The sequence below is a fragment of the Duganella sp. GW821-FHT07G03 genome (genome assembly GCF_059418605.1).
Map to the genome: position 1 here is coordinate 1 of NZ_JBWKQE010000016.1, position 57,671 is coordinate 57,671.

Sequence of the window (57,671 nt, forward strand, 5' to 3'; positions counted from 1 at the left end):
ACCTGCGCGGTGCTCAGGATGCCGATGGCGGCCACCTTGATGGCCGACAGGTCGGCCGTTTCCAGCGCGGCGATGTCGTTGGTCGACAGCGCGGCCACTTGCACGGTGCCCAGCGCGGCGGCTTCGTTGGTGGTCAGGGCGACGACCTGGTTGGTGGTCAGGGCCTTGACCTGGTTGGCGCTCAGCGCGGCGACGGCGTTGGTCGACAGCGCGGCGAAGTCGGCCGTCTCCAGCGCGGCCACGCCGTTGGTGCTCAGGCCGGCGGCCTGGGCGGCGGTCAGCGCGCTGGCCTGGCCGGTGGTCAGGGCGACGACCTGGTTGGTGCTCAGCGCACCCACTTGCGCCGAGCTCAGCGCGGCGAACTGGTTGGTCGACAGCGCGGCCACCTGGTCGGTGGAGAGGCCGGCCAGCTGGGCGGTGCGCAGCGCGGCGACATCGGCGGTGGACAGGCCAGACAGGTCGGCGGTCTCGATGGCGCCGATGGCTTTGCTGCTCAGCGCGGCCACCTGGGCCAGGCTCAGGCTGGAGATCTGGCCCGAGGTCAGCGCGACGGCCTGGTCCGAGCTCAGCGCGGCGATGCCGGCGCTGCTCAGCGCGGCCACGGCGCCGGTCGACAGCGAGTTGACCTGGGCGGTGCTCAGCGCGGCCACCTGGCCGGTGCTCAGCAGGGCGATGGACGCGGTCTTGATGGCGACCAGGTCGCCGGTCTCCAGCGCGCCGATGGCGTTGGTGCTCAGCGCGGCGACCTGGGTCGAGGTCAGCTGCGCGGCCTGGTTGCTGGTCAGCGCCACCACCTGGTTGGTGGTCAGGGCCTTGACCTGGCCGGCGCTGACGCCGCCGATGGCGGCCGTGGCCAGCGCGGCGATGTCGTTGGTCGACAGCAGGGCGAAGCTGGCGGTCTGCAGGGCGCCGACCTGGGTCGAGGTCAGCGCGCCCATCTGCGCCGTGGTCAGGAAGGCGGCCTGGGTGGTGGTGATGCCGCCGGCGAGCTGGGCGGTGGTGAAGGCCTGGATTTGCGAAGTCGTGAACGCGGCCAACTGATCAGAATTAAATGCCGCGATATCGGCAGTGGCCAGCGTGAGGATCTGGGACGTGCTGAGAGTGGCAATCTGTGCAGTGGTAAAGGTGGTCGCGAAACTCATTCAAATTCTCCTGGAGGTACTTCTCTGTCAGCTCAGAACGCAACTCGAACGTCCGGCCTGCGCCGGCGTTCGAGCCCTGTCGTGGAATATGGTGCTATTTTATAAAACTTTTTGATGCCGCCGGGAAAAAAACCGGCTGGTACTGTACATAACGACGGAATTCTGACTTTCATTAAGTAAACTTTTTCCCACCCGAAATGTTGCCGCGCGGAAGCGGGGAAAAAGCCTGCCAGGACTACGCCATTCCGCCCTGTGGGCGGAGTTTCAATGAGGCATTATATCTTACTTAATTTCTCAAAAGAATTTTTTTCGCGCCTGTCGCGGCCCCGCAGCCTGTCGTTTCTGCATGTTTAATCAATAAAACAGTTATCGGATCGGGATATCAAGCGTGCCACTTGTGTAAGAGAAATATATCCGCAAGGATATTTTGCACCGGGCGTGTGACCGGCGCGTGACCGGTGCATAATCGCCACTCCCCCACCCGAATGGAGACACGCCGCCATGAACCCTGCCCGCCCCCTGATCCTGCTGACCCTGGTCGGCGCCCTGGCCGCCGGTCCGGCCGCCGCCCAGGCGCCGCTGGCCGCCGCCGCCGTGGCCGACGCCGCCCGCCCGGACGCCGACAAGGCGCGCGACGCCGACCGCAAGCCGGCCGAGATGCTGGCCTTCGCCCAGGTCCAGCCGGGCCAGACGGTGATCGACTACTTCCCCGGCCGCGGCTACTTCACCCGCCTGTTCAGTGCGGCGGTCGGGCCGCAGGGGACGGTGTACGCGGCGGCGCCGCAGCTGTGGCTGGACCGGCTCAAGGGCAAGCCGCTGCCGCCGCCGGTGTCGGCCGAGCCGGGCCGCGCCAACGTGCATGAAGTGGTCAGCGCCGCCTCGCTCAACGTGCCGGTCAAGGCCGACCTGGTGTGGACCTCGCAGAACTACCACGACATCCGCATCTGGGGCGGCGCCGCCGCCACGGCCGAGCTGAACCAGGCGGTGTTCGCCGCGCTCAAGCCGGGCGGCTACTATATAGTGCTGGACCACGCGGCCCAGCCGGGGCTCGACGAGGCCGGCATGGCCAGGCTGCACCGCATCGACGAGGCGCTGGTCAAGCAGGAGGTGCTGGCGGCCGGCTTCGTGCTCGACGCCGAATCGCAGGCGCTGCGCAATCCAAGGGACGACCGCGGCGCGCAGGTGTTCGAGACCGGCATCCGCGCCCACACCGACCAGTTCATCCTGCGCTTCCGCAAGCCGTAGGCCGGAACGCCCCGGCCGTTCAGGCCGGCGGCGCGCGGCGGCGCCAGGCCAGCACGGCGGCGGTGGCCGCCAGCAGCGCCAGCGCCACCAGGTTGAGCACCACCACGGCGCCGTGGAAGCGCAGCACCAGGCCGACGCTGACGCCGGCCTTGACGGCGAACTGCCAGCCGCCGTCGAGCGGATAGACGCCGACCAGCTGCAGCGCGTAGTACAGGGCGCCGCCCCACAAGCCGGCCTGCCGGCGCTTGAGCGACAGCACCGCCGACAAAAAACCCAGCATGGCGGCGCCGTACAGCAGCGGCAGCGCGTCGGCCGGCTGCGGCTCGCCCAGCAGCCCCAGGCTCACGCCCAGCGCCAGCGCGCTATTGAGCAGCAGCACCCGCGCCACCCATTTCTCGAATTCCCGCATCATCTGATTTCAGTCCGGTTATCTGCGTCAGCCAAAGCGCGCCTGGTAGTCGCTGGGCGCCACGCCCAGCTGGGCGGCGAACGCGCGCCGCAGATTGTACTCGCTGCCGAAGCCGCTCTGGCTGGCGGCCCGCTTGACGCTCATGCCGGGCCGCTCCAGCAGGCCGCAGGCCGCCTCCATGCGCAACCGCAGCAGCAGCTGCGCCGGCGAGATCGCCGCCTGCTGCCGCAACCGGCGGTGCAGCGTGCGCACCGACAGCGCGAACGCCGCCGCCATCTGCTCGACGTCGATCTGGCGCCGCAGGCGCGGACGCAACCAGTCGGTCAGCTGGCCGTGCAAGCCTTGCGGATCGGCCTGCGCCAGCAGCTCGGAGCTGAACTGGCGCTGGCCGCCGGGCCGCTTGAAGAACACCACCAGCCGCTTGGCCGTGTCGAGCGCGGCGCCGCGCCCCTGGTCTTCCTCGACCAGGCTCAGCGCCAGGTCCATGCCGGCCGCGATGCCGGCCGACGTGTAGTAGGGACCGTCCTTGACATAGATCGCGTCGTCCAGCACCCGCACCCGCGGGTACTGCGCCCGCAACGGCGCGGCGTCCATCCAGTGCGTGACGGCGCTGCGGCCATCGAGCAGGCCGCCCTGCGCCAGCACGAAGGCGCCGCTGCACACCGAGCAGCAGCGCCGCACGCCGCCGCCGCCACCACCGGGCGCGGCGCGCTGCACCCAGCGCACGGTGGCCGGGTCCAGCGCCGCGCTGTCGCCCCGTTCGAGGCCGCGGCCACCGGCCACGATCAAGGTCGATCCGGCCAGGCTGCGCGCGGACCGGGGCAGCGGCGCGGTCATCACGCTGACGCCGGCGGTCGACGCCACCAACCCGCCGCCGGGCGCGATCATGCGGATGCGATAGGGTTCGGGCAGGCCGGCGTCGCGCGCCTCGTCGTTCGCGCTGGAGAACACTTGCGCCGGGCCGGTGGCGTCGAGCAGCACGAAGCCGGGATACACGAGCAGCCAGATGTCGATGGGTTTCATGTGGCAGATATTCAACCATGAATGTCATTTGTGTCAACCGCCATCGGGGCATGATGAACGCTTCTACTCACGGGAGCCACCATGACACGCACCATCGGCATCTATGTATTCGACGACGTTGAAGTGCTCGACTTCGCCGGGCCGTACGAAGTATTCACCTGCGCCACGCGGATGGCCGCCAAGCTGGCGCCGGGATCGGCGGCGCCGTTCCGCGTGCGCACCATCGGCCAGCGCAGCGCCATGCTGCGCGCGCGCGCCGGCCTGAGCGTGTTCCCCGAGGCGGACTTCGGCAACGCCGGCCGGCTCGACGTGCTGATCGTGCCGGGCGGCGTGGTCGACGCGGAGCGGGACAAGCAGGAAGTGATACGCTGGATCGCCGCCACCGCGCCCGCCTGCGAGCTGGTGGCGTCGGTGTGCACCGGCGCCTTCCTGCTGGCGCAGGCCGGGCTGCTCGACGGCCAGCCAGTGACCACCCACTGGGAAGACCTCGCCGAGCTGCGCGCCGCCTTCCCGCGGCTGACGGTGACGGGCGAGCGGCGCTGGATCGACAACGGCCGCGTCGTCACCAGCGGCGGCATCTCGGCCGGCATGGACATGTCGCTGCACCTGGTGGCGCGGCTGGCCGGCCACGAACTGGCCGCGCGCACCGCGCTGCAAATGGAATACGACTGGAACGAAGCATGAGGGTCGTGCGCAGCAAGGACTACCGCGCCGGGCGCGCCTGGGGCGCCGAGCTGATCGCCGCCATGCAGGACGCCACGGTGCGCCTGCACTGGACCGACCAGCCCTACGGCTGGCACGTCAACGACGGCCAGGAAGTGTTCGCCGTGATGGACGGCGAGGTGGACATGCACTGCCGCAGCGACGGCGTCGAACAGACGGTGCGCCTGCAAGCGGGCGACATCTTCTTCGTCGACCAAGGCGACGCCCACTCCGCCCATCCGCTCGGCCAGGCGCGCATCCTGGTCATCGAGCGCGCCGGCAGCCTATGATTACTTCATAGTTTTTTCAGCTGCTCTTTCGCGTAGCCGGCGTTGGCGTGGTTGGGCGCCAGCTCCAGGAAGCTGGTGTAGGCCTGCTTGGCCTTGTCGCCGTCGCCCAGGCGCAGGCGGGCGTCGCCCAGGTTCAGGTAGGCGATCGCGCGCGAGGTGTCGATCTGCAGCGTGTTCTCGAACCAGCGCGCCGCCTCCGCGTACTTCTCCTGCTTGTAGTAGACGAAGCCCAGGTTGTTGGCCGCCAGCCCGAAGTCGGGACGGTACTTCAAGGCCTCGGTGAACGCCGCCTCCGCCTGCGCGTACTGCTTCTCCTTGTACAGCTGCAGGCCGCGGTCGTTGGCGCGCTGCGCCAGCTGGCGGCTCGACGCGTCCACCGGCTTGGGCGCGGCGATCTTCTGCTCCTCGCCCTGCAGGTTCTTGACCAGCACCGTGTTGCCGTCGGCCTTGAGGTCGCGGCCCTTGTCCAGCTTGCTGTTCAACGCGATCGCGTCCGGCGACAGCTGCGCCGACTGCGCGCTGAGGAACTCCGCCTCCACCGGCAGCTGGAACACGAACTCGCCGCCCTCCGATCCCGGCAGGCTGCCGAAGGCCGGCGTCTGCTGCGACACGCTGGCCACCGCCGGCGCCACATAGGCCGCCAGCTCGGTGGCGGTGATCAGGCCGTCGCCGTTCAGGTCGGCCTTGCCGTTGAGCGCCTGCAGCAGCGTCCAGGTGAACACCGAATGGCCGTTCGGGCCGCCGTCGGCCACCATCTGGTCGGCGCCGCCGGCGGTCAGCATCTGCCGGCCCAGGCGGCGCGCGTTGTCGCGCAGGAAGGCGCTGTTGCCGCCGCCGCGCGTCAGGCCCAGGCCGCTGTAGCAGGCGTCCATGACGAACAGCACGTGCTTGGCGTTCAGGCTCTCGGCGATGTTCTGCAAGTCCGTCATCGGGATGGCGTCGAAGCTGACCTGCTGCGGGTCGGAATCGACCGGGATGATGTAGCCCAGGTTGCGCCCGGAGCTGAGCTGGCGCGTGGCGCCGTGCCCGGCGAAGAACACGAAGATGCGGTCGTCCTTCTTCAGCTGGGCGTCGGCCAGCTTGTCGTGGAACAGCGCCAGGATGTTGTTGCGCGTGGCCTCGCCGTTCGACAGCGTGTACACCCGCTCGCCGGCGAAGCCGAAGCGGTTGACCAGCGTGTCGCGGATCGCCCTGGCGTCCTGCACCGCGTACTGCAGCTTGGGCCACTTCTGGTAGTCGTTGATGCCGATCACCACCGCGTAGCTGTTGGCGTAGCCGGTGCTGACGGCGATCTTCTCCGGCTCCGGCTTGCCGCCCTTGGCCACCCTGAATTCGTGGCCGTCCCAGGCCGCGAAGCTGTAGCCGTCGGCGATCAGCTTGTCGAGCACCAGCGGCAGCGCCTTGACGCTGCGCTCGTGGATGTCGTGGAACAGGATGATGCCGCGCTGCTCCTTGCTCAGGGTGGTCAGCACGCGGTTGGCGATCGAGCTCGGCACCGGGTCGGCCCAGTCCAGCGAATCGATATTCCACATCACCGAGCGCAGGCCCAGCTTGGACAGGATGGCCAGGCCCTCGGCGTTGTGCGCGCCGTAGGGGAAGCGGAACAGGTCCGAGCGGCGCGCGTCGGTGGCCTTGAGCAGCAGGTCGGCGTTGGCGATCTCACCGTACAGCTGCTCGCCCTTTTCCTTCGACAGCAGCGCGTGGCTGAAGCTGTGGTTGCCCACCGTGTGGCCGGCGTCGATCAGGCGCCGGCTCTCGGCGGCGTTGGCGCTCAGCGTCTGCTTGCCCTGCGCGTCGAGCTGGCCGAGGTTCTGGCCGACCTGGAAGAACACGCCCGGCACGTTGTACTGCTTGAGGATGGCCGCCACTTCCTCGGTGTAGCGCTTGTGCGGGCCGTCGTCGAAGGTCAGCACCACGGTCTTGGGCGGCAGCGCGTTGCCGAAGATTTCCTTGGCCTGCACTTCCTGCTCGGCCGACTTGGGCGGCTCCGGATACGGCACGATGACGCCGTAGTCCTTCATGATCTGCTCGCGCGCGTACAGCTTGCGCAGGTGGCTCACATAGTCGTCCCAGCGTTCGCGCTTGGGCGTGATGGCGCGCGTGTCGAAGCGCGAGAAGATGTCGTTGATCTCCTTGTCGTACTGCTTCTCGATGTCCTCCAGCGCCGCCAGGTCTTCGCTGACGCGCTTGTGCAGCTTGATCGCGGGCAGGGTCTGGTCGGCGGCCGCCAGCTTTTGCAGCGACAGCAGCACTTCGCGGAAGGCCAGGCGGTCGGCGTCGAACAGGTCGCCGGCCGATTCGATATACGACAGCAGCGCATCGTCGGCGGCGTCGCGCTGCGACGGCGGCAGCGCCTGGGTTTGCGCCAGCATGGCCTGCGCCTTGGCCAGCCGCTCCAGGTTCTCGTGGAACAGCGACTGCCCGACCTGGCCGGCGGCCTTGCGGTCCGATCCGGACAGGGTCTTCTCGTCGGCCAGCAGCACGATGATCTTGCGGTAGGCCGCCAGCATGTCGCGCAGTTCCGGCATCAGCTGCGGCGTGGCGCCGGCGAGCACCGGGGCGCCGGCGGGCGCGGCGGCCGGCTGCTTGCCGCGCAGCGCCACGTAGGCGCCCGCGCCGGCGACGGCCACCACCACGGCCGCGATACCCAACTGCTTGATGTATTTCATGTGCGAAGTCTATAAAAAGCGAATCCCGCATTCTATGACACATTTGCCAATTAAACATCGGGGTCAAGTCTGACATTCGGACACGGCCTCGGCGCTCGCCTGCCGCTACGGCCGAGCTCCTGTCCGAATGTCAGACTTGACCCCGGGGTAGCCGTCGGTCAGGGTGTGCAGGAAGGCCACCACGTCGGCGATTTCCTGGTCGTTGAGCGCTGGTTTGCCGCCAGGCTGGCCGCCGAACGGCGCTTCCATGTTGACGTTGGCGTCCAGCCCGGCCGGCTGGTCGTCGTATTTGTGGACGCTGCCGTCGGCCTGGCGCGGATACCATTTCTGCGGCGCCGTGTCGCGCTGCGCATAAAACCGCAGCACCTGCTCCAGGCTGTCGAAGCGGCCGTTGTGGAAGTAGACCCGGCGCAGCGCGACGTTGCGCAAGGACGGCGTGCGGAAACGGCCGCAATACTCGCGGTGCCCGCTCAGGTCGGTGCGGTCCGGGCCGCACAGGCCGAGGTCGAAATAGCCCGGGTCGGCGTTGGCCGCCAGCTTGCCGTTGCGCGGCACGCCCAGGTTGATCAGGCCGTAGTCGGTGAACTGCGGGAAGGCCCCGCCCTGCGCGATCTTGCTGACGTGGCAGGACGCGCAATTGCCCTTGGCCTCGTCGTTGAACAGCGCCAGGCCGCGCGACTCCCGCGGCGTCAACACGGTCTGCTTGCGTAAAAAGGCGTCGTACTTGCTGGTGTAGGGGTAGAAATCGGCCGGGCTTTGCTGGAACACTTCCAGCGCCATCAGCGCCCCGCGCATGGCGGCGTCCGGATGGTCGAAGATGGCGTCGCCGAAGGCTTGCCGGAACCGCGGCGCCAGCGGGCCGGCGCGCAGCCTGGCCACCACCGCCGCGTCGTCCCGGTTGCCCATCTCGCGCGGCGACAGCAGCGGTCCGCGCGCCTGCTCGTGCGCCGAGCCCGCGCGGCCGTCCCAGTCGTAGCCGCCGGTCGGGCCGGCGTCGACGCTGTCGTCGCCGTCGTCGTCGTGGTAGTGCTCGCTGAACGGCGGCACCGTCTGCAGGTACTTCAGCGACGGCGCGGCGCGCGTGCCGGGCGTGGCGCCGTCGCTGCCGCCCAGTTGCACCGCCAGCCGGTTGGCCGGGCCGTAGGCGTGGTCGGGGTTGTGGCAGCTGGCGCAGCTCTGGCGCCCGGACGCCGACAAGCTCGGCTCGCTGAACATGGCGCGCCCCAGCGCCGTCAGCACCGCCGCGCCGGGCTGGTGCGGCAGCGGCGCGTAGGCGGCAGGGGCGGCGGCGATGGGGGCGGTGGCGGCGGGCGGGGTCGGCGATTTCTGGCAGGCGGCCAGCAGCGCGGCGGCGAGGGCAACATAAATCCTTTTCATGCCGCAAGCCTAGCAGCGTGACATGACACCGACATGACAGATAGGAAAGAATACAAAGCGATACATGCAATTTCATCATCCTGACATATTTCAAACCTAGCATGAAGCGCTTTGATACCCACCCTACAAGGCAAGAAGATGAAACTGAACCCGATGCGCCCGCTGCCCCTGATGCTGATGTCGATCGGCCTGGGCGCCGGCCTGATCGCCTGCGGCAGCTCCGCCGACAGCGTGCCCACGCTCAAGGGCCAGGTGGTCGGCAGCTACTATGAAAACGCGGTGGTCTGCCTGGAAAGCACCACCGCCAGGCTGAGCTGCGACAGCGGCTCGTCGAGCGTGCGCACCGGCGCCGACGGCAGCTACGCCATCACCGGCACCAACAGCGGCGCGCTGCTGGTCACGGTGGGCACGGACGCCATCCGCCACGACGCCGTCGGCGACGCCGGCGCCAAGGTCAGCCAGAAACTGCTGCTGCGCGCGCCGAACGGCCACACCGGCGTGGTCAGCGCCCTCACCACCGAACTGGTCACGCTGATGGACGCCAACGGCGGCGACTTCGCCGCCGCCAGCAGCAAGCTGGCCGTCAAGCTGGGCGTGGCCGAAGCCAATCTGCTCGCCGACCTCAACAAGGTGAGCGGCGACGACCAGGCCAAGTTGAAGGCCGAGAACGCCAGCGTGACCGAGGTCATCGCGGCCGCCAGCGCGCTGAGCGCGCCGGCCGACGTCGCCGCCGCGCTCAACGCCGGCCTGGCGCTCAACAACATCAAGAACATCGTCGTCATCTACGCGGAAAACCGCGGCTTCGACAATCTGTACGGCCTGTTCCCCGGCGCCAACGGCGTGCCGGGCGTGAACCCGAGCTCGACCAGCGCCTACGTGCCGCAGAAGGACGTCGACAACAGCACCCTGCCGGCCCTGCCGCCGACCTGGGGCGGCATGACCGCCGCCGGCCAGAGCGTGGTGGTGACGCAGGCGCAGACGGTGGGCATGGCCAACAAGCCGTTCCAGATCGACGACGTCAACAGCCCGCTGTACCTGGCGCCATCGACCATCACGCGCGACCTGGTGCACCGCTTCTACAACAACCAGATGCAGATCAACGGCGGCGCCAACGACAAGTTCGCGGCCTATTCCGACGCCGGCGGCCTGACCATGGGCTACTACGACGGCAGCAAGATGAAGCTGTGGGACATCGCCAAGCAGTACGCGCTGGCCGACAACCTGTACATCGGCGCCTTCGGCGGCTCCTTCCTGACCCACCAGTACCTGATCTGCGCCTGCGCGCCGCAATACCCGAACGCCGACACCTCGGTGGCCAAGGGCGCCATCGCCAAGATCGACGTCGACGCCAAGGGCAACTTCGTGCGCCTGACGCCGTCGGCCAGCGCGCCGACCAGCGTGCTCAACGGCGCGCCGGCCTACGCCAACGACGGCGCCATCACGCCGGCCGACGCCAGCGGCATGTTCTACGCGGTCAACACCATGCAGCCGCCGTACCAGCCGAGCAGCAACAGTTTCGCGGCCGACGACAGCACCCACCTGTACGCCGACACCGGCAAGGCCAACACCCTGCCGCCGCAGACGCAGAAGAACATCGGCGATCTGCTGAGCGCCAAGAACATCGACTGGGCCTGGTACGCCGGCGCCTGGAAGGACACCAGCGCCGCCACCACCGGCGCGGCCCGCGGCGCGATCACCAATCCGCCCAACTTCCAGTTCCACCACCAGCCGTTCAACTACTACGCCAACATGGACCCGGTGAAGAACCCGGCCAACCGCGCGGCGCACCTGAAGGACTACGACAGCCAGTTCGTGGCCGACGTCGCCAACGGCAGCTTGCCGCCGGTGGCCTTCTACAAGCCGCAGGGCAACCTGAACCAGCACGCCGGCTACGCCAGCGTGGCCGACGGCGACGCCCACATCGCCGACGTCATCGCCAAGCTGAAAAAGAGCCCGCAGTGGAAGAACATGCTGGTCATCGTCACCTACGACGAGAACGGCGGCTTCTACGACCACGCCAGCCCGCCGAAGGGCGACAAATGGGGCCCGGGCACGCGCGTGCCGGCCATCATCGTCTCGCCCTACGTGAAGAAGGGCGTGGACCACACCCAGTATGACTCGGCCTCGATCCTGCGCGCCATCACGCGCCGCTTCAACCTGCCGCTGCTCGATGGCCTGAGCACCCGCGACAAGGCGCTGGCCGCCAACGGCGCCAAGCCGATGGGCGACTTCAGCTCGGCGCTGGCGCTGACGCCGCAAGAGTAGGCGCGGTCCCGGTCAGCGAGTAGCGCGCCGCGGGCACCGCGCGCTATTCGTCGGCGCGGCAGGCGGCGGCGAGCTTCCATGCGCGGTCGCCGGGAAAGCGCAGCCAGACCGCTCGCCATGCATTGCGCGTGCCGCAGCCGCTGGCGTTGGCCAGCCGCGATGGCGTGGTCGGCGCGCCGTCGCAGAGGATGACTTCGCCCTCCACTTGGGCGTAGCTGCTCTTGCCGCCGAAGCTGGCGCGCAGTTCGGTGCCGTTTGGCAGGAACAGCTGCTTCCATTGGTAGCCTTTGCTGGCGTCATGCAAGGCGCTTGGCGTGGCGTCGGGTTCAAGCGTGGCCGATGCGGCTGGTGCCCCGGCCGCCATCCATTCGCGGATGAGCCGGCACACCACGGCTTCGGTCTCGGGGCCGAACCAGCCTTCGCCCGTACGGTCTATCAGCCGGTGGAGCACGTCGGTCGGGATGTGGAAGGGGATAGGGAGGGACATGTTTTTCTCCGACTCTAAAAGCTCTAATCGTTAGAGATCGGTCTAATTCAATAGAGTTCACTCTAATTTTTCTAATTCCGGCGCCAAAAACTCTAAAACAAAGCGCGGCGGGCTCTAATTTCTCTATTTTTTCTAAACCGCGCCTATTTTTTAGACCGTTTCTAACGAATTAGTTCAATCTCTATCGAATTAGAACGTTTAGAGCTTTTAGAGCCCCGAAAAAAGACCTCACCCTGTATAGCGACGGCATGACCAGCCGCGCGGGCGGCTGCCCGCAGCCAGGCATTGTTGGCTGCGGAGCTCTTCAAGTCTTAAGCGGTTGTAGACTGTCCGCGCCAATACGCCAGCCGGTACAGCAGCGGCAGCACCAGCAAGGTCAGCGCGGTGGACGACAGGATGCCGCCGATGACCACCGTCGCCAGCGGGCGCTGGACTTCGGCGCCGGTGCCGGTGGCGATCGCCATCGGGATGAAGCCCAGCGACGCCACCAGGGCCGTCATCAGCACGGGGCGCAAACGGCCCAGCGAACCCTCGCGGATCGCCTGCTCCAGCGTGCGCCCTTCCTCGCGCAGGCTGCGGATGAAGGAGATCAGCACCAGCCCATTGAGCACCGCCACGCCCGACAGCGCGATGAAGCCCACCGCCGCCGATATCGATAGCGGTATGCCGCGCAAGGCCAGCGCCGCGATGCCGCCGGTTAGCGCGAACGGTATGCCGCTGAACACCAGCAGCCCGTCCTTCAGATTGCCGAACATCGCAAACAGCAGCACGATCACCAGCAGCAGCGCCACCGGCACCACGATCTGCAAGCGCCGCGACGCCGATTGCAGCTGCTCGAACTGACCGCCCCAGCTGGTCCAGTAGCCGGCCGGGATCCGCACCTGTTGCAGACGCTCTTCCGCCTCCGCGACAAACGAGCCGATATCGCGCCCGCGCACATTGGCGCTGATGACCACCCGCCGCTTGCCGTCCTCGCGGCTGATCTGGTTCGGCCCCGGCGCGATGGCGAAGCTCGCCACCTCGCCCAGCGGAATGAAGTTCGCTGCGCCAGCGCCACCGGTGCGCGGCAGCGGCAGCGGCACCGGCAGGCGCCGCATCACATCCAGGTCGCCGCGCAACGCATCCGGCAGCCGCACCACGATATCGAAGCGGCGATCGCCCTCGAACATGGTGCCGGCCTGCTGGCCGCCGATGGCGGTGGCGATGGTCTGCTGCACATCACCCACATTCAGGCCGTAGCGCGCGGTCTTGCCGCGGTCGATCTCCACCGTCAGCACCGGCAGGCCGCTGGTCTGCTCGATCTTGACCTCGGTCGCGCCGTCCACCTTGCCCAGCGCGGCGGCGATGCGCGCGGCGGTCTCGCCCAGCACCGCCATGTCGTCGCCGAACAGCTTGACCGCGACATCGCTACGCACGCCCGATATCAGCTCGTTGAAGCGCAGCTGGATCGGCTGCGAGAACTCGAAGGCGTTGCCCGGCAGGCGCTCGGCCGCCTGCTGGATCGCCGCCACCAATTCGGCGTGCGACTTCTTCGGCGCCGGCCACTGCGACTCCGGCTTGAGCATGATGTAGCCATCCGAGACGTTGGGCGGCATCGGGTCGGAGGCGATTTCCGCCGTGCCGGTGCGCGCGAAGATGCGTTCGATCTCGGGGAACTGGCGCTTGAGCGCCAGCTCCACCTGCTGCTGCATCGCCACCGACTGCGTCAGGCTGGTGCCGGGGATGCGCAGCGCCTGGATCGCGATGTCGCCCTCGTTCAGGCTGGGCACGAACTCGCTGCCCATGCGCGTGGCCAGCAGCACCGACAGCGCCACCGCGATGCCGGCGAACGTCAGCACCACCGGCGTGTTGGCCAGCGCGCGCTCGAGCAGCGCCGCGTAGCAGCCGGTGATGCGGCGCTGCTCCTGCTCGACCACATGGTCGCCGATGAACAGCGCCACGGCGGCGGGGATGAAGGTGATCGACAACAGCATCGCGCCCACCAGCGCCATCACCACCGTCAGCGCCATCGGATGGAACATGCGCCCTTCGACGCCGGTCAGCGCGAAGATCGGCAGGTAGACCACCATGATGATCAGCTGTCCGAACAGCAGCGGCCTGCGGGCCTCGCGCGCGGCGGCAAACACTTCCTGGTGGCGCTGCGCGCGCGTGAGCACGCGGCCGTGGCGCGCCTGCGCGTGCGCCAGCCGCCGCACGCAGTTCTCGACGATGACCACCGCGCCGTCGACGATGATGCCGAAGTCCAGCGCGCCGAGGCTGAGCAGGTTGGCGCTGACCTTGTACGTCACCATGCCGGTGAAGGTGAACAGCATCGCCAGCGGGATCACCAGCGCCGTGATCAGCGCCGCGCGGATGTTACCGAGGAACAGGAACAGCACCACGATCACCAGCACCGCGCCTTCCAGCAAATTCTTCTTCACGGTGTTGATCGCCTTGTCCACCAGCGTGGTGCGGTCGTACACGGTGACGGCCTGCACGCCGGCCGGCAGGCTGCGGTTGATGTCGACCATCTTGCGGTCGACCGCCTGCGACACCGCGCGGCTATTCTGCCCGATCAGCATGAAGACGGTGCCCAGCACCACCTCGCGACCGTTCTCGGTGGCGGCGCCGGTGCGCAGCTCGCGGCCGACATCGACCTGCGCGACGTCGCGCACCCGCACCGGCACGCCGTCGACGTTGCTGAGGATGATGTTGCGGATGTCGTCGAGCGACTGCACCTGCCCCGGCGCGCGCACCAGCAGCTGCTCGCCGCGCCGCTCGATGTAGCCGGCGCTGGCGTTGCCGTTGTTGCGCTCCAGCGCCGTCACCACGTCCTGCAGGGTCAGGCCGTAGGAGGCCAGCCGCTGCGGATGGGGCGCCACCTGGTACTCCTTGGCGTAGCCGCCGATGGAATTGATCTCCGTCACGCCGGGCACGTTGCGCAGCTGCGGCTTGATGATCCAGTCCTGGATCTCGCGCAGGTCGGTCGGCGTGTAGGGCGTGCCGTCGGCCTTCTTCGCGCCCGGCCTGGCCTCCACCGTCCACAGGTAGATTTCGCCCAGGCCCGTCGACACCGGGCCCATGGCCGGCGTGACGCCGGCCGGCAGCTGCGCGCGCGCCTCCTGTATGCGCTCGCTGACCATCTGCCGCGCAAAGAAGATGTCGGTGCCGTCCTTGAAGATGACGGTGATCTGCGACAGCCCGTAGCGCGACAGCGAGCGTGTCTGCTCCAGTTTCGGCAGGCCGGACATCAGGCTCTCGATCGGGAAGGTGACGCGCTGCTCGGTCTCGAGCGGCGAGTAGCCGGGCGCCGAGGTGTTGATCTGCACCTGCACGTTGGTGATGTCGGGCACGGCGTCGATCGGCAGCTGCTGGTAGTTGTAGACGCCGAGTGCGGCCATGCCGGCCACCGCCAGCAGGACCAGCCAGCGCTGGGCGATGGCGAATTGGATGATGCGTTCAAACATGGTGTCCCCCGTATCAGTGCGCATGCTCGGCGCTGTCTTTGCCCAGCTCCGCCTTGAGCACGAAGCTGCCCGCCGCCGCGTACTGCGCGCCGGCCGCCAGGCCCTTGAGGATCTCGGTCAGCTTGCCGTCGCTGCGGCCGGGCACCACCGGCTGCGCGCGGAAGCCGCCCGCCACCTTGACGAACACCACCGGCTGGTCTTCCACCGTTTGTATCGCGTCGGCCAGCACAGTAACGGCGGCGGCATCCGAGGCTAGTCCCGACGGCACGTCGACGCTGACGAACAGGCCGGGACGCCAGGCGCGGTCGGGATTGGCCAGCGCCACGCGGGCCTTGGCGGTGCGGGTCTGCTCGCCGAGCAGCGAGCCGACGTAGGTGATCTTGCCGCTGGCCTGGGCCTCGAAGGCGGAGGCCTTGACCAGCACCGTCTGGCCCACGCGCACCAGCGCCAGGTCCTTGGGCGGCACGGCGATTTCGGCCCACACGCCGGACAGGTCGGAGATGGTGAACACGGCGGCATCCTCCTTGACCGCCTCGCCCAGCGCCAGATGCTTCTCCATCACCACGCCGTCGAACGGCGCCCGCAGCTCCAGCCGGTTCAGGTCCGCGCCCGCCGCCGATCCGGTCGCCGCGCCGGCGCCGATGGCGCTCAGCTTCTGGCGCGCGTTGCGCAGCGCGATCTCGGCTTCGCTCAGCGCCTGCTGCGCTTGCAGGTAGTCCTGCTCGGCGGAGATCTTGTCCTGCCACAGGCGGCGTTCGCGTTCGAAGGTGGTGGCGGCCAGCGCCAGCCGCCGCTGCGCCGACAGCAGCTCGCTGCGCTGCTCGGACAGGCCGCTGCTGGCGATCACCGCCAGCACCTGCCCCTGCTTGACGTTCTGCCCCAGCTCCGCGCGCACGCTGGTCACCACGCCGGCCAGCTTGGGCACGACGTGCGCGGTGCGGTCCTCGTTGAAGCGGATCTCGCCCGGCAGCGTGATGGCGACGCTGATCCTGGCCGGCGCAGCCACGGCCAGCGCAATGCCGGCGGCCTTGGCCTGGTTATCGTCGAGCGCGATTTTTTCAGGCTGCGCATCCGCGTGCCCGCCGTGCTCCGACTCCGCCGGTGCGGCCGCCGCCGGGGCTGCGCCGCGCCTGGGCATCAGCATCAGGGCCGCCAGCAACAGTCCGATGAACGCCATGACGGCGATGGTGATTTTCTGCGTTTTATTCATGTTCTTCTCCGAGGATGCGGCCGATGACAGCCAGCGCGCGATGCGCGTCCGCCAGGGCGTTCAGATATAGTGTTTGCGCCTGCAGCAAGGTGCGCTGGGCGTCGAGCACGTCGAGGAAACCGAACTTGCCGTAGTCGAAGCCGGTGCTGGCGGCGTCGTAGGCGCTTTGCGCGCCAGGCAGGATGTCGCCGCGCAGGGCCTGCGCCTGCTGGCGGGCGACGTCGAATTCCTCGCGCGCCTGCGCCAGCTCCGCCTCCAGCCGCAGCGCGGTGGCGGCCAGCTCGTCGCGCGCCTTGTCGACGCGGCGCGCCGACTCCAGCACGCTGCCCTGGTTGCGGTCGAACAGCGGCAGCGGCACCGAGATGCCGAACACCGCCTGCGTGCGCCCCAGTTCCTGCGAGCGCTTGCCGCCGACGTTGAGCGTCAGGTCCGGCGCGCGCTTGCTGAGCTCGACCTGCGCCAGCGCCTGGCGCCGCGCCAGCTCCGAGCGGGCCAGCGCCAGCGCCGGCGCCCGTTGCAGGCGGCCGCGCATGGCCTCGGCCGGGGCCAGCTCCGGCAGCGCCTCGATGGCGCCGTCGACCCGCTCGAAGCGCGGCGCCGGATTGCCCCACAGGGTCGCCAGCCGCTGGCGCGCGCCGGCCAGCAGGCTGCGGGCGCGGATCAGCTCCAGCTGCACCGACGACGCGGCCACGCGGGCGCGGGTCTGCTCCACCGGCGACACCTTGCCGGCCACCACGCGGCGCGCGGTGGCGTCGGCCGCGCGCTGCGCCAGCTCGGCCGCCTGCTGCGCCAGCCGCACATGCTCCTGCGCGGCCAGCACGGCGAACCAGCCGTCGATCACGGCGGCGCGGATCTCGGCCCGGCGCAGCGCCAGTTCGGCCGCGGCGCTGTCGCGGCCACGCCCGGCCGCCTGCACGCGGGCGGCGCGCTTGCCGCCCAGCTCCAACGGCTGGCTCAGTTGAAAGGTGGTTTCGCGCGTGTCCCTGCGGGTGTCGAGGCGCTCGATCGACAGCGTGGGATTGGGCAGCAGGCCGGCCTGCTGCACCGCGCCTTCCACGGCGCCCAGTTCATGGCGGGCGGCGGCCAGTTCCGCATTGGCGCCGCCGGCCAAGGTCAGCGCGGCCTTCAGCGTCAACGGCGCGGACGGCTCGATTTCGGCCTGCGCATAGGCAGGCCACGCCGCTACGACGAGCGGCAACAAATACTTGATCATCGAATTCTCCAGACGATAGGAAAAAGAATTCGACGAGACTTTCGCGTCTAAAAAAGGGGGCGAGGGCCTCGTCGCGCTAGGCGACGAGCAGCCAATTGGGCCGCGCGGGCCCGTCGGAGATGTGGGACAGGTAGAGCGCCGGCAAAGGCGGCGCGTGGCCGACCACCGTGGCGGCCAGCGCCGGCGTGGCGCCGCCCGGCACCGAGGCCTGCACCGCGTGGTGGCACACCTCGCAGTCGCTATGGACCTTGACCGGCTTGCCCTGGTCGGCGCCGTCGTCGGACTGCGCCTGGTGCTGATGGCCGTGGTGGCCGAAATGCGTGACCTTGGCCGGCTCGTGCTGGCAATAGACGGCCGCCATCGACCAGGCGTACTGGATGGGCAGGATGGTCAGCAGCAGGATGAGCAGAAACTTTTTCACGCCGCCATTGTAGCTTGAATTTACAATAAGGCTTCCCGGTCACCGAATAGGCGCAGCGCATGAATCCAGACGAGCAGCCAGCGACATCGCAAGGCGATTTCTTCAACACGCTCAAGGACCAGGTCGATGCCCATGGCGCGCTGGTCGAGCGCTTCCATGTCGACCTGCAAGCGCTATCCAGGCAGATCGCCGGCTGCGACAAGCTGGTGCGCATGGCGCATATCAGCCTCAACCAGATCGACGCCCGCATCGCCGAGGCGGTGCGGATCGAAACCCAGGCCGCCGTCCAGCTCGAGGCCACCGGGCGCGAGGCGGCGCGCGCCGCCACCGAGGCGGCCGGCGCCGCCGTGGCCGGGATGATAGGCCAGATGCAGGCCGCCAGCCGCGAGGCCGCGCAGGTCTGCGGCGCGCTGCACCGGGCGCGCGGCCAGACCGGCCTGTGGCTGGCCGCCTATGTGGCCGGCACCCTGGCGCTGTGCCTGCTGACCGGCTGGCTCGCCTACAAAGTGCACCCGGACACGCCGCCGCCGCCCGAGCTGGCCGGCCTGGCCGAGCTGGGCAAGAAGCACGCGGCGCTGCTGGACAAGGCCAGCGACAAGGAGCTCAAGCTGATCAGGGAAATCCAGGCGCGCCGCGCCAAGCCGAAATAAGCCGCGAGGCCGCAGGGCCGCCTCAGTTGCCGGCCAGGCCGTATTTGCGCTGGATGCGCGCCAGCGTGCCGTCGGCGCGCAGCGCCTCGTAGGCGGCGCGCCACTTGCGCGCCTCGTCCTCGCTGAAGTCGAGCGAGCCGCCCAGCCAGACGTCGCCGCTGCGGAACACCGGGCTGAAATCGAAGTCGGCCTCGCGGTTGCCGTCGGCGTTGGCGGCGTGGCGGTGGATGTCCTCGCCGCCGTAGGTGGCGTCGGCCAGGCCCTTGCTGACCATGCGCATGCAATCCTTGACGCTGGCGCATTCGGCGACCGTGCTGAAGTTCAGCGACTGCAGCATCTGCTTGTGCGGCGAGCCGCGCAGCACCACCACCGGCCGCCGCGCCAGTCCCGCCAGGTCGCGCGGGTCGATGCTGCCGTGGCGGACCACAAACACGAAGTTCTGCTGGCGTAGCCGCACCAGCCAGCGGTAGTGCGGCTCGCGCTCGGGCGTGCGGGTCAGCGGCAGCACCGCGGTGCGCGGCAGCACGCCGGCCAGCGCCAGCGCCCGCTGCCACGGGTAGAACTCCACTGTGGCCGGCGCGCCCAGCCGGCGCGCCAGCTCCAGGACCACTTCCACCATCGAGCCGGGGCGTTCGCCGCCGGCCGCGACCGCATACGGCGGCAGGTCGGCCGCCACCAGCCGCAGCGGTTCGGGCGGTTCGGCGCGCGCCGGCGCCGCCGCCAGCGCCAGCGCGCACCACAGCACGGCGCGCAGCTTGGCCCCCATCATGACGCGTCGCCGCAGGGTAGCCGCTGCTCCGCCTCGGCCGCTACGCTGGCGGTGGCGGTATAGGATCGTGTTTCAGATGCAGACATGGCACTGCCCCCGTAGCGAACTCATGTCGGTCCAGTATTACACGAACTCGCTTTCAACTGAACCACCGCGCGGCCGGCTGTTGCATAAACGTGGCTGACATAGTATTTGCATATTATTCATACAATCAACTGCTTGACGCCGCCGGCCGGCCCGATCGCCGTTTCGCTTATCATAGGCCGACATGACGACGGCAAAAGGCGGGATGCGGTGAAACTAACCCTGGTGGTACTGGATGGCGTGCAGGCGCTGGACGTGGCGGGTCCGCTCGACGTGTTTGCCGAGGCGAACCTCTTCCTGGCCCAGGAGCAGCGCTATGCCATCACGCTGGTCGGCGGCCGTCCGGACAGCGTGCTCTGCTCCAGCGGCATCGAGTTCAAGGTCCACAGCGACTACCTGCACCACCACGCCGACAGCGAGCTGCTGCTGGTGGCCGGCGGCCCGCGCTTCCCGGAATACCGGCCGGAGCCGGCCCTGGTCGACTGGCTCCGGCAGCGCGCGCGCGGCGCCCGCCGCTACGGCGCGGTGTGCAACGGCGTGTTCCTGCTGGGCCACGCCGGCCTGCTGGCGGGCCGCGAAATCACCACCCACTGGGACCACGCGCAGCGGCTGGCCGACCAGTTCCCCGGCGCCCAGGTGCGGCCCGACAAGATCTTCGTGCGCGACGGCAACCTGTTCACCTGCGGCGGCGTCGCCGCCGGCATCGACCTGTGCCTGGCGCTGATCGCCGAGGACTGGGGCCACGAGCTGGCGATGAAGGTGGCCAAGCGCCTGATCGTCTACATCCGCCGCGACGGCGGCCAGTCGCAGTACAGCCCCTACCTGGCGGCCGGCCCGGACGAGGACTCATTGGTGGCCAGGGTGCTCAAGCATGTGACCGACCACATCGGCGACGCCCTGACCATCGAGGAGATCGCCGACGCGGTGGGCGTCTCGCGCCGCACCTTTTCGCGCGCCTTCGCCAAGCATGCGCAGGTGACGCCGTCGGTGTTCGTCGACCAGGTGCGCATCGATTTCGCCCGCAAGCTGCTGGAGGAGACCGACGTACCGCTGAAGACGGTGGCCTTCCGCTGCGGCTTCAGCAGCGCCACCCAGATGCGCATGATCTTCGCGCGCCAGCTGGCCACCACGCCCAAGCTGTACCGCGAGCGCTTCCGCGCGCACGACCACGGCCGGGCCGCTTAGGCGATTTGGGGACATCCGGCATTCCTTTTGGGTCAGCCCGCCCGCGGGCGGACGGCGCCGGGGCACAATGGCCCCACGCTAAAACACCCCACGGGAGTCATGATGGAATCCGCACAATTACGCCCCCCCGCCGCCGCGCGGGCCACGCCCTCGGTGCGCTACCTGCCGGTCAGCCTGTTCGGCTCGGTCATGAGCGTGGCCGGCCTGGCGCTGGCCTGGCGCCTGGCCAGCAAGACCTACGGCGCCGACATCGCCGTGTCGAACGCGATCGGCGTCGCCGCGCTGGCACTGTTCGTGGTGCTGGCGCTGTCCTACCTGGGCAAGCTGCTCAGGCATCCCGCGCTGGTGCGCCACGAATTTGCGCACCCGGTGATCGGCAGCTTCTTCGGCACCGTCGGCATCAGCGTGCTGCTGCTGTCGAGCGTGATCGGCGGCTACAGCGCCGCCGCCCAGCTGGTGGTGTGGAGCATCGGCACGGTCGTCACGCTGGCGCTGAGCGTGCTGATGATTTCCCGTCTGCTCAACGGCAACGCCGCGCCCACCAGCGTGGTGCCGGCCTGGCTGATCGCCGGCGTCGGCAGCCTCGACATCGTGGTCACGGGCGGCGCGCTGACGGCCGACTGGACGCACGAGGTGAACCTGCTGGCGGCCGCCATCGGCGGCGTCAGCGCGCTGGTGTTCTTCGTGCTGATCTTCTCGCGGCTGGTGCACCAGGAGCCGCTGGCCGCGACCATGCGGCCGTCCAAGATGATCCTGATGGCGCCGTTCGCGGTCGGCTTCATCGCCTACGTCAACCTGGTGCACCGGGTCGACATGTTCGCCGCGCTGCTGTTCTACTTCGCGCTGTTCCTGTTCGTGATCATCGGCTATCGCCTGGCCGTGAAGCCGGCGCCGTTCTCGCCGGCGTGGTGGGCGATCGGCTTCCCGATGGCGGCGCTGTCGAACGCCGCGCTGACCTACGCCAACGCGGTCGGCGGCGTGGTGCTGCACGCGGTCGCCGCGCTGCTGCTGTTGCTGCTGACGGCCGCGGTGCTGGTGCTGGCCCTGCGCACGCTGTGGGGCCTGGCCGCCGGCCGCCTGCTGACGGCCTAGGAGCGCCTATGTACCTGCCAACTAAGCTGGGCCAGAACCTGGTCGACTACGACGATTTCTACGCCATGCTCACCGAGTCGCACCAGGGCCTGGACGACAAGCAGAGCAAAATGCTGAACGATCAGCTGGTCCTGCTGCTGTCGAGCCACATCGGCGAGCTGGCGGTGTTGCGCCAGGCGTTCGCGCTGGCGCGGGTCACGGTCGAGTCCTTGAGCGATTGACTGGCGCGGCGCCGGCGGCGGCGCCTATTTCAGCCGGGTCAGATAGGCCTTGAACACGGCGGCCCAGCTGCGGCCGCCGTCGCGCGAATAGGAGATTTCATAGCGGTGCGCATCGGCGCTGATGTCCGACCAGACCCCGCGCGCGAGCAGCGTCCGTCCGCCGCGTTTCACCGTGGCGTAAAATTCGCCGCGACCGTCCTTGAACTCGCCGATTTCAGGCCCGTTCACCTCGGCGTCGTCGTGGTCGATGTAGGACTGGCTCCATTGGCCCGATTTCTGGTTGTAGAGAAACAGCGTGGCGCCCTTCCAGTTGCCTTCGGGCCCGTGGACATCGAGCTCCTCGATCCAGCCGCCGCCGCCCCACAAGGGCGTCGCCGTCTTGGTGCCGTCGGAGGTTTCGGTCTTGTCGCCACCGTCGAACGGGTTGAGCACGCGGGTAATGTGGGTATGCCAGGCGCCGCGGGCGAAGTCGAAATCATGGGCGCCGTCGCGCCTGGCCTGCGCCTGCGCCGGCACGGCCAGCACGGCCAGCACACCGGCCAGCGCCCACACCCGCCCCAGTTGCATCAATTTCGTCGGTTTCATGCTGGTCTCCACGTCGTTTAGATGGCCCACTATAGGAGCGGCGCATGGCGGCGGGAAGTGCCACTTGATCAAAAAATGGCTGGGCCAATTCCTCAGGCGAGCTTGAGCAAGGCCAGTCGCAACAAGGCCATCCCGCGGCGGATCTCGGCCAGGTCGACCGCGCCATAGCCAAACACCAGGCCGGTCCGCGCGGGTGGACCGCAATAATATCGGTCCAGGGTATGCAGCTTGACGTGGTCCGCCAGCAGCGCCTGCGTCACCCGTTCGAGGTCAAGCGGAACGCGGGCATGGACGGCGACGTGCATGCCGTAAAACGAGGGTATGGGGTCGAACCACGCCGCGAAGTCGTCACGCAATAGATCGAGCAACAGGCGCCGCCGCTTTTGATAGACCTCGCGCAGCTTGCGCACATGGTGGGTCAGGTGTCCTTCGACGATGAAGCCGGCGACGGCCAGCTGCAGCGGCGTCGAGCAATGCCAGTCGAGGCAGTTCTTCGCCGCCGTCAAGGTCGGCATGGCCCAGTCCGGCGCGACGATGAAACCCAGGCGCAGCGCCGGCAGCATGCACTTCGAAAACGTGCCGACATAGAACACGGTATCGGCCGCATCGGCGCTGCGCAGTGCCGCCATCGGGCTGCCGCCATAACGGAATTCGCCGTCGTAGTCATCTTCGATGATGACGGCGCCGCGCTGGCGGGCCAAGGCCAGCAGCGCGGCGCGGCGGCGCATCGACATGGCCGCGCCCAGCGGAAACTGGTGGGACGGGGTCACGCAGATCACGGTCGCGTCGGCAGCAATCTCGTCCACCAGCAGCCCTTCCTGGTCGACGCCGATCGGAACCAGCCTGGCGCCCGCCGCGGCGAACGCGGCGCGCAGCGGCGGATAGCCGGGATCTTCGATGGCGACCACGGTGTGGTTTGGGACCACCAGCGTCCTGGCCAGCAGGTCGAACGCCTGCTGCGCCCCGGAGGTGACGAGCACGCTGTCGGGCCCGCTGACCACGGCGCGGGTGCGCCCGATATGGCCGACGATGGCCTGGCGCAGGCGATAGTTCCCCTGGTTGCCCTGGGCGCTTTTCAGCACGGCCGGCTTTCTCTCGAGCCCGCGCAATTGCTGGGCGCTGATGCGGCGGAACACCTCGTGCGGAAACAGCCTGGTGTCCACCAGCGCCGGCCGGAAGTCGACCAGCCCGGCGTCGGCCGGCGCGCCCGAGGCGGACGGCGGGTCTTGCCAGAACCCCATCGCGTGCTGGACGCCAGGGCTCAACCAGACCGGATTGAGGCGCGGATCAGGCGCGCCGGCCAGGGTTTTCCGCTCGCTGGGCTGGAGCGCCGCGCCGCGCTCGGCGACAAAGGTACCCGCGCCGCGCCGCGCCACGACCAGGCCTTTGTGCAGCAGCTGCTCATAGACATCGAGCACGGTGTTGCGCGACACGCGGAAGACGGCCCGCGCCCCGCGCGTTGGCGGCAATTGGGCGCCGGCCACCAGGCGGCCATCCAGAATGGCGGCCTCGAGCTGTCGATACAGCGTTTTCGACGTCGCGCCGACGCCAGCCGTCTCAAGGTCGAGCAGGATTTCAAACAAGGGATCCATTGCGTCGTCGCACCGGGAATAGAAAAATCACCAGGCTATTATCGCGGTATTTTTTGTGCGAAGTGGCCCTTTTGCAGGGGCCATCAATCCGGTACATTGATGGCACACCCACCTCGCGCGCACCTGGGCGCAACGCGACCATGAAACTAGCCGTTGAAATTCACACGCTGGGCCACGCCGATGCTGCAACGCTGCGTGGCATGCTCGCGATGTTCGGCGAGGCATTTGGCGAGGTGTTTGTTCAAGCGGACCTGCAAGACCAGGCCGCGATCGCGCTCTACACAAAATTGGGCGTGCGCGAGGATGTGCTGCACTTCGACATTGCGACTTGATCACAACGGAAACGGAGGTGTGCGCGCATCGTCAAGCCAGTTGAACACCTTGAGAACCAAACCTAGCCGAACACGATCAAACGGCCCGACGTGGCGCCGGCGCGAAACGCGCCAGGCGTGACGCCGACGATCTTTTTGAAGAAACGCGCCATATGGCTCTGGTCGTAAAAGCCGCAGGCGAACGCGGCGTCGGCAATGTTCATGCCGCTCCGCAGAAACTGCTGCACGCGCGCTATGCGGCGCTGCAACTGGTAGCTGTGCGGCGAGATGCCCACCTCCTGGCGAAACACCCGGATCAGATACAGGGGATCCATATCGACCAGCATGCCCAGCTCGGTGAGCGTGATGTCCCGGTCGAAGTCGAGATCGAGCCGCTGCTTGACGCGGCGCACCGCCTCGCGTTCCGACGCGTGTTTTTCTGCAACCGGCAAGCCGTAGCGGCCGAACACCTTGGCCAGCAGCTCGATCAGGATGGTCTCGCGCTCCAGCGACAGGCCGGAGCGCTGTATCATCCGGTGCCGATGCAGGATCTCCCTGGCCAGCTCGGGATCCTGGCGCAGCGGCTGGCGAAACAGGTGCAGATAGTCGGACGGCACCTGCCCGTGCAAGACCTTGTCGTTCAACCAGACCGGATCGACATAAATCATCTGGTAGCGCCAGCCCTGCTCGTCGGCGGCGCCGCCGTCATGGATCTCGTCGGGAGTGATGGTGACCACGCTGCCCGGCGTGCCGTACCAATGGCCGCCACGGTAAAACAGCTTTTCGGCGCCGCCGGAGATGACGCCGATGGCATAGCGGTCGTGCGCGTGCCGGCCAAACGTCTGCTGAGTGTAATGGGCCACCAGCAGCTCGCTGTCGCCCTCGGGGATGCGCCAGAACTGCGAGAAATCCTGCGCTTGATTGTTCGTTGCAGCCATTACCGCCTTGTCCAGTTTTGTACAAGATTTGAGCAACAAGCATTCGTAAAATGAATGCGCTCATCTCTTCCTATATGGCCTCCAAACCACTTCAATACACATATGACAACTACACTCATTATAGGCGACTACGCCAAGTCATCCTGGTCCTTGCGCGCCTGGCTGGTGTTGCACGCCGCCGGCCTTGAATTCGAGACGGTACAAGTGGCATTGGACCAAGCCGCGACCAGGGCCGACATCCTGCGCTATAGCCCCTCCGGGAAAGTGCCGGCCTTGAGCAAGGACGGCATCGTCATCAACGATAGCCTGGCGATCGCGGAAGCGATAGCCGAAGCCTGTCCCCAGGCCCGGTTATGGCCCGCCGACGCGCGGGTGCGCGCGCTGGCCCGCGCCGCCGCCGCCGAGATGCATGCCGGATTCACCCATCTGCGCACGCAAATGTCCTTTGGCCTCAACCTTGGCGACCATCCGGGCCCGCTGTCGCCGGACACCGAATGGGAAATCCGGCGGGTGTTCCAGATCTGGCGCGGCTTGCAACAGGCGGCCGGCGGCGGCCCCTTCCTGTGCGGCGAGTTCGGCATCGTCGACGCCATGTATGTGCCGGTGGTGTTCCGCTTCCGCCGCTATGGCGTGGCCATCCCCGGCGATTTGCAGGCATACGTCGCGGCCATCCTGGAGCATGGCCACGTCAGGCGATGGCAGGCGCTGGCGGCCCAGGCGCAGACCTAAGCTGCAGCGGGAGCAAAAGGCCGGATCGCCTTCACATGGCGATCCGCGACGCCTTTGAAGTCCTCCGATATACGAGGATCGTCGACCACGTCCTGCCAAAATTGAAGCGCCATGTCATAACACTTCGATAGATGCCTCAACTCCACTCGGCCCATGTAGGCTGGCAGCCATTCCCGCTCAATAATCTCACCGTGAGCATTGGGACGATACAGCATTGGAAGCATGTCATATGCATCCAGCAATCGGTGCTTGCGTTCAAATGTCCACGAGACCGCGATATTTCCATGATGCTTGTCTGTGTTGCCGATGAGTGAACCGAAAAGGTCGAGTATCTCAACGGTCATAATGTCTTTCCCAGACAACGCTCCGAGGCGGCCAAGCTCACGGGCGACAGCTGTCCAGTTCTGGTCCATCATCCCAAGATCACCATCCAATGCGGAGAAAGTGGCCATCGGTAGCCGTCCTCTCAACCCGACTCGATCAAACCGAACAACCTCTAAAAAAACACGAGAGCCCGATTCGAGAATCGCAGTTTTAGCTGCGGCGACACCATTGCGAGCGAGAACTTGTAGCGCCAAATGCTCACATATGAGCAAGTCTCCCCAGCGTCGCCCAGAGGGAGTACCAACTTGCGGAGAGAATTTAACTATGACGTGCTCAACCAACATCCCGTCATCTTCGCGACGGATCACGGCAGTGAACTTGGGCTGCTCGCCACCTGCGGATGAGCCCGGAGACTCGCCCTGCATGGCGCCTTCCGCCATCCCAGGGTAGCGCACAACACGCTCTCCAGCGGGCATAATTTGTCTCTCTAACGCGGCGAACGACTCGATATACCTGGCATAGGACTCATTACCGAGCATGAGGTCTCCTGCAGCATGTTCACTGCGCCGGGAAATGTATTTCAATATCTGCTCATCCGTCCAGTGCAAGATGTTGTCTGGCAAATCCAGATCCCGGTTTCTTCCCGGCTCCATGCGCCCTAAAAACCCTTGAGGACGGAGATCGCGGGTGAAAAATGGCATGCCCCTAAACACGTCATAGCCAGTCCCCTCCAAGGGGATCATGGCGTAGAACTCGCCTTGAAGGACATCCAGGTAGCCTATGGGGGCGAGCCCGCCCTCTTCAGTAACACGAAATACAGGAACAGGTACATCGATTCCCTGGACGTGACGCCTCAGGGCATACTGCCGGGCCTTACCCGCGCCCAACACCACCCCGTCTCGTACAGTTGCCCATAGACGGGAGAAAGTAGGCTGACTGATGTCAAGTTCTCTCAGAATAGATGCCGTTTTTGCCGGCCCCTGCTGGAGAAAATGTCGCAACTTTTCAATGTTTTGGGTTTTAGCCACTATGTTTTCGGCATTCGATGAATAGAAAAATTAGTTCGTTTTCTATAGGGGCTTGTCCAATTTATGAATACTAAAATGAATAGTATTGTGCATGGAATAATCGTATCATATAAGTGGCATGGCGCACCGAGGCCGGTAAGAAAAAAGCCCTATAGATCAATGATCTATAGGGCTTAGTTTGCAAATGAGGAACGACTAAATCTTAGAACGGGATGTCGTCATCCATGTCCGAGAAGTTCGGCGCTGGGCGTGGCGCCGGGCGCGGTGCTGGTGCCGGTGGCGCCATCTGCGGACGCGGCGCCGGTGCCTGGCGCTGCTGCTGTGGCGGGGCTTCGTAGCCGCCGCCGTCGTCCATGCCGCCGCCTTCACCCATGCCTTGACGGCCACCCAGCATTTGCATCTGCTCGGCGATGATGTCGGTCGCGTATTTCTCGACGCCGTCCTTGTCGGTGTACTTGCGGGTCTGCAGGCGGCCTTCGACGTAGACCGACGAACCTTTTTTCAGATACTGGCCGACGATTTCAGCCAGGCGGCCGAAGAACGAGATGCGGTGCCACTCGGTGAGCTCTTTCTGCTCGCCGGTGTTGCGGTCCTTCGATTTGTACGATGTCGCCACAGCGATGTTGGCGATCGCGTCACCGCTAGGCATGTAGCGAATTTCCGGATCGCGACCCAGATTGCCGACGATGATGACTTTGTTGACTGATGCCATGTATAAAACTCCTGAGTAACGGCGGCCGCGAGGGCGGGCTGTTTATGTAGTGCGCAAACAGCGATTATAGTCGAACAGGCCAGCCACCCACCAAAATTTCCATTGCCGCCGTTCATGCTGTAAGTTGAAACAGTGTAAGAAAATACTGGTATTATATACAGTGTCGAGCCACCGGAACGCGATCCAGCGCAAGGTCGGCGCAAGTAATCAAACCCGGCTATAGTACCGGGTTGACCCGAAAGGCAAAAAATCCATGGAACAGATCCGCATTCGCGGCGCACGCACGCACAACCTCAAAAACATCAACCTCGACCTGCCACGCAACAAGCTCATCGTGATTACCGGCCTGTCCGGCTCCGGTAAGTCCTCGCTGGCGTTCGATACGCTGTACGCCGAGGGCCAGCGCCGCTATGTGGAATCGCTGTCGGCCTATGCCCGCCAGTTCCTGCAACTGATGGAAAAGCCCGACGTCGACCTGATCGAAGGCCTGTCGCCGGCCATCTCGATCGAGCAGAAAGCCACCTCGCACAATCCGCGTTCGACGGTCGGCACCGTCACCGAGATCCACGACTACCTGCGCCTGTTGTATGCGCGCGTCGGCACGCCCTACTGTATCAACCACCCGGACCACGCCTTGGCCGCCCAAACCGTCTCGCAGATGGTCGACGCCGTGCTGGCCATGCCGGAAGCGACCAAGCTGATGATCCTGGCGCCGGTGGTGGCCAACCGCAAGGGCGAGCACTCCGACCTGTTCGAGCAGATGCAGGCCCAGGGCTTCGTGCGCTTCCGCGTGCAGAGCGGCACCCACGACGCCAAGATCTACGAAGTGGACGACCTGCCCAAGCTGAAGAAAACCGAGAAGCACACCATCGACGTGGTGATCGACCGCGTCAAGGTCAGCGCCGACATCAAGCAGCGCCTGGCCGAAAGCTTCGAGACCGCGCTGCGCCTGGCCGACGGCCGCGCCATCGCGCTCGAAATGGACAGCGGCACGGAGCACGTCTACTCCAGCAAGTTCGCCTGCAACGAGTGCGGCTATTCGCTGCAGGAGCTGGAACCGCGCCTGTTCTCGTTCAACAACCCGATGGGCGCCTGCCCTGAATGCGACGGCCTCGGCCACATCGAGTTCTTCGATCCCAAGCGCATCGTCGCCTTCCCGAATCTGTCGTTGGCCTCCGGCGCCGTCAAGGGCTGGGACCGCCGCAACCAGTTCTACTTCCAGATGCTGTCCAACCTGGCGGCCTACTACGAGTTCGACCTCGACCTGCCGTACGAGCAGCTGCCCAAGACCGCGCAGGAAGTGATCCTGCACGGCTCGGGCAAGACCCACATCCCGTTCACCTACGTCAACGAGCGCGGCCGCACCGTCATCAAGGAACACGCGTTTGAAGGCGTGGTCACCAACCTGTCGCGCCGTTACCGCGAAACCGATTCGATGGCGGTCAAAGAGGAACTGGCCAAGTTCATCAACGAGAAGCAGTGCCCGTCCTGCCACGGCGCGCGCCTGCGGGTGGAAGCCCGCTTCGTCAAGGTCGGCACCGGCAAGCAGGAAAAGGCCATCTACGAGATCGCCGAGAAGCCTTTGCGCGACACACTGTCCTTCTTCGAACAGCTGAAACTGAAGGGCGCGAAAAAAGAGATCGCCGACCGCGTGGTCAAGGAAATCATCTCGCGCCTGAAGTTCCTCAACAACGTCGGCCTCGACTACCTGTCGCTGGACCGCAGCGCCGACACGCTGTCCGGCGGCGAAGCGCAGCGCATCCGCCTGGCCTCGCAGATCGGCTCCGGCCTGACCGGCGTGATGTACGTGCTCGATGAACCGTCGATCGGCCTGCACCAGCGCGACAACGACCGCCTGATCGAAACGCTCAAGCACCTGCGCGACATCGGCAACAGCGTGCTGGTGGTGGAGCACGACGAGGACGCGATCCGCACCGCCGACTACATCGTCGACATGGGCAAGGGCGCCGGCGTGCACGGCGGCGACATCATCGCCCAGGGCACGCTGGCCGACATCCTGAAGAACAAGAATTCGCTGACGGCCCAGTACCTGAAAGGCACGCTGAAGATCGCCGTGCCGGCCAAGCGCCACGTGGCCGATCCGGACAAGCAGCTGGTGATCACCGGCGCCACCGGCAACAACCTGAAGAAGGTCAACCTGCACCTGCCGGTCGGCCTGATGACCTGCGTGACCGGCGTGTCCGGTTCCGGCAAGTCCTCGCTGATCAACGACACGCTGTACCCGGCGCTGTCGCGCCACCTGTACGGCTCGCAGACCGAGCCGTCGCCGCACGACTCCATCAGCGGCCTGGAACACTTCGACAAGGTGATCTCGGTCGACCAGGCGCCGATCGGCCGCACGCCGCGTTCGAACCCGGCCACCTACACCGGCCTGTTCACGCCGATCCGCGACCTGTTCGCGACCGTGCCGACCGCCAAGGAACGCGGCTACAGCGCCGGGCGCTTCTCGTTCAACGTCAAGGGCGGCCGCTGCGAAGCCTGCCAGGGCGACGGCGTGATCAAGGTCGAGATGCACTTCCTGCCGGACGTGTACGTGCCGTGCGACGTCTGCCACGGCAAGCGCTACAACCGGGAAACGCTGGAAGTGCAGTACAAGGGCAAGAACATCACCGAGATCCTCGACCTGACGGTGGAGGACGCGCACGAGTTCTTCAAGCCGGTGCCGCTGATCGCGCGCAAGCTGCATACGCTGCTGGACGTGGGCCTGGGCTACATCAAGCTGGGCCAGAGCGCGACCACCTTGTCGGGCGGCGAGGCGCAGCGCGTCAAGCTGTCGCTGGAGCTGTCCAAGCGCGACACCGGCCGCACCTTGTACATCCTGGACGAGCCGACCACCGGCCTGCACTTCCACGATATCGATTTGCTGCTGAAGGTGATCCACCGCCTGCGCGACCAGGGCAACACGCTGGTCATCATCGAGCACAATCTGGATGTGATCAAGACGGCCGACTGGATCGTGGATCTGGGACCGGAAGGCGGCGCGGGCGGCGGCAAGATCATCGCCGCCGGCACGCCGGAAGATGTGGCGGCCAATCCTGCCAGCGTGACCGGCAAGTATCTGGGGCCGCTGCTGAAATAAGCGGCCGTATAGCACGCCGCTTGCAGTTGACTGCAAGCGGCGGTTTAGAGCGTTACTGCGCGGTGACGCGGGTCTGCTTCAACTTCTCCGCGACCACCCAGTCCTTGATGTGCGATTCCAGCACATCCATCGGCAACGCGCCCGCGCCCAGCACCTGGTCGTGGAAGTTGCGGATGTCGAAGCCGGTGCCCAGTTCCTTGCGTGCGTAGTCGCGCAGCTCGAGGATCTTCAGCTGGCCGATCTTGTAGCCCAGCGCCTGGCCCGGCCACACGATGTAGCGGTCGGTCTCGCTCTGCACTTCCACTTCCTCGATGCCCGAATGGTCGTGGAAGAAGTCCACCACCTGCTGGCGGTTCCACTTCTTGTAGTGCAGGCCGGTGTCCACCACCAGGCGGATCGCGCGCAGCATCTCGTCCTGCAGGTGGCCGTAGTAGCTGTACGGGTCCTGGTAGAAGCCCAGCTCCTCGCCCAGCCGCTCCGAGTACAGCGCCCAGCCCTCGGCATAGGCGGTGTAGTTGCCCTGCTGGCGGAAGGTCGGCAAGCCTTCGATCTCCTGCGCGATGGTCAGCTGCATGTGGTGGCCCGGCACGCCTTCGTGCAGCGCCGTGGTTTCAATGTCGATGGTCGAGCGGTGCTCGAAGTCGCCGGTGTTGACCATCACGCGGCCGGCGCGCTTGCCGTCCGGCGAACCCGGCATATAGGCCGCGGCCGACGCGCCCTTCTCGCGGAACTCCTCGACCGGCTTGATCTCCACTTTACCCTTGGGCAGCACACCGAACTGCTGCGACAGCTGGGTGTACATCTGGTCCGTATATTTCTGGTACAGGTCGATGATTTCCTGGCGCGATTTCGGATGCAGCTCCGGCTTGGCGGCCACCGCCTTGTTGAAGCTCTTCAGGTCCTGGTAGCCCAGCTTTTGCGCGGTCGCCAGCATCTGCGCCTCGATGCGCTTGACTTCGGACAGGCCCAGTTGATGGATCGCTTCCGGCGACATCTCGGTGGTGGTCGAGGACTTGGCCTTGTAGGTGTAGCGCGCCGCGCCATCGGGCAGCGACCACATGCCGACGTCCATGCGGCCGTAAGGCGCATACTTGGTCTTGGTGAACACGGCCAGCTTCTTGTAGGCCGGGATCACGTCCTTCTGCACCGCCGCCAGCACTTCCTTGCTCAGGCGCGCCTTGTCGGCGTCCGAGAACTCTTTCGGGAATTTTTTCAGCGGCTCGGCGAACGGCGAATCGGCCGGCTTGATGGCCGCCACGTCCTCGCACTGCTTGACGATTTTCGGGATCAGGAATTTCGGCGGCATCAGCTTGTCGTGCACGCCCTTTTCCATCTGCACGCGGGTCTCGTCGAACAGCTTGGGCAGCGTGTGCAGGCGGACGATATAGTCCTCGTAATCCTTGACGGTCTCGAACGGCAGCGCCGACACCAGCTGCGGCGCATCGATGTGGATGCCGGAGTTCTGCGCCAGCGGCATCTCCCATTCCTTGAAGGGTCCGCCTTCCACGTTCTGGCGCAGCTGGCGCACCATCAGTTCGCGGTTCAGCTGTTCCTGCAGCGGGAAGCCGGAGGTGTCGAGCGCTTCGAAGCGCTTGAGGAAGTCGGCCGTGACTTTCAGATCGGCCTCGATGCCGGCCTGCGAGAAGTCGGACCACTTGTCGTTGTAGCGCTTGTCGCCCAGCAGCGACGCCCACTCAGGGCTGGAGCGCATCGTGTATTCCCACTGTTCGTTGATCAGGGAGTTCAGTGCTTCACGGCGCCCCGCCAGGTCGGGGGCTGCCGTGTCGGCATGGGCCACGCCCAGGATCAGGGAAAACAACAGGGCGCTGGCGACGCCGATACGGGTAGTTGCGGTTGTCATGTCTAGAGGCCTATCAGGAAAAATGTTGAGCATGCACTGTAGGCCCGCGCCCGCCCCGGCGCGTGCGAATTGCGCTGGAATGTTGAAACATGGGCATGAAATGCATTTTTCCGCGATGGGCGTTGTTTACTCAGAACAGGACGAAGTCCTCGTTGCAGCTCGGTAGCGAACGCAGCACGCACCACAGCGGGCTGCGGTAGGCGAAGTATAGTCCAACGGGGATCAGCATCAGCAGGGCGGCCATCATATCCTCCTTTTTTCGCACATGTGTGCGAAATGAGTTTCAAGAAAACCGCAGACGCGCTGCGGCAGGGTTTATTCCAAATCGTTGAAGCTTTTATAGGTCGAGATCAGGCGGCTGAAGGCACGCTGCATGTGGCGCCTGGCCTGCTCGTCGCGCAGGAAACGGGTGTCGTGCATCAGCCCCACGATCAGGCTGTAGATTTCGTAGACCAGCTGGCCGGCGTCGGTGTCGGGCCGCAGGTGGCCCAGCTCCATCGCCTGCAGGATGGTCTTGCGCAGCGAGGCGCGCCAGGCCATCACACCTTGCTGCAGGCGGTCGCGCAGCGGGCCGTGCTGGTCGTCGAACTCGAACGCGCCGGCGCTGTACAGGCAGGCGTTGTTCAAGCCCTCGTCGCAGGCGCGCCGCGACCAGTTGCCGACCAGCGCGATCAGGCGCGGCAAGCCCCTGGGCTGTTGCAGCGCCGGCAGGAACACTTCCTGCGCAAAGCGGCGGTCGTATTCGTCGAGCACCGCGGCCTGCAAGGTCTCCAGCGAGCCGACGCGGGAAAACACGCCGCTCTTGCTGATGCCGGTGCGCTTGGCCAGCTCGCCCAGCGACAGCTTGCCAATGCCCTCGGCCGCCGCCATGTCCAGCGCGGCGTCGATGATGGTGGCGAAGGTGGCTTCGCTTTTTGCGGTCAGGGTGTCCATGGCTCGAACTTTAGCACACCTGTGCGAAACTGCAAGCAAAAAAAATCCCCGTGTGGCGTTGCATGCACACACGGGGCTTTTCGGTCTCCTCCAGGCCGGCTTATCGTGCCAGGCGCTTCTCCAACTCAGCCTTGACGGCCGTCAGTTCGGTCGGCAGATGGTAGGCCAGTTTGGCGAACAGTTCATCGTGCAGTTTCAGTTCTTCGCGCCAGGCGTCCTTGTCGATCGAGGTGATCGTTTCGAACTCTTCCGGCGAGAACGGGATGCCGTCCCACTTCAGGTCGCCGAAGCGCGGGGTGGTGCCGAAGATGTTCTCGATGCCGCCGGCCGTGCCTTCGATGCGTTCCAGCATCCACTTCAGCACGCGCATATTGTCGCCGAAGCCAGGCCAGACGAAATGGCCCTGGTCGTCGGTGCGGAACCAGTTGACGCAGTAGATCTTCGGCAGCGCGGCGGCGTTGAGCTGGCCCAGCTTCTCGCCCATGTTCAGCCAGTGCTGGAAATAGTCGCTCATGTTGTAGCCGATGAACGGCAGCATCGCGAACGGGTCGCGGCGCACCACGCCCATCTGGCCGGCGGCGGCGGCGGTGGTTTCCGAGCCCATGGTCGCGGCCATGTAGACGCCTTCGACCCAGTTGCGCGCTTCGGTCACCAGCGGCACGGTGGTCGAGCGGCGGCCGCCGAAGATGAAGGCCGAGATCGGCACACCGGCAGGATCGTCCCAGGCCGGATCGATCACCGGGTTCTGGGTCGCGGCCACGGTGAAGCGGGCGTTCGGATGGGCGGCCTTGGTGCCGGAGGCCGGCGTCCAGTCCTTGCCCTGCCAGTCGATCAGGTGCGACGGCGCTTCCTTGGTCAGGCCTTCCCACCAGATGTCGCCGTCGTCGGTCAGCGCGACGTTGGTGAAGATGGTGTCCGAACCGAGCGAGGCCATGCAGTTCGAGTTGGTGCGGGTGTTGGTGCCCGGCGCCACGCCGAAGTAGCCGGCTTCCGGATTGATCGCGTACAGGCGGCCGTCGGCGCCCGGCTTGATCCAGGCGATGTCGTCGCCGATGGTGGTGACTTTCCAGCCGTCGAAGGTGGTTGGCGGGATCAGCATGGCGAAGTTGGTCTTGCCGCAGGCCGAAGGGAAGGCCGCCGCGACGTAGTGCTTCTTGCCTTCTGGCGATTCGACGCCCAGGATCAGCATGTGTTCCGCCAGCCAGCCCTTGCCGTCGACCTGGGCCGCCTGGTGGCCCATGTTGGAGGCGATGCGCAGCGCGAAGCACTTCTTGCCCAGCAGCGCGTTGCCGCCGTAGCCGGAACCGTAGGACCAGATTTCGCGCGTCTCGGGGAAGTGCACGATGTATTTGGTGGCGTTGCAAGGCCAGGCGACGTCCTTCTGGCCTGCGGCCAGCGGTGCGCCGACGGTGTGCACGCACGGCACGAACTCGCCGTCGGTGCCCAGCACGTCGTACACGGCCTTGCCCATGCGGGTCATGATGCGCATATTGACCGCCACGTATGGCGAGTCCGACAGTTCCACGCCGATGTGGGCGATCGGCGAACCCAGCGGGCCCATCGAGAACGGCACCACATACATCGTGCGGCCGGCCATGCAGCCGTCGAACAGCGGGTTCAGGGTAGCGCGCATGTCCGACGGCGCCATCCAGTTGTTGGTCGGGCCGGCTTCTTCCTTGGTGTTGGAGCAGATGAAGGTGCGGTCTTCGACGCGGGCGACGTCGGTCGGGTCGGAGCAGGCCAGGTAGGAGTTCGGACGCAGTTCCTGGTTCAGCTTTTTCATGGTGCCGGCGGCAACCATTTCAGCGCACAGGCGGTCGTACTCTTCCTGGGAACCGTCGCACCAGTAGATGCGTTCCGGTTTGGTCAGGGCTGCGATTTCCGCTACCCAGTTGATCAACTTTTGCTGCTTGATGTAAGCTGGGACGTTGAGCAGTGCTGCAACGCCACCCATGACGGGTTGATTCATACTACCTCCAATGCTAATTAAAATTCTGCATGCGGCAGGATCGTCGTCAGCTTTTGGCTTGCGCTCAGATGCCCATTCGAAATGGGTCGGCGGGGTCACGGCGGTCTTGCGCGGCCCGGATGCATGATCGACGGGCCTTATTTTTGAGGCGATTGTACACCCGTCAATAGCCGTTCCAGTCAAAAATGTAGGAGAATTAGTTGAGTAAAGTAGTAAGCTATTCAGGTTCTTTTGCAAGCTGTTATTTCCCTACGAAATTCCTCATAAAATCGGTTATCTCCCATGAAAATTGCGATTCTCGACGATTATCAGAATGCCACGACCACGCTGGCCTGCTTCAATTTATTGCAAGGACACGAGGTTAAAGTCTTCAACAACTCGACCCGCGGACTGGGCCAGCTGGCGATCCGCCTGGCCCCGTTCGACGCGCTGGTGCTGATCCGCGAGCGCACCGCGCTCAACCGCGCTTTGCTGGCCAAGCTGCCCAATCTGAAGCTGATCTCGCAGACCGGCAAGCTGGCCGGCCACGTCGACGTCGACGCCGCCACCGAGCTGGGCATCGCGATCGCCGAGGGCGTCGGTTCGCCGACCGCGCCGGCCGAGCTGACCTGGGCGCTGATCATGGCGGCGGCGCGCAAGATCGTGCCCTACGCCGCCAACCTGAAGGACGGCCTGTGGCAGACCGCGTCGATCAACCCGCAGCTGAACGGGCTGGGCGTGGTGCTCAAGGGCCGCACCTTGGGCATCTGGGGTTACGGCAAGATCGGCCAGATCATCGCCGGCTACGGCCGCGCCTTCGGCATGCAGGTGATCGTCTGGGGCAGCCAGTCCAGCCGCGACAAGGCGGCCGCCGACGGCCATGCGGCGGCGGCCTCGCGCGAGGCGCTGTTCGAGCAGGCCGATGTGCTGAGCCTGCACCTGCGGCTGCACCCGGACACGCGCGGCATCGTCACGTCCGACGACCTGGCGCGCATGAAGCCGACGGCGCTGTTCGTCAACACCAGCCGCGCCGAACTGGTGCAGACGGAGGCGCTGGAGCAGGCGCTGGCCAGGGGCCGTCCCGGCTACGCCGCGCTGGATGTGTTCGAATCCGAGCCGCTGGCGGCCGGCAACCCGCTGCTGCGCCTGCCGACCGTGCTGGCCACGCCGCACCTGGGCTATGTGGAGCAGGACAGCTACGAGCTGTATTTCCGCCACGCGTTCCAGAACATCGTCGATTTCGCCGCCGGCAGCTGCGACAAGATCAACAACCCCGGCTACCAGGCCAACGCCCGCTAGCTAGTCCGTCTGTTCAGGCATTTCCGGCAGGCCGGTCAGGTTGATGCGGGGGGTGGGCATGGCGTGCACCTTGCTCCACAGGCCGGCCCAGCCGGGCGGCCAGGGGATGTCCGGCCCGGCGTACGGCGGCAAGGTCGCGCGCACCGGCACCACCGGCACCGGCGGCATGTCGAGCAGCGGGCCGCCGTCGGGGCGCTGCATGTCCAGGCTGTACATATAGCCCGGTAGCAGCGCGTCGCACACGCTGGCGAACCAGGCCGTGTGGTCCTCGTCGCGCCCCAGCGCCTGCGCCAGCCCCTGCGGGTCGAACCTGGCCAGCGCGTGGATCAGCTCCTCGGTGGTGGCGCCCGGCGTGTCGCCCCAGCCCAGCACCGGATTGACGTTGTAGTCGGCGCCCGAGCCATACCAGCCCTCGCGCCACGAGCGCTGCATCCAGTCGCGCCGGCCGGTGAACAGATGCCAGCGCCAGTGCAGGCCGGACGGCTTGGGCCAGGAGTACAGGTAGAGCCGCTGGTAGCCGGCCTCGTGCAGCGCGCGCACCAGCGCCATCAGGCGCGCGTGCGGCATGCGGTCGGGTGGGGCGCGGCGGAACAGGATGGCTTCGCCGTCGGCGAACTGTACCTCGTCGGTGGACAGGTTCAAGTCCAGCGTCCTCGCCTCGCTGCCGAAACGGGCCGCGATCCAGCCGGTCAGCAGATTGACCGACGTGATGACGCCGTAGCCGCGATGGCGATGGAAGATGACGGTTCCGGGGGCAAGCGCTTTCATGGTGTCGTAACGAACAAAGAAACCAGTGTAGCCATAGTATGCCCAACTTTCCAGCCCGCCGACCGACTCTTTTCACGTTCTGCGGCGGCGGCGGTTTGGGTTATGATGCAGATCATTTTAATCTGCCCGAGCTTTCATCATGACCCTGCGCATCCTCGCCACCGGCGGCACCTTCGACAAACACTACAACGAACTGAACGGCACTCTCGGCTTCGCCGACAGCCATGTGCCGGCGCTGCTGGCGCGCTGCCGCCTGACGGTGGACGTGGCGCTGGAACAGCTGCCGCTGATGGATTCGCTGGACATGGTGGACGCCGACCGCGAGCGCATCCTGGCGTCCTGCCGCGCCGCCAGCGAGAAGGCGATCGTCATCATCCACGGCACCGACACCATGCCGCAGACCGCCGCCGTGCTGGGGCCGGCCAAGCTGGGCCAGACCATCGTGCTGACCGGCGCCATGATCCCCTACGCGATCGCCAATTCCGACGCCATGTTCAACCTGGGCTTTGCCGCCGGCGTGGCGCAAACCCTGCCGCCGGGCGTGTATGTGGCCATGAACGGCAAGATTTTCGCGTGGGATAACGTGCAGAAAAACAAAGCGGCTGGCGTGTTCCAGCCGCTGTAAGGGTTTTCCCCGGCGCTTACTTGCGCGGCAGCGCCAGCAACTCCTTCGCCTCCGGCAACAGGGTAGTCAAGCGCAAGCCATCGGGCGCGGCCAACATGCCGGCCGCCTCCTTTAACCCGCCCGCCATCGTCAGCGACGACGGCCCGGCGGCATCCGGCTGGCCGACCTCGCTGAAGGCCGCCAGCGCCTCCACCATGCCGCCCACCCTGCTGCGCAAGGACTGGCCGCCCTGCGCCGTCAGGTGCGGCAGCCTGGCCGCCGCCAGCGCCGCCAGCTGCGCCGTGCTCAGGCCGGCCGTCTGCGCGGTGGTGAACGCCAGCGCCTGCGCCGTCGTCAGCGCGCCGATCTGCGTGGTCGACAGCACCGCCAGCTGCGCGCTGCTCAGCGCCCGCAGGTCGCGCGTTTCGATCGCCGCCAGGTCGTCCGAGCCCAGCGCCGCCAGCAGCGGCTTGCTCAGCGCCGCCACCTGGCTCGACGTCAGCGCCACGATCTGATCGGTGGTCAGCACGTCGCCGCCGGCGATGTGCGCGGTCGGCAGCGCCGCGATCTGGCGCTGCGACAAGGCCGCGATCTGCCCGGTGCCGAACGCTTGCAACTGTTCCGGCAGCAGCTGGGCGATGGCGCTGGTGCTCAGGCCGCCGACCGCGTTCGTGGTCAACGCGGCCAAGCCTTCGTTGCCCAGGCCGCGCAACTGCGTGGCCGCCAGCGCCGCCACCTGCGCCGCGCTCAGCGCGCCCACCTGCGTGAGCGACCAGGCCGCCAGCTGCGCCGTGTTCAGGCTGGCGATCACCTGCGACGACAGCGCCGCCAGCTGGCCGGTGCGGATCGCCGCCACTTCCTCGGCGGTCAAGGCCTGGTACTGGCGCGCGTTGAGCACGCCGAACTGCGTGACCGTCAAGCCGGCGAACTGCTCCAGGCTCAGGCCGGCCAGCGCGGCGGTGGTCAGCGCCGCCACCTGGCCGCCGGCCAGCGCGCCGATCTGGCCGCTGGTCAGCGCCGCCAGCGTGGCCGGCGCCAGGTTGGCGATCACCGAGGTGTTCAGCCGCGCCAGGTCGCTCAGCTGCAGATTGGCCACCACATCGGCCGACAGCGCGGCGAACTGGGTGCTGCTGAGCATGGAAACCTGACCGCCCGTCAGCGCGTTGATCTGGTCGCTGCCCATGGCGTGCAGCTGGTCGGTGCGCAGGCCCACGATGGCACCGAACTGCAGCGCGGCGATTTCCGCCGTCCGCATCTGCGCCATCACCTCGCTGGACAGGGCGGCGATGTGCTGGCTGCCCAGGCCGGACGCCTGGGCGGTGGTCAGCCCCAGGATCTGTTCGCTGCCCAGCACCGCCAGCTGCGCGGTGCGCAAGCCGAAGATCGCCGCCGCTCTCAGCGCCGCGAAGTCCTGCGACTCCAGCGCCGCCACCGCCGCCAGCGACAGCGCGGCGACCTGCGCGCCGCTCAGCATGGCGGCCTGCGCCGTGCTCAGCGCGATGGCCTGCTCGACCGTCATGCCGGCCAGCGTGGCCGGTTTCAGCTGGGCGATCTGCGCCGTGCTGAGCAGGCCGATCTGGTGTTCCGCGCCGCCCAGCACGGCGAACTGCGCCGAGCTCAGCGCGCCGAACACCGTGACCGGCAGCGCCGCCAGCGCGGCCGGCGACAGCGCCGCCAGGTTGGCGGTCGACAGGCCGACCGCCGACGCCGGATTCAGCTTGGCGATCTGCGCCGTGCTCAAGGCCTGGAATTGCTCGGCGCTCAGGGCGTTCAGACTGGCCGAGCTGAAGGCGGTCAGCTGGCGCGGCGTCAACGCCGCGATGCGGTCCGGGCCCAGCAGCGCCAGCAGGCGCGTCGACAGGCCGGCGATCGCGGTCGCGCCCAGCGCGGCCAGGTCGGCGGTCTCGATGGCGGCGAAGGCGTCGCTATTGAGCGCGTTGACCTGGCTGCTGCTGAGCATGGCCACCTGCGCCGTGCCCAGCGCGGCCAGTTGTTCGCCGTTGAACGCGGCGAGCTGGCGCGTCTTGAGGCCGGCGATGGCGCCCGCCTTCAAGGCCGCCAGGTCGCTGGCGTCGAGCGCGACGATGGCCTGGGTCGACAAGCTGCCCAGCTGCGTCGCGTTCAATGCGGCGGCCTGGGCGCTGGTCAGCTGGGCGGCCTGCTGCGCCGTCAGGCCGGCCAGCGCGGCGCTGCCCAGGGCCGCCACCTGGGCGGTCGAGAACAGGCCGAAATCGCCGTCGCCGCTGGCGCCCAGCGCGGCCAGCTGGGCCGAGCCCAGGCCCGCCATCACCGCCACCCGCAGCGCGCTCAGGCTGGCGCCGTCGAGCGCCATGATGTCGGCGGTCGACAGCACGCCGAACTGGCGCGCGGTCAGCGTGGCCAGCTGGGCGCTGCTCAGCGCGTGCAGCTGGGCCGCTTGCAGCGCATGGATTTGCGCCGTGCTGAGCGCACCGATGAGCGCCGCGCTCAGCACATGGATGCGCTCGGCATCGAGCGCCTGGATCTGGTTGCTGCCCAGCGCCGCCACCTGGCGGCCTTGCAGCGCGTGCAGCTGGTCCAGGCTCAGCGACATCAGCTGCGCCACGCTCAGCACGCCGATCTGGCGCGAGCCCAGCGCGGCGATATCGGCCGTTTCGATGGCCGCCAGCTCGGTGGCGCTCAGCTGCTTCAACATCGCCGTGCTCAGCGCCCCGATCTGCAGCGTGGAAAACGCCGCCATCTGCTCGGCGCTGAACAGGTCCTCGCCCTCGTGGCGCCGCGCCGGCAGCGCAGCCACCTGGCCGGCCTTGAGCGCGGCGATCTGGCCGGTGCTCAGCGCGCGCACCTGGCCCGCTTGCAGGCTGTCGATCAGCGCCACCGACAGCGCGTTGACCTGCCGCGTGCCCATGGCCGCCAGCGCCGCGGGCGCCAGTCCACCGAAGCCCTTGGCACTGAGCAAGCCCGCCTGCGCCACCGTCAGCACCGCCAACTGTTCCGGCGTCAGCGCCGCCATGAAGGCGCTCGCCTGCGACGCCTGGTTCAGCGCGTAGGTGCGCAAGGCCGCGAAGTCGGCCGGCCGCAGGGCGCCGACGCTGGCCGCCGGCAGCGCCGCCAGCTGCGGCGCGCTCAGGGTGCTGGCCTGCGCCGTGGTCATCGCCGCGATGTACTCCACGCCCAGGTGGGCCATGTCGGCGGTGGTGAGCCGGCTGATCAGACGGGTGCCGCCGGCGGCAAACTGCTCCGGGGTCAGGCTGCTGTCGAAGGTCATGGTGTTTCCTTTGTGATGAGGTGGTGGCGAGCGTGAGTTGAGGGAAACGGAAAGATTAAGGATTTGCTATGTGGCGCACGCAAAAAAAGCCCGCACAAGGCGGGCTCTTCCTGAACAGCCAGGCAGGCTATTTGGGCACCGCCAGCACACTGTGGCCGGCGGCCGTCTGCAAGGCTTTCAGGCGCAGCGTGTCGCTGTCCACCTGGGCGCCCGCGGCGTTCCGGCCAATGTCGTGGAACTGTTGCAGCACGTCGGCCAGGCGCGCCGCCTTGGCCGCCAGCGCGCCGGCCGGCCGGCCGCCGTCGAAGTCCAGTCCGCCGCCCGGCGCCGGCTGCGCGCCGGCGTCGAACGCGGACAAGGCTTGCGCCATGCCGCTGACCTGGGCGCTCAAGCCCTGCTGGAACCAGACGTCGGCGGCCGCGTGCTGCTGGCCGTCGACGGTGGTGTAGCTGGAGGTCAGGCCGATGAGGTTGCCATGATCGAGCGCCCCGCCCCGCTGCACATCCAGGTTCAGGCTGGTGATGCGCAGTTGCGCCAGCGTCTGCAGCTCGCCGGACTGGCTGACGCCGTCGGCATTGGCGTCGACCCATACGCGCAAGTCGCCGTAGCCGGCGTCGAGCGCATTGACCACGCCGTCGTGGTTGGCGTCGAGTTCCGCCAGCGCCTGGTAGCCGTTGGCGGCGGTGCCGCCGGCGGCCAGCCGGGTGGACGAGCCGAACAACTCGCTGCCGTCGTCGATGCTGCCGTTGTGGTTGCGGTCCAGCGCCAGCAAGCCGTCGCCCGCCCCCACCCAGCCGGTGGCCCGTTGCCGGCCGCTGGCGGCCAGGTCGAACTGCACGCCCGCCTCCAGCCCCAGCGTGGTGACGCCGTTGCCGTCCAGGTCCAGCACCAGCGGCGTGTTGAACGGCATGGAAGCCCGCTGCGCCGCGCTGAAGGCGGCTTGCTGGTCGACGCTCAGGGCGTTGTACTGGACCAAAGAGATCGCGTGGGTCTGGGTCGTGGTCAGCGCCGCCAGCTGCGCCGTCGCCAGCGCCTGCATCTGCGTGCTCGACAACGCGGCGAACTGGCGCGTGCTCAGGCCGGGAATGTCGCGCGTTTCGATGGCGCCGAGGTTGGCCGCCGTCAAGTCGGCGATCACCGCCGTGCTCAACGCCCCCAGCTGGGCCGAGGACAGCGCCACCATCTGGGCGCCGCTGAACTGGCTGGCGGCCGAGGCGTTGGGCAGCAGCGCCGCCACTTGCGCCAGGCTCAGCGCGGCGATCTGGTCGGTGCCCAGCGCCAGCAGCTGGTCGTCATGCAGCGCGCGGATCGCGGCCGTGCCCAGCGCCGCGATCGCGGCCGTTCCAATGGTCGCCAGCGCCAACGCCTGGATCTGCACCACCGCCGCCGAACCGAGCGCGGCGAACTGCGCCGTGGTCAGCGCGTGCAGCTGGGTCGTGCCCATGCCCGCCAGCAGGTTGCCGCCGCGCGCGGCGGCGTTCAGCAGCAGCGGATTGATCGCGACCACGTCTTCCGTGCTCAGCGCCGCCACCTGGCCGGCGCCGAGGGCGGCCAGCTGGGTGCTGCTGAGCGCGCCCACCTGGGCGCTGCCCAGCGCCGCCAGCTGGGCGTTGCTCATCGCTTGCAGCTGCTGCGTCCTGAGGCCGGCGAGGGTCGCCGTCTTCAGGGCCGCCACCTCCGCCGTTGCCATCGCCGCCAGGGTCGACGGCTGCAGGGCGCCCAGCTGGGCGCTGCCCAGCGTTGCGGCCTGGGCCGTGGTCAGCGCCGCGACCTGGGCCGCGGTCAGGCCCTGCAAGGCGCCACTGCGCAAGGCGGCGATCTGCTCGGTGCCCAGCACGGAAATCAGCTGCGCCGCGCTGCCCAGCGGATCGGCGCCCAGCACCGCCATTTGCGCCGAGCTCAGCCCGGCCAGCGCCGCGGTGCTCAGCGCAGCCAGATTGGCGCTGCTGATGGCGGCCACGTTGGCCAGCGACAGGCGCGCCAGCTGTTGCGAGCTCAGCACATGAATCTGCGCCGAGCCGAGGCCGTAAATCTGTTGCGTGCCCAGTGCGTCGAGCTGGCTGCTGCGCAGCGACGCCACCTGGGCCGATGTCAGGCCGGCCAGTTGCGCCGCGCTCAGGCCGCCGAAATTGACGCCCGACAGGCCGCCCAGCGCATTGGTGCTCAAGGCGCCGAGGTCGGCGATTTCCAGGCCCGACAAGGCGGCCGTGCTCAAGGCCGCCACCTGGGCGCTGCTCAGCACGCCGGCCTGGGCGGTCGTCAGGGCCGCCAGTTGCATGCTGCTCAGCGCCGCGACCTGGGCCGTCCGCAGGCCGGCGACGGCGGCGGTGCGCAGCGCCGCGATTTCCTGTGTGGACAGCACCGCCAGCAGCGCCGGCGTCAACGCCGCCAGCTGCGCGCTGCCCAGCACCGCGACCTGGCTGGTGCTCAAGGCCAGCACCTGGAGCGCCGTCAAGCCCTGCAGGCCGGCGCTACCGAAGGCCGCCACCTGCGCCGTGGTCAGCGCGCCGACAAAGGACGGCAAGCCGTTCGGCTCCACGCCCAGCACCGCCATCTGATCCGAGCGCAGGCCGGCGATCGCCGCCGTGCTGAGGGCGCTCAGATGCGCGGTGTCGAGCGCGACCATATCGGCGGTCGACAGGCCGGCCATCTGGCGCGTGCCCAGCGCGCCGGTTTGCGCCAGCGTCAGCCCGGCCACCTGGGCGCTGCCGAGGGCGGCGATCTGCTGGCTCAGCAGCGCCGTCACCTGGCGTGTGCTCAAGCTGTTGAGTTGGGTGAGCGACAGGTTGGCCAGCAGCGACAGGTTCAGGCCGGCCACCGCTTGCTGGCTCAAGGCGGCCAGGTTGGTGGTGGACAGGCCGACCACCATCTGGCTGCTCAGGAAGCCGATCTGCGCGCTGCTCAGCACGCCGAACTGCGCGGTCGTCAACGCGCCCAGCTGAACGCTGTTGAGCGCCGCCAGCTGGGCGCTGCCCAGGCCGGCGATGGCGGACAACTTCAGCGCGGCCAGGTCGGCCGTCTCGAGCGCGGCGATCTGCCGGGTCGACAGCGCGGCCAGCTGCTGGCTGAGCAAGGCCGCCGCCTGCACGGTGCTCAGCGCGACGATCTGGCGCGTGTCCAGGCCGGCCAGCGCGCTGCTGCGCAAGGAAACGATCTGGGCCGTCGTCAAGGCATCGATATGGCTGACGCCGGCGCTGTCGGTGGCCAGCGCGGCCAACTGGCTGGAACTGAGGGCGGCGATGGCGGCGGTCTTCAGCGCGGCCACGTCATCGCTTTGCAGCACGGCGATCTGCGCCGAGCTCAAGGCGGCGATCTGGGCGCTGCCGAAGGCGGCCGCTTCGCTGGTGGTCAGGGCCAGCAATTGCGCGCTGCCCAGGCCCTGCAAGGCGGCCGTGCTCAGCGCGGCGATCTGCGCGCTGCGCAGCGAGGCGAACTGGGCGCTGGCGAGGCCGCCGCCGAGGGCGGCCAGTTGCGCCGAATTGAGCGCGGCGATCGCGGCCGTGCTCAGGCCCGGCAGCGAGCGGCTGTCGAGCGCGGCCAGGTCGATGGTGCTCAGGCCGGCGATCTGGCGCGAGCCGAAGCCGCCCAGCTGCGCCGCACTGAAGGCCAGGATTTGCTCGCTGCCGAGGGCGGCGATCTGGTCGCTGCCCAGCGCCATCAGTTGCTGCGTCTTCAGGGCCGCCAGCTGCGACGGCGCCAGTTGCGCGATCACCCGCGTGGTCAGGGCGCTGATGGCGGCGGTGCTCAGCGCCGCCAGGTTGGCGGTCGACAAGCCCGCCAGCGTGGCGCTGGACAGGGCGCCCAGTTGCAGGCTGTTCAAGGCGGCCATCTGCTGGGTGGTCAGGGCGGCCAGCTGGGCGGCGCTCAGCGATCGCATCTGGTCGGTCGACAGGCCGCTCAGCGCGGCCACGCGCAAGGCCGCCACATCCACCGCTTCCAGCGCGGCGATGGCGCCGGTGCCGAGCGCGGCCAGCTGGGCGCTGCCCAGCGCGGCCGCCTGGGCGGTGCTCAGGGCGACGATCTGGCGCGTGCCCAGGCCGCCGATGGCGCCGCTGCGCAAGGCGGCGATCTGCAAGGTGGACAGCAGGTCGATATGGCTGGCGCCGGCGTCGTCGTTGCCCAGCTGGGCCAGCTGGGCCGAGCTCAGCGCGGCCAGCGCGGCGGTTTTCAGGCCGACCAGGGCGGCGGCGTCGAGCGCGTCGATGGCGCCGGCCGACAACGCGACGATCTGGTTGGAACCGAACACGGCCAGCTGCGCCGACGTCAGCGCGGCCAGTTGCGACGTGGCCAGGCCGACCAGCTGCTCGGTGCCGAGGGCGCCGACCTGGCGCGTGCTCAGCGCCGCGACCTGGGCACTGCTCAAGCGCAGCAAGGTGCTGACCGGCAAGGCGGCGATCAGCGCCGTGCCCAGCGCGCCGACATCGCTGGCCTGCAAGCCGGCCAGGGCCGACGTCGACAGCGCCATGAACTGGCTGCTGTTCAGCGCGGCGACCTGGGCGCTGGTCAGCGCCGTCACCTGGTCGCCATTGAACGCCGCCACCTGCTGGGTGCTCAGGCCGGCCAGCGCATGGGTCTTGAGCGCGGCCAGGTCCGCCGTTTCCAGCGCGGCGATGTCATCGGTGGAGAACGCGGCCAGCTGGCTGCTGCTCAGCACGGCGGCTTGCGCGGTGCTCAGCGCCACCACCTGGCTGGTGCTCAGGCCGGCCAGGCCGGTGCTGCGCAGCGCGGCGATTTGCGCCGTGCCCAAGCTGCCGAACAGGCTGCCGGACGGGTCGTTGGCCAGCGCGGCCAGCTGCTCGGCGCTCAGCGCGGCCAGCGCCGAAGTGCCCAAGCTGCGGGCGGCAACGGCGTTGAGGGCGGCCACGTCGGCGCTCGACAGGCCGGCGATGTTGCGCGAACTCAGGCCCAGGATCTGCGGCGCGCCCAGGCCGGCGACCTGCGCCGTGTGCAAGGCCGCCAGCTGGGTGCTGGACAGCACGCCAAACTGCTGCGAGGACAGGCTGGACAATTGCAGCAGGCTCAGGTTGCCGACCGCCGACGCACTCAGCGCCGCGATATTGGCGGTGCTGAAGGCGGCCATATTGGCGCTGGCGAAGCCGGCGATGGTGTCGGACGCCAGCGCCGACAGCTGCGCCGCGTTCAGGGTCAGGAATTGCGCCATGGTCAGCGCGGCCAGCTGGCTGCTGGTCAGCGCGGCCACCTGGGCCGCGCTCAGGCCGGGAATGGCGGCGGTGCGCAGCGCGGCCAGGTCCAGCGGCTCCATGGCGGCGATCGCTTGCGTGCTCAGCGCGCGCACTTGGCCGCTGCTCAGCACGGCGACCTGGGTGGCCGTCAGCGCCACCATTTCGGCGGTGCTCAGGCCGGCCAGCGCGGCGCTGCGCAGCGCGACGATCTGGGCCGTGGTCAGCAGCTGCACCTGTCCCAGCGCGGCCAGCTGGTCGGCATTGAGCGCGGCGATCGCGGCCGTGCGCAGCGCGGCCAGGGTGGCCGTGCCGAGCGCGGCGATGTCGGCGGTCGACAAGCTGCCCGCTTGCAGCGAGCTCAGCGCGCCGACCTGCGCCGAGTTCAGGCCATGTATCTGCGCGCTGCCCAGCGCGGCCAACTGCGCGCTGCCCAGCGCCGCCACCTGGCGCGTGCCGAGGCCGGCCAGTTGCGTCGTGCTCAGTGCGCCGAAGCTGGCGGTGGCCAGGCCGGCGATGGCGTTGCTGCCCAGCACGGCGAAGTCCTCGCCTTCCAGTCCGGCCATGCCGGCCGTGCTCAGGGCGTTGAGCTGCTTGCTGCCCAGTACGGCGATCTGGGCGCTGGTCATGGCGGTCACTTGCGCGCCGCTCAGCGCACCGGCCTGCGCGCTGCTCAGCGCCGCGATCACATTGGTACGCAGCGCGGCCAGGTCCGCCGTTTCCAGCGCCGCCAGCTGCAGCAGCGACAGCGCGGCGAATTGGGCGCTGCTCAGGACGGCGGCTTGCGCCGTGCTGAGCGCCGCCACTTGGGCGCTGCCCAGGCCGGCCAGCGCGGCGGTGCGCAGCGTGGCGATCTGGGCGGTGGTCAGTTGGCCGAACAGGCTGCCGCCGGCGGCGTCGCCCAGTTCCGCCAGTTGCGCCGAATTCAGCGCGGCCAGCGCGGCGGTGCTCAGCGCCTGCAGCGCGGCGCTGCCCAGCGCGGCCAGGTCGGCCGGCGTCAAGCCCAGCGCCTGGCGCGAACCCAGCGCGCCGATCTGCAAGGTCGACAGCGATTGCAGCTGCGTGCTGCTCAGCGCGGCGATCTGCTCGCTGCCCATCAGCGCGTAGTGGCGCGAGCCGAGCGCGCCCAGCTGCGCGCTGGTCAGCGCCGCCAGCAGCGACGGCGTCAGCAGGGCCAGCGCGCCGGGATTGAGCGCGGCCAGGTCGGCGCCCGGCAGGCCGGCGATCGAGGCGCTGGACAGGGCGACCAGCTGCTTGCTGCTCAGCGCGGCGAATTCGGCGGTGGTGAACGCGCCCAGCTGGGCGCTGCTCAGCGCCGCCATCTGCTGCGTGCTCAGGCCGGCGATGGCGGTGGTCTTCAGCGCCGCCAGGTCGGCCGTTTCCAGCGCGGCCAGCTGCGCCAGCGACAGGCCGTTCAACTGCGCACTGCTCAGGATGGCGGCCTGGGTGGTCGACAGCGCCGCCACCTGGGCCGTGCCCAGACCGGCCAGCACGGCCGGCCGCACGGCGGCCAACTGGGCCGTGCCCAGCTGGCCGATCAGGTTGCCGGCGGCGCCCAGCTGCGCCAGCTGGGCGGAATTGAACGCGGCCACCGCCGCCACGCTCAAGGCCTTGATGCCGGCGCTGCCGATGGCGGCCACGTCGTCGGTCGACAGGCCGGCCACCTGGCGCGAGCCCAGCGCGCCGATCTGCGCCGAGCTGAGGGCCTGGATCTGGGTGCTGCTCAGCGCGGCGATCTGCGCACTGCTCAGCACGGCGATCTGGCGGCTGCCGAAGGCGGCGATTTGCGCCGTGCTCAGCGCGGCCAGCAAGGCGGCGCCCAGTTGCGGCACGACGGACGGATTGAGGGCCGCCAGGTCGGCGCCCGGCAAGCCGGCCAGGGCGTCGGTGGACAGCGCGCCGATCTGGGCGCTGTTCAGGGCGGCGAATGCGGCGGTGGTCAGCGCGCCCAGCTGGCTGCTGGTCAGCAGCGCCAGCTGGCGGGTGGCCAGGGCGGCGACGGCGGCGGTTTTCAGCGCGGCGACGTCGGCCGTTTCCAGCGCGGCGACGGCGTCGCTGGACAGCGCGTTCAGCTGCGCGCCGCTGAGCGCGGCCGCTTGCGCGCTGCCCAGCGCCACGGCCTGCTGCGTGCTCAAGGCCTGCACTTGCGCCGAGCTCAGCGCGGCGATGGCCTGCGTGCCCAGCGCGGCGACGCCGCGGGTGCCGACGGCCAGGATTTCATCGGCCGTGAAGGTCGCCAGCTGGCGCGTGCTCAGCGCGGCCAATTGGCCAGTGCCCATCAGGGCCACCTGGTCGGACGACAGGCTGGCGATATTGGCGGTGCTCAAGGCGACCAGCTCGGCCGTCGCAAACGCGGCGATGGCTTGGGTGCTGAGGCTGGTGAAGGCCTTGGTGCCCAGCGCCGCCGCCTGGGCGGTGGTCAAGGCCGCGATCTGCGCGCTGCCCAGCGCGCCCATGAAACCGGACGGCAGCGCGCCGACGGCGTTCAGGGTGGCGGCCTTGATGGCGGCCAGGTCGCGCGTGGTCAACACCGCGACACTGTCGCTGGCCAGGAAGGACAGCTGGTAGCTGGTCATGACGGACACGTGATCGGTGCGCAGGGCCGGCACCTGGAGCGTGCTCAACGCCGCGATATCCTCGCTGCTCCATGCCAACACATCCTGGGTGGTCAGAGTGTTGGCGATCTGGTCAGTGGTAAGGATGGGGACGAAGGTGCTCATCACGAGTTCCTAATTTGATAACATCTTTCACTATAGCAGAATTTGGGCAAATTTCTACAGGGCAACGAAATTATTTTCTTCGTTTTTTATCAAAAGTTCCATGAAAAATGCCGCAAAATCAAAGACTTTGCGGCATTCTTAACCAACAGACAAGGGCTTTTGTTGCAGCGCTATCAAGCCTTGGCTTCGCCGCCCAAGGCCTCGACCACGTCGGCCATCAGCTTGGCCAGTTCGCCGCTCATCAGCATGAAATCGCCGTCGAAGCGTTCGTCGTCGTTCTTGGTGCTCGATTCCTTTTCGGCGATCACGTCCAGCGGCTTGATGCCCTTGATCGCCAGCGACTCGGTCAGCACGAAGGAGATCTTGCTGTCCCAGGTCATGGCCAGGCGGGTGCACTGCTTGCCGGCCGCGATGTGGCGGCGCACTTCGTCCGCTTCCAGCGTGTGGCGCACATAGCGCACGGCGGCCTTGCTCTCGCCGGTGGCGCGCAGTTCGGTGTCCATGTCGACCGTGAAGCCGGCCGGCGCATCGTCCGCCTGCAGCCACTCGGTCATCACGCCCACCGGCGAGCGCTGCACGCGCAGGCTTTCCAGCGGCAGCTTGTCGACCGCCTTGAGCAGCAGCTTGATCACTTCGTCGGCCTTGGCCGGGCTGGCCGCGTCGACCACCAGCCAGCCGTTGACCGGATCGATCCAGGTCCAGACGTTGCTGCGGATCGAGAAGGCGCGCGGCAGCAGCTCGTCGGCCACGCGCTCTTTCAGCTCCTTCATCGCCTTCTTGCCCGGCGCGAAGCCCTGGGCTTCTTCCATCTCGGCGGCGCGCGCCTTGGCGACCTGGTTGATGACGGTGTTCGGCAGCAGTTTCTTCTCGGTGCCCAGCAGGATCAGCATCTGCTGATTGACGACGTGCACCAGCCCGCCGTTCGGGCGCGGCGTGTCCCAACCCTGGCGCAGCAACTCATTGCTGCTTGCCGGGACGAAGGAGTGGGAGGCCAGCGCTGCTTCCAGTTGTTCGGGGGTATAGGCCCAAGGGGCCGGCAGACGGTAAATCTGTAGATTCTTGAACCACATGTGTTGAGCCTTGTTTCAGTAATGCCAGGGGAGCGCCATTTTACACGGTGATGGCGGCGCCGGACCGATTGTGTTGCTGAGCTACGCGAACAATTCGCCTTGCCGGGGCAAAGCGACTTGTCCGCCGGCGCCGGGCGGCTCGAGCGTGCTGGCGCGCACACCCAGCAGACGCAACCGGCGTTGCAACGGCACCCGCTTCAGGCACTCGCGCGCCGCGTGCAGGATGCCGGTGGCGTCGGCCACCGGCTGCGGCAGGGTGACGTTGCGGCTGACGATCTGGAAATCGTCGAAACGCAGCTTGATGCTGATGGTGCGGCTGACGTAGCCCTTGCGTTTGAGGTCGTCCGCCAGCCGCGCGCACAGCTCGGTCAGGATGCCGGACAAGGTGTCGCGGTCCTGGCGCGCGTGCAGGTCGCGCTCGAAGGTGGTTTCGCGGCTGATCGACTTGCTCTCGGTGCTGGTGGAGATTTCCCGGTGGTCGACGCCGTGCGCGGCCTCGGCCAGCCAGGCCGCGTAGTGGGCGCCGAAGTGGTCCTGCAGCAGGCCGGCGTCGGCCGCCGCCAGCTGGCCGATGGTGTCTATGCCCAGCGCCGCCAGCTTCTCGGTGGCCTTGGGGCCGATGCCGTTGATCTTGCGCACGCCCAGCGGCCAGATGCGGGCCGGAATGTCGTCGTAGCCGAGGATGGTCAGGCCGTCGGGCTTTTCCAGGTCCGAGCAGATCTTCGACAGCAGCTTGTTGGGCGTCACGCCGATCGAGCACGACAGCCCGGTGGCGTCGCGCACGGCCAGCTTGATGCGCTGCGCCAGCGCGCGCGTCTCGCCTTCCACATGGGTCAGGTCGATATAGATTTCATCGATGCCGCGATCCTCGAAATCCGGCGCGATGGCGGCCACGGCGTTCTTGAACAGCCGCGAGCAATGGCGGTAGGCGTCGAAATTGACCGGCAACAGGATCGCGTCCGGCGCCAGCTTGGCCGCCTTCATCATGCCCATGGCCGAGCCGACGCCCAGCGCGCGCGCCTCGTAGGTGGCGGTGGTGATCACGCCGCGTCCCACATAGTCGCGCAGGCGGGAAAAAGTGTGGGTGCCGTCCGCCAGCGCCACCGGCTGGGCGTCGCGGCCGCCGCCGATGACCACCGGCAGGCCGCGCAACTCGGGATAGCGCAACAGCTCGACGGACGCATAAAACGCGTCCATGTCGAGGTGGGCAATGCGGCGCTGGTCTTCAGCCATGGCAAGGTTAAAATTACTGTGAATATATACAGTATCCACGGAAATCATTGCCGCCGCAAGACCCCTGCTTTTACCGCGCGCAGAACCACGCCGCGCTGGCCTGGTCGGCCGGGAAGAACGATTCGATCCTCAGCTCGTGCACGGTGACGTCGTGCGGCGTGCCCAAGGTGGCGATGGTGGTGAACAGGTTCAGTTCGACGCCGTCCTTGCGCAGCGTCACCGGTAGGAAGGGCAAGGCGCGCCGGTCCAGATTCGGAATGCGCGGCATCGTGGCGATGCCGGGCAGCGCCAGCAACTCGCCCAGCAGCAAGGTCGCTTCGCTGCCGGGGCCATCGCTCATGGCTTCGCGCTGTATCCAGTGCAGCAGGTCGGCGCTGACCTCCTCCCAGTTGTGCAGGTACCGGCGCGCGCCGTGCGGGTCCAGCATCAGCTTGAGCACGTTGACCGAGCCGTCGGTGGGGATGGCCGCGTCATCCGGCATGCCCAGCAGCCAGCGCATCATGCCGGCCGCCGGCGCGTTGGCCAGCACCAGGTTCCACAGGCGGTCCACCACCAGCGCCGGATACGGCGCCTGCTGCGCCAGCATGAAGTCCAGCGCCTGGCGCACCGCGCCCAGCTCGGGATCGGACAGCTTGCGCTCCTGGTAGGCCGGCGCATAGCCGGCCGCCAGCAGCATGACGTTGCGCTGCCGCAGAGGGATTTCCAGCACCATGCCCAGCCTGAGTATCAAGTCCTTGCTCGGCTGCGAACGGCCGCTTTCCAGGAAACTGATGTGGCGCTGCGAAATCTCGCTCTCGGTCGACAGGCGCAGCTGGCTGTAGCCGCGCTTGCCGCGCCAGTACTTCAGCGCGCTGGCGAAGTCGCTGAAATAGTCGGCCGCGCCGTTCATGCCGGCGCCACGCCGTCAAGCTGATTGAAACCGGGTACGCTCGGTGCGGCCATGATGATCTCCTTGAACGGCCATGATAGCTCGACTGCCATCAGGCGGCGTTCAGGAAGCCGGTGACGCGGGTCAGGCGGCCGTCGGCGCCGAGCTCGGCGACATCGGTGCCGTGCGCCACCGGCGCGCTGCCGGGCGCGGCCAGCGTCCACGAGAAGCGCACCACGTCATTGTGGCCGTCCGGCGTGCCGTCCAGCTCGAAGCGGAAACCGGGGAACTGGCTTTGCGCGCCGGCGATCATGGCGTCGATGCCGTCGTGGCCGGCGCCGCGCATCATCGGGTCGAGGTAGCGGGCGTCCAGCGCGAAGGCGCGCGCCACCAGGGCGCGGCGGGCGGCGGCGTCGCGTTCGTTCCAGACGGCCAGGTATAGTGTAGCGATGTGGGCTGGGGTGCTCATGTTGTTCTCCTTGAGTGGGTTGTGTCGTGGCGACAGCAACCATTCTCCTGACATCCGCGTGCGGCGGCGATTACGTCCCAGGTAATCGCCGCGCCACCACCAGCACCGCGCCGGCCACCAGGCTGGCCGCCAGCAGATAGATGCCGTTGGCGGTGCTGCCGGTGGCGTCCTTGATCGCGCCCACCAGGTAGGGACTGGCGAAGCCGGCCAGGTTGCCGACCGAGTTGATCAACGCGATCCCGGCCGCCGCCGCCGCGCCGCCCAGCAGCGCGGTCGGCAAGCTCCAGAAGATCGGAAAGGTGCTCAGGATGCCGGCCGTGGCCACGCTCAGCGCGGCCATGGCGATGACGGTGTTGTCGCTGTAGACGGTGGCCACCACCAGGCCCAGCGCGCCGGCCACGGCCGCCGCCGCCGCGTGCCAGCGCCGTTCGCCGCTGCGGTCCGAGTGGCGCGCGGCCAGCACCATCGCCAGCGCCGCCACCGAGTACGGAATCGCCGTCAGCAGGCCGATATCGAACACGTCCTTGACGCCGCTGTTCTTGATCAGCTGCGGCAGCCAGAAGCTCACGCCGTACAGGCCCATCACGAACAGGAAGTACACCAGCGCCAGCAGCCATACCGTGCCGCTGCCGAACACCTGCGCCAGCGGCAGGCGCTGTTGGTGCTGGCCGTCCGCGACGATGGCGCGTTCCAGTTGCTGCTTGTCGTCCTCGCTGAGCCAGTTGGCGCTGCGGATGCCGTCGTCCAGGTAGAACAGCGTGCAGACGCCGATCAGCACCGACGGCAAGCCTTCCAGCAGGAACAGCCATTGCCAGCCGCTGAAGCCATATCGGCCGGCGAAGCTGGTCATGATCCAGCCCGACAACGGCCCGCCGACCACGCCGGCCACCGCCACCCCGCTCATGAACAGCGCCACCATGCGCGCGCGGCGATGGGCCGGATACCAGTACGTCAGATACAGGATGATGCCGGGGAAGAAGCCGGCCTCCGCCGCACCAAGCAGGAAACGCAGCAGATAAAACGTCGCCACGCTGTTGGCCAGCATCAGCGCCGACGAGATCACGCCCCAGCTGATCATGATGCGGGCGATCCAGATGCGGGCGCCGGTGCGCGTCATCAGCAGGTTGGACGGCACCTCGAACAGGAAGTAGCCGATGAAGAAGATGCCGGCGCCCACGCCGTACACCGTGTCGGAAAAGCGCAGCTCGGCCAGCATCTGCAATTTGGCGAAGCCGACGTTGACCCGGTCCAGGTAGGCGGCCACGTAGCACAGGAACAGAAAGGGCATCAGCCGCCAGCTGACGCGGCGGTACAGGGGATCGAGCTGGTGATCGTCGTGGCGCATGGGGGAGGTCCTTTTTCCTGGTATTGGGCGCGCGGCCATAGTGACACCGGAAAGCGGTCCACAAACAAATTTTCTAAATTATTTTCAAAAACCCTTGCGGAACGGATAAACCAGCTTGTAGAATACGGCCTCGTTCAGCAGTTGTGACAAAGTAGTGAAGCAAAGCTGATATGTTTTCTGGGTGCTTAGCTCAGTTGGTAGAGCGGCGCCCTTACAAGGCGTAGGTCGGGAGTTCGACCCTCTCAGCACCCACCAAGAAAACAGAGAAAACGAAATTTGGAGCGGTAGTTCAGTTGGTTAGAATACCGGCCTGTCACGCCGGGGGTCGCGGGTTCGAGTCCCGTCCGCTCCGCCAAATTCCTTTAAGGGCCCGATTCGTCGGGCCCTTAATCATTTCTGCGCCGCGTTCGACATCCATTTTCACACCCATTTTCACCCAATTAAGCTGCGGCTAATTCGGCCAGTGTTATCCTCGCGACATGATTCTCTCCGCGACGACTTTCTCTCCCTATCTGCGTTTCCGTATCCGCATGGCGCACCAGGCAATGGTGCAGTTCGTCGCCAGCTTCACCACTTCGCTGGAATACATACTGCTCGGTTTCGGCCAGGTGCTGGTCGGGCTGACCGCCTGCCTGGCCCTGCCCGGCTTGTTCGCGGCGACGCGGCCGTGGCCGCAGGCGCTGGGGCTGTTCGCCGGCCAGGCGCTGATCGCCAGCGCGCCGGTCTGGCTGCTGCGCAAACGGCTGCTGCCGGCGCAGGCGCTGCTGTGGTGCCGTCCGCTGCCGATTCCGGCAAGCCTGCAATGGCGCGCCAATATCGCCGTGGCCGGCATGGTCATCGTTCCGTTGAGCATGGCTTACGCAATTTCCACCACTATCTGGCTGGTCCAATGGCCGGACTGGCTGCGGCCGGTCGTGCCGCAGGCGCTGCTGCTGACCATAGGCTCGCTGCTGCTGGGCTGGATCATCTCGACGCTGGTGCTGGCGCGGCGCTGCCGCATGCCGGCCGCCGCCAGGCTCCATCCCGACCGCCCCGCGCCCGGCCCGTATGTGCCGGCGTCCCTGCCCGCCAACGCCGGCGCCCCGGCGCTGCGCGCGCTGTACCACTGGCGCCAGCTGTTCTGGCTGCCGTTCTGGCGGGCCGAGAACGTGGTCGGCCTCCAGCAGACCGTGCTGCTGCTGGGCGCCGTGCTGGGCATCGCCGCGTGGCTGTGGCATCCGCCCGTGGTGCCGCCGGCGCTGCTGGGCTTCAACGCCGCGATCCTGCTGATGCTGCTGACCGACCGCGGCGACAAGGCCGTCACCGAACAGATCGCCCTGCTGCGCCCCGTCGCGTCGGCGTGGCCGCTGCGCATCGAAAACCTGTTCCGCTTTGCGCGCGTGTCCACGCTGCTGCCCGGCCTGGCCGTGATGGCCTGGTTCGCGCTGCTGACCTTGGGCCACCTGGGCCGAACCAGCAGCGCCGGCTACAGCACCACCGTCGCCACCGTCTGGCTGTGCTTTGCCGGGGTCGCCCAGCTCGCCGTTGTCGCGCTGCGCCGCCTGAGCGTGCGCGGCCGCGTTGGGCTGGTCATCAGCGCCATCATCATCCTGACTGCCATTGGAAGCGAACTATGGAATTGAACCCCGTGCTGCGCATCGAGCAACTGACCTTCGAATTCGCCAGCCATCCGCTGTTCCGCCGCTTCGACCTGCGGCTGGGCGCCGGCATCACCTGGCTGCGCGGCGAGAACGGCGCCGGCAAGACCACGCTGCTCAAGCTGGCCGGCGGCGCGCTGACGCCGCACGCCGGCGCCATCACGCTCGACGGCCTGGACGTTCAAGCGCAGCCGCTGGCCTACCGTCTTCAGTGCTACTACTGCGGCGGCGACACGCCGCAATTGCCGTGGCTGACGGTGCGCGAGATCCTCGACCTGCACCTGTCGCTGTATCCCGACACCGATGGCGCGCTGCTCAACGCCGAACTGCAAGCCTTCCACCTGCTGCACACGCTGGACCAGCCGGTCACCACGCTGTCGCTGGGCCAGCACAAGAAGATGCAACTGTCCTTGGCGTTGGCGCTGCCGGTGCGGCTGCTGCTGATCGACGAGCCATTCAACGGCCTCGACGCGGACGCCATGGCCTATCTGCGGCAACAGCTGGCCGCGCCCGAACGGCTGGCGCGCCAGTGCATCCTGCTCACCAGCCACCTCGACCCGGCCTTGCCGCTGTCCGCCACCGTGCAACTTTAAGTTATCATTGGAACGATAAAGCGGCGCCGGCCCGGCCCGCCCACCTTGCCCAGCACGGAGTTCCCTTGATCTTTGGTTTCCTCAAATCGCCCGTTTTGTCGCCGCGTTTGCTGCGCCTGAAGGAATCGGCGCTGTTCGCCACGCTGACCCCGCTCGAGCTGAACATCGTTGACGGCCTGATGCACGAGCGCCGCTACCTGGCCGACGAAATCATCTTCGACGAGGGCGAGGAAGGGCAGGCGCTGTACCTGGTGATGTCGGGCCGGGTGATCATCAGCCGCCAGCTGGGCGCCACGCGCGAAGTGGTGGCCGAGCTGTCGGCCGGCTCCTTCTTCGGCGACCTGGCGCTGCTGGACAACACGCCGCGCAACGCGCAGACGCGCGCGCTCGACAACTGCGAGCTGGCGGTGTTCTTCCGCGCCGACTTCATGGGCCTGATGGAAACCGACGCCGTGATCGGCTACAAGATCTCGCTGGCGCTGGCGCGCCACATCGGCAGCCGCCTGCGGGACTGGATGACCGGCAAGCCGCAGGTCGAGGCGCTATGAATTTCCTGCCGACCCAACAGCGCGCCGGGCCGGTGGTCTGGAGCGGCATCATCGCCGCCACCTGCGTGCTGTTGTTCCTGCTGCAGCAGATGCTGTTCCTGGCCATCCCCTTCCTGCTGGGGATCGTGC

General features: G+C 67.5%; 42 protein-coding genes, 2 tRNA genes and 2 pseudogenes (1 of these 46 running past the window's edge). 19 read left to right on the forward strand and 27 right to left on the reverse strand.

Going from position 1 to position 57,671, the window contains the following annotated elements; all coding sequences use genetic code 11:
- Positions 1–1,142 (reverse strand): annotated as a pseudogene (locus AC07OK_RS19590) (heme utilization protein); the annotation flags it as partial.
- Positions 1,143–1,643: 501 nt separating this feature from the next.
- On the opposite strand from AC07OK_RS19590, the gene AC07OK_RS19595 reads away from it, so the two are divergent.
- Entirely contained in the window at positions 1,644–2,387 is a 744-nt protein-coding gene (locus tag AC07OK_RS19595) for a class I SAM-dependent methyltransferase (protein ID WP_494691863.1), read from the forward strand.
- A gap of 19 nt (positions 2,388–2,406) precedes the next feature.
- On the opposite strand, the gene AC07OK_RS19600 is transcribed toward AC07OK_RS19595, so the two are convergent.
- Complete coding sequence (locus AC07OK_RS19600) at positions 2,407–2,799, reverse strand: hypothetical protein (protein WP_494691864.1); 393 nt, start codon at positions 2,797–2,799, stop codon at positions 2,407–2,409.
- Positions 2,800–2,823: 24 nt separating this feature from the next.
- Positions 2,824–3,819 carry a GlxA family transcriptional regulator gene (locus AC07OK_RS19605; RefSeq protein ID WP_494691865.1) on the reverse strand — a complete coding sequence of 332 codons (996 nt, stop codon included), beginning with the start codon at positions 3,817–3,819 and terminating at the stop codon, positions 2,824–2,826.
- 81 nt (positions 3,820–3,900) lie between these two features.
- Between AC07OK_RS19605 and AC07OK_RS19610 the strand changes: the two genes are divergently transcribed.
- The gene (locus AC07OK_RS19610; protein WP_494691866.1) at positions 3,901–4,503 is read left to right on the forward strand and encodes a DJ-1/PfpI family protein; all 603 of its coding nucleotides are present in this window, start codon (positions 3,901–3,903) and stop codon (positions 4,501–4,503) included.
- Positions 4,500–4,811, forward strand: coding sequence for a cupin domain-containing protein (locus tag AC07OK_RS19615; protein ID WP_494691867.1), 312 nt, complete (start codon positions 4,500–4,502; stop codon positions 4,809–4,811). Before AC07OK_RS19610 ends, AC07OK_RS19615 begins: the two co-directional genes overlap by 4 nt.
- A 5-nt stretch (positions 4,812–4,816) precedes the next feature.
- On the opposite strand, the gene AC07OK_RS19620 is transcribed toward AC07OK_RS19615, so the two are convergent.
- Together AC07OK_RS19620 and AC07OK_RS19625 are read right to left on the reverse strand one after the other, a co-directional pair.
- Positions 4,817–7,480 (reverse strand): polysaccharide deacetylase family protein, encoded by a 2,664-nt coding sequence (locus AC07OK_RS19620; RefSeq protein WP_494691868.1) that lies wholly within the window; start codon positions 7,478–7,480, stop codon positions 4,817–4,819.
- A 105-nt stretch (positions 7,481–7,585) separates the two neighbouring features.
- A complete protein-coding gene (locus AC07OK_RS19625) occupies positions 7,586–8,857 on the reverse strand; it encodes a cytochrome-c peroxidase (RefSeq protein WP_494691869.1) in 1,272 nt (423 codons plus the stop codon).
- A gap of 138 nt (positions 8,858–8,995) precedes the next feature.
- On the opposite strand from AC07OK_RS19625, the gene acpA reads away from it, so the two are divergent.
- Entirely contained in the window at positions 8,996–11,122 is a 2,127-nt protein-coding gene (gene acpA, locus AC07OK_RS19630) for an acid phosphatase (RefSeq protein ID WP_494691870.1), read from the forward strand.
- A gap of 43 nt (positions 11,123–11,165) precedes the next feature.
- Here the strand turns inward: acpA and AC07OK_RS19635 are convergent, their stop codons facing one another.
- The 5 genes from AC07OK_RS19635 to AC07OK_RS19655 all read right to left on the reverse strand — a co-directional run bounded on the left by AC07OK_RS19635 (position 11,166) and on the right by AC07OK_RS19655 (position 17,899).
- Positions 11,166–11,609 carry a hypothetical protein gene (locus tag AC07OK_RS19635; protein ID WP_494691871.1) on the reverse strand — a complete coding sequence of 148 codons (444 nt, stop codon included), beginning with the start codon at positions 11,607–11,609 and terminating at the stop codon, positions 11,166–11,168.
- Between the two features lie 311 nt (positions 11,610–11,920).
- Positions 11,921–15,055, reverse strand: coding sequence for a CusA/CzcA family heavy metal efflux RND transporter (locus AC07OK_RS19640; protein WP_494691872.1), 3,135 nt, complete (start codon positions 15,053–15,055; stop codon positions 11,921–11,923).
- A gap of 13 nt (positions 15,056–15,068) precedes the next feature.
- Positions 15,069–16,265, reverse strand: a complete 1,197-nt coding sequence (locus AC07OK_RS19645) for an efflux RND transporter periplasmic adaptor subunit (RefSeq protein WP_494691873.1) — start codon at positions 16,263–16,265, stop codon at positions 15,069–15,071.
- A complete protein-coding gene (locus tag AC07OK_RS19650; protein WP_494691874.1) occupies positions 16,258–17,478 on the reverse strand; it encodes a TolC family protein in 1,221 nt (406 codons plus the stop codon). The genes AC07OK_RS19645 and AC07OK_RS19650 overlap by 8 nt, the downstream gene beginning before the upstream one ends.
- A gap of 76 nt (positions 17,479–17,554) precedes the next feature.
- A complete protein-coding gene (locus tag AC07OK_RS19655; protein ID WP_494691875.1) occupies positions 17,555–17,899 on the reverse strand; it encodes a hypothetical protein in 345 nt (114 codons plus the stop codon).
- 59 nt (positions 17,900–17,958) lie between these two features.
- On the opposite strand from AC07OK_RS19655, the gene AC07OK_RS19660 reads away from it, so the two are divergent.
- A complete protein-coding gene (locus tag AC07OK_RS19660; RefSeq protein WP_494691876.1) occupies positions 17,959–18,549 on the forward strand; it encodes a hypothetical protein in 591 nt (196 codons plus the stop codon).
- A 22-nt stretch (positions 18,550–18,571) separates the two neighbouring features.
- On the opposite strand, the gene AC07OK_RS19665 is transcribed toward AC07OK_RS19660, so the two are convergent.
- A complete protein-coding gene (locus AC07OK_RS19665; protein ID WP_494691877.1) occupies positions 18,572–19,318 on the reverse strand; it encodes a substrate-binding periplasmic protein in 747 nt (248 codons plus the stop codon).
- A 294-nt stretch (positions 19,319–19,612) separates the two neighbouring features.
- Here AC07OK_RS19665 and AC07OK_RS19670 point away from each other — a divergent pair, with 294 nt between their 5' ends.
- The 3 genes from AC07OK_RS19670 to AC07OK_RS19680 all read left to right on the forward strand — a co-directional run bounded on the left by AC07OK_RS19670 (position 19,613) and on the right by AC07OK_RS19680 (position 21,900).
- Positions 19,613–20,587: a GlxA family transcriptional regulator gene (locus AC07OK_RS19670; RefSeq protein WP_494691878.1), complete on the forward strand. Its 975-nt coding sequence runs from the start codon at positions 19,613–19,615 to the stop codon at positions 20,585–20,587.
- Between the two features lie 99 nt (positions 20,588–20,686).
- On the forward strand, positions 20,687–21,679 hold the full coding sequence (locus tag AC07OK_RS19675) for an SLAC1 anion channel family protein (protein ID WP_494691879.1): 993 nt from the start codon (positions 20,687–20,689) through the stop codon (positions 21,677–21,679).
- Positions 21,680–21,687: 8 nt separating this feature from the next.
- Complete coding sequence (locus AC07OK_RS19680) at positions 21,688–21,900, forward strand: DUF2783 domain-containing protein (protein ID WP_494691880.1); 213 nt, start codon at positions 21,688–21,690, stop codon at positions 21,898–21,900.
- A 24-nt stretch (positions 21,901–21,924) separates the two neighbouring features.
- Here the strand turns inward: AC07OK_RS19680 and AC07OK_RS19685 are convergent, their stop codons facing one another.
- Both AC07OK_RS19685 and pdxR read right to left on the reverse strand, forming a co-directional pair.
- On the reverse strand, positions 21,925–22,485 hold the full coding sequence (locus tag AC07OK_RS19685; RefSeq protein ID WP_494691881.1) for a hypothetical protein: 561 nt from the start codon (positions 22,483–22,485) through the stop codon (positions 21,925–21,927).
- Between the two features lie 92 nt (positions 22,486–22,577).
- Positions 22,578–24,077 carry a MocR-like pyridoxine biosynthesis transcription factor PdxR gene (pdxR, locus tag AC07OK_RS19690; protein ID WP_494691882.1) on the reverse strand — a complete coding sequence of 500 codons (1,500 nt, stop codon included), beginning with the start codon at positions 24,075–24,077 and terminating at the stop codon, positions 22,578–22,580.
- Positions 24,078–24,313: 236 nt separating this feature from the next.
- Between pdxR and AC07OK_RS19695 the strand changes: the two are divergent.
- Positions 24,314–24,409, forward strand: a pseudogene (locus AC07OK_RS19695) (AAC(3)-I family aminoglycoside 3-N-acetyltransferase); the annotation flags it as partial.
- 62 nt (positions 24,410–24,471) lie between these two features.
- Here the strand turns inward: AC07OK_RS19695 and AC07OK_RS19700 are convergent.
- The gene (locus tag AC07OK_RS19700) at positions 24,472–25,326 is read right to left on the reverse strand and encodes an AraC family transcriptional regulator (protein ID WP_494691883.1); all 855 of its coding nucleotides are present in this window, start codon (positions 25,324–25,326) and stop codon (positions 24,472–24,474) included.
- Positions 25,327–25,428: 102 nt separating this feature from the next.
- Between AC07OK_RS19700 and AC07OK_RS19705 the strand changes: the two genes are divergently transcribed.
- Positions 25,429–26,055, forward strand: coding sequence for a glutathione S-transferase (locus tag AC07OK_RS19705; protein WP_494691884.1), 627 nt, complete (start codon positions 25,429–25,431; stop codon positions 26,053–26,055).
- Here the strand turns inward: AC07OK_RS19705 and yjjJ are convergent.
- Both yjjJ and ssb read right to left on the reverse strand, forming a co-directional pair.
- Positions 26,052–27,407 (reverse strand): type II toxin-antitoxin system HipA family toxin YjjJ, encoded by a 1,356-nt coding sequence (gene yjjJ / locus AC07OK_RS19710; RefSeq protein WP_494691885.1) that lies wholly within the window; start codon positions 27,405–27,407, stop codon positions 26,052–26,054. The genes AC07OK_RS19705 and yjjJ overlap by 4 nt on opposite strands.
- 202 nt (positions 27,408–27,609) lie before the next feature.
- Positions 27,610–28,119: a single-stranded DNA-binding protein gene (ssb, locus tag AC07OK_RS19715; protein WP_445231155.1), complete on the reverse strand. Its 510-nt coding sequence runs from the start codon at positions 28,117–28,119 to the stop codon at positions 27,610–27,612.
- 253 nt (positions 28,120–28,372) lie between these two features.
- Between ssb and uvrA the strand changes: the two genes are divergently transcribed.
- Complete coding sequence (gene uvrA / locus AC07OK_RS19720) at positions 28,373–31,219, forward strand: excinuclease ABC subunit UvrA (RefSeq protein ID WP_494691886.1); 2,847 nt, start codon at positions 28,373–28,375, stop codon at positions 31,217–31,219.
- 52 nt (positions 31,220–31,271) lie between these two features.
- Here uvrA and AC07OK_RS19725 read toward each other — a convergent pair whose 3' ends face one another.
- The 3 genes from AC07OK_RS19725 to AC07OK_RS19735 form a co-directional block, all read right to left on the reverse strand.
- Entirely contained in the window at positions 31,272–33,080 is a 1,809-nt protein-coding gene (locus AC07OK_RS19725) for a DUF885 domain-containing protein (RefSeq protein ID WP_494691887.1), read from the reverse strand.
- Between the two features lie 315 nt (positions 33,081–33,395).
- Complete coding sequence (locus tag AC07OK_RS19730) at positions 33,396–34,013, reverse strand: TetR/AcrR family transcriptional regulator (protein WP_494691888.1); 618 nt, start codon at positions 34,011–34,013, stop codon at positions 33,396–33,398.
- Positions 34,014–34,113: 100 nt separating this feature from the next.
- Complete coding sequence (locus AC07OK_RS19735; protein ID WP_494691889.1) at positions 34,114–35,982, reverse strand: phosphoenolpyruvate carboxykinase (GTP); 1,869 nt, start codon at positions 35,980–35,982, stop codon at positions 34,114–34,116.
- 282 nt (positions 35,983–36,264) lie between these two features.
- Between AC07OK_RS19735 and AC07OK_RS19740 the strand changes: the two genes are divergently transcribed.
- A complete protein-coding gene (locus tag AC07OK_RS19740; protein WP_494691890.1) occupies positions 36,265–37,260 on the forward strand; it encodes a D-2-hydroxyacid dehydrogenase family protein in 996 nt (331 codons plus the stop codon).
- Here AC07OK_RS19740 and AC07OK_RS19745 read toward each other — a convergent pair whose 3' ends face one another.
- Positions 37,261–38,028: an L-asparaginase gene (locus AC07OK_RS19745; protein WP_494691891.1), complete on the reverse strand. Its 768-nt coding sequence runs from the start codon at positions 38,026–38,028 to the stop codon at positions 37,261–37,263.
- 139 nt (positions 38,029–38,167) lie between these two features.
- Between AC07OK_RS19745 and AC07OK_RS19750 the strand changes: the two genes are divergently transcribed.
- Entirely contained in the window at positions 38,168–38,653 is a 486-nt protein-coding gene (locus AC07OK_RS19750) for an asparaginase domain-containing protein (RefSeq protein ID WP_494691892.1), read from the forward strand.
- 16 nt (positions 38,654–38,669) lie between these two features.
- Here AC07OK_RS19750 and AC07OK_RS19755 read toward each other — a convergent pair whose 3' ends face one another.
- The 7 genes from AC07OK_RS19755 to AC07OK_RS19785 all read right to left on the reverse strand — a co-directional run bounded on the left by AC07OK_RS19755 (position 38,670) and on the right by AC07OK_RS19785 (position 54,764).
- Entirely contained in the window at positions 38,670–41,879 is a 3,210-nt protein-coding gene (locus AC07OK_RS19755) for a hypothetical protein (protein ID WP_494691893.1), read from the reverse strand.
- Positions 41,880–42,006: 127 nt separating this feature from the next.
- Positions 42,007–49,779 carry a beta strand repeat-containing protein gene (locus tag AC07OK_RS19760; RefSeq protein WP_494691894.1) on the reverse strand — a complete coding sequence of 2,591 codons (7,773 nt, stop codon included), beginning with the start codon at positions 49,777–49,779 and terminating at the stop codon, positions 42,007–42,009.
- A 173-nt stretch (positions 49,780–49,952) separates the two neighbouring features.
- Positions 49,953–50,849 (reverse strand): recombination-associated protein RdgC, encoded by an 897-nt coding sequence (locus tag AC07OK_RS19765; protein ID WP_494691895.1) that lies wholly within the window; start codon positions 50,847–50,849, stop codon positions 49,953–49,955.
- Between the two features lie 81 nt (positions 50,850–50,930).
- Entirely contained in the window at positions 50,931–52,082 is a 1,152-nt protein-coding gene (dinB, locus tag AC07OK_RS19770; protein ID WP_494691896.1) for a DNA polymerase IV, read from the reverse strand.
- A 70-nt stretch (positions 52,083–52,152) separates the two neighbouring features.
- Positions 52,153–52,971 carry a helix-turn-helix domain-containing protein gene (locus AC07OK_RS19775; protein WP_494691897.1) on the reverse strand — a complete coding sequence of 273 codons (819 nt, stop codon included), beginning with the start codon at positions 52,969–52,971 and terminating at the stop codon, positions 52,153–52,155.
- A 91-nt stretch (positions 52,972–53,062) separates the two neighbouring features.
- The gene (locus AC07OK_RS19780; protein ID WP_494691898.1) at positions 53,063–53,419 is read right to left on the reverse strand and encodes a nuclear transport factor 2 family protein; all 357 of its coding nucleotides are present in this window, start codon (positions 53,417–53,419) and stop codon (positions 53,063–53,065) included.
- Positions 53,420–53,489: 70 nt separating this feature from the next.
- Positions 53,490–54,764, reverse strand: coding sequence for an MFS transporter (locus AC07OK_RS19785; RefSeq protein WP_494691899.1), 1,275 nt, complete (start codon positions 54,762–54,764; stop codon positions 53,490–53,492).
- A 179-nt stretch (positions 54,765–54,943) separates the two neighbouring features.
- Between AC07OK_RS19785 and AC07OK_RS19790 the strand changes: the two genes are divergently transcribed.
- The 6 genes from AC07OK_RS19790 to AC07OK_RS19815 form a co-directional block, all read left to right on the forward strand.
- Positions 54,944–55,019, forward strand: a tRNA-Val gene (locus tag AC07OK_RS19790).
- A 23-nt stretch (positions 55,020–55,042) separates the two neighbouring features.
- A tRNA-Asp gene (locus AC07OK_RS19795) sits at positions 55,043–55,119 on the forward strand.
- 175 nt (positions 55,120–55,294) lie between these two features.
- Positions 55,295–56,386 (forward strand): hypothetical protein, encoded by a 1,092-nt coding sequence (locus AC07OK_RS19800; protein WP_494691900.1) that lies wholly within the window; start codon positions 55,295–55,297, stop codon positions 56,384–56,386.
- Positions 56,377–56,994: an ABC transporter ATP-binding protein gene (locus AC07OK_RS19805; protein WP_494691901.1), complete on the forward strand. Its 618-nt coding sequence runs from the start codon at positions 56,377–56,379 to the stop codon at positions 56,992–56,994. Before AC07OK_RS19800 ends, AC07OK_RS19805 begins: the two co-directional genes overlap by 10 nt.
- A gap of 65 nt (positions 56,995–57,059) precedes the next feature.
- On the forward strand, positions 57,060–57,542 hold the full coding sequence (locus AC07OK_RS19810; RefSeq protein WP_116993826.1) for a cyclic nucleotide-binding domain-containing protein: 483 nt from the start codon (positions 57,060–57,062) through the stop codon (positions 57,540–57,542).
- On the forward strand, positions 57,539–57,671 hold the beginning of the coding sequence (locus tag AC07OK_RS19815) for an AI-2E family transporter (protein WP_494691902.1). The gene runs 992 nt beyond the window's last position; only the first 133 of its 1,125 coding nucleotides appear in the window; the start codon lies at positions 57,539–57,541; its stop codon lies beyond the right edge, outside the window. The genes AC07OK_RS19810 and AC07OK_RS19815 overlap by 4 nt, the downstream gene beginning before the upstream one ends.

What these genes read in the sequence shown, in the direction of transcription:
- AC07OK_RS19685 (WP_494691881.1), bottom strand. Translation starts at nt 22,485, where the DNA reads ATGAAACCGACGAAATTGATGCAACTGGGGCGGGTGTGGGCGCTGGCC.
- AC07OK_RS19680 (WP_494691880.1), top strand. Translation starts at nt 21,688, where the DNA reads ATGTACCTGCCAACTAAGCTGGGCCAGAACCTGGTCGACTACGACGAT.
- AC07OK_RS19700 (WP_494691883.1), bottom strand. Translation starts at nt 25,326, where the DNA reads ATGGCTGCAACGAACAATCAAGCGCAGGATTTCTCGCAGTTCTGGCGC.
- AC07OK_RS19665 (WP_494691877.1), bottom strand. Translation starts at nt 19,318, where the DNA reads ATGATGGGGGCCAAGCTGCGCGCCGTGCTGTGGTGCGCGCTGGCGCTG.
- acpA (WP_494691870.1), top strand. Translation starts at nt 8,996, where the DNA reads ATGAAACTGAACCCGATGCGCCCGCTGCCCCTGATGCTGATGTCGATC.
- AC07OK_RS19740 (WP_494691890.1), top strand. Translation starts at nt 36,265, where the DNA reads ATGAAAATTGCGATTCTCGACGATTATCAGAATGCCACGACCACGCTG.
- pdxR (WP_494691882.1), bottom strand. Translation starts at nt 24,077, where the DNA reads ATGGATCCCTTGTTTGAAATCCTGCTCGACCTTGAGACGGCTGGCGTC.
- AC07OK_RS19760 (WP_494691894.1), bottom strand. Translation starts at nt 49,779, where the DNA reads ATGAGCACCTTCGTCCCCATCCTTACCACTGACCAGATCGCCAACACT.
- AC07OK_RS19660 (WP_494691876.1), top strand. Translation starts at nt 17,959, where the DNA reads ATGAATCCAGACGAGCAGCCAGCGACATCGCAAGGCGATTTCTTCAAC.
- AC07OK_RS19650 (WP_494691874.1), bottom strand. Translation starts at nt 17,478, where the DNA reads ATGATCAAGTATTTGTTGCCGCTCGTCGTAGCGGCGTGGCCTGCCTAT.
- AC07OK_RS19675 (WP_494691879.1), top strand. Translation starts at nt 20,687, where the DNA reads ATGATGGAATCCGCACAATTACGCCCCCCCGCCGCCGCGCGGGCCACG.
- AC07OK_RS19595 (WP_494691863.1), top strand. Translation starts at nt 1,644, where the DNA reads ATGAACCCTGCCCGCCCCCTGATCCTGCTGACCCTGGTCGGCGCCCTG.
- AC07OK_RS19750 (WP_494691892.1), top strand. Translation starts at nt 38,168, where the DNA reads ATGACCCTGCGCATCCTCGCCACCGGCGGCACCTTCGACAAACACTAC.
- AC07OK_RS19725 (WP_494691887.1), bottom strand. Translation starts at nt 33,080, where the DNA reads ATGACAACCGCAACTACCCGTATCGGCGTCGCCAGCGCCCTGTTGTTT.
- AC07OK_RS19640 (WP_494691872.1), bottom strand. Translation starts at nt 15,055, where the DNA reads ATGTTTGAACGCATCATCCAATTCGCCATCGCCCAGCGCTGGCTGGTC.
- AC07OK_RS19610 (WP_494691866.1), top strand. Translation starts at nt 3,901, where the DNA reads ATGACACGCACCATCGGCATCTATGTATTCGACGACGTTGAAGTGCTC.
- AC07OK_RS19805 (WP_494691901.1), top strand. Translation starts at nt 56,377, where the DNA reads ATGGAATTGAACCCCGTGCTGCGCATCGAGCAACTGACCTTCGAATTC.
- ssb (WP_445231155.1), bottom strand. Translation starts at nt 28,119, where the DNA reads ATGGCATCAGTCAACAAAGTCATCATCGTCGGCAATCTGGGTCGCGAT.
- AC07OK_RS19745 (WP_494691891.1), bottom strand. Translation starts at nt 38,028, where the DNA reads ATGAAAGCGCTTGCCCCCGGAACCGTCATCTTCCATCGCCATCGCGGC.
- AC07OK_RS19620 (WP_494691868.1), bottom strand. Translation starts at nt 7,480, where the DNA reads ATGAAATACATCAAGCAGTTGGGTATCGCGGCCGTGGTGGTGGCCGTC.
- AC07OK_RS19600 (WP_494691864.1), bottom strand. Translation starts at nt 2,799, where the DNA reads ATGATGCGGGAATTCGAGAAATGGGTGGCGCGGGTGCTGCTGCTCAAT.
- AC07OK_RS19765 (WP_494691895.1), bottom strand. Translation starts at nt 50,849, where the DNA reads ATGTGGTTCAAGAATCTACAGATTTACCGTCTGCCGGCCCCTTGGGCC.
- AC07OK_RS19625 (WP_494691869.1), bottom strand. Translation starts at nt 8,857, where the DNA reads ATGAAAAGGATTTATGTTGCCCTCGCCGCCGCGCTGCTGGCCGCCTGC.
- AC07OK_RS19775 (WP_494691897.1), bottom strand. Translation starts at nt 52,971, where the DNA reads ATGAACGGCGCGGCCGACTATTTCAGCGACTTCGCCAGCGCGCTGAAG.
- AC07OK_RS19615 (WP_494691867.1), top strand. Translation starts at nt 4,500, where the DNA reads ATGAGGGTCGTGCGCAGCAAGGACTACCGCGCCGGGCGCGCCTGGGGC.
- dinB (WP_494691896.1), bottom strand. Translation starts at nt 52,082, where the DNA reads ATGGCTGAAGACCAGCGCCGCATTGCCCACCTCGACATGGACGCGTTT.
- AC07OK_RS19755 (WP_494691893.1), bottom strand. Translation starts at nt 41,879, where the DNA reads ATGACCTTCGACAGCAGCCTGACCCCGGAGCAGTTTGCCGCCGGCGGC.
- uvrA (WP_494691886.1), top strand. Translation starts at nt 28,373, where the DNA reads ATGGAACAGATCCGCATTCGCGGCGCACGCACGCACAACCTCAAAAAC.
- AC07OK_RS19730 (WP_494691888.1), bottom strand. Translation starts at nt 34,013, where the DNA reads ATGGACACCCTGACCGCAAAAAGCGAAGCCACCTTCGCCACCATCATC.
- AC07OK_RS19780 (WP_494691898.1), bottom strand. Translation starts at nt 53,419, where the DNA reads ATGAGCACCCCAGCCCACATCGCTACACTATACCTGGCCGTCTGGAAC.
- AC07OK_RS19635 (WP_494691871.1), bottom strand. Translation starts at nt 11,609, where the DNA reads ATGTCCCTCCCTATCCCCTTCCACATCCCGACCGACGTGCTCCACCGG.
- AC07OK_RS19705 (WP_494691884.1), top strand. Translation starts at nt 25,429, where the DNA reads ATGACAACTACACTCATTATAGGCGACTACGCCAAGTCATCCTGGTCC.
- AC07OK_RS19800 (WP_494691900.1), top strand. Translation starts at nt 55,295, where the DNA reads ATGGCGCACCAGGCAATGGTGCAGTTCGTCGCCAGCTTCACCACTTCG.
- AC07OK_RS19605 (WP_494691865.1), bottom strand. Translation starts at nt 3,819, where the DNA reads ATGAAACCCATCGACATCTGGCTGCTCGTGTATCCCGGCTTCGTGCTG.
- AC07OK_RS19645 (WP_494691873.1), bottom strand. Translation starts at nt 16,265, where the DNA reads ATGAATAAAACGCAGAAAATCACCATCGCCGTCATGGCGTTCATCGGA.
- AC07OK_RS19785 (WP_494691899.1), bottom strand. Translation starts at nt 54,764, where the DNA reads ATGCGCCACGACGATCACCAGCTCGATCCCCTGTACCGCCGCGTCAGC.
- AC07OK_RS19735 (WP_494691889.1), bottom strand. Translation starts at nt 35,982, where the DNA reads ATGAATCAACCCGTCATGGGTGGCGTTGCAGCACTGCTCAACGTCCCA.